The organism is Avibacterium volantium (assembly GCF_049366555.1).
Taxonomy (GTDB): domain Bacteria; phylum Pseudomonadota; class Gammaproteobacteria; order Enterobacterales; family Pasteurellaceae; genus Avibacterium; species Avibacterium volantium_A.
The window spans coordinates 1-55,519 of sequence record NZ_JBMMGT010000013.1; the positions used below are offsets into that span (position 1 = coordinate 1).

At 41.5% G+C, this 55,519-nt stretch carries 65 protein-coding genes, 1 pseudogene and 1 riboswitch (1 of these 67 cut by a window edge); of the genes and pseudogenes, 35 read left to right on the plus strand and 31 right to left on the minus strand.

Features of this window, described 5'->3' with window-relative positions; genetic code table 11:
• Window positions 1-148: 148 nt before the first annotated feature.
• The 17 genes from rplN to rplQ all read left to right on the plus strand — a co-directional run bounded on the left by rplN (window position 149) and on the right by rplQ (window position 8,684).
• Window positions 149-520: a 50S ribosomal protein L14 gene (rplN, locus tag ACLS0A_RS05595; protein WP_005548786.1), complete on the plus strand. Its 372-nt coding sequence runs from the start codon at window positions 149-151 to the stop codon at window positions 518-520.
• Window positions 521-530: 10 nt separating this feature from the next.
• Window positions 531-842 (plus strand): 50S ribosomal protein L24, encoded by a 312-nt coding sequence (gene rplX / locus ACLS0A_RS05600; RefSeq protein WP_103855457.1) that lies wholly within the window; start codon window positions 531-533, stop codon window positions 840-842.
• Window positions 843-862: 20 nt separating this feature from the next.
• A complete protein-coding gene (gene rplE / locus ACLS0A_RS05605; protein WP_103854527.1) occupies window positions 863-1,402 on the plus strand; it encodes a 50S ribosomal protein L5 in 540 nt (179 codons plus the stop codon).
• 12 nt (window positions 1,403-1,414) lie between these two features.
• Window positions 1,415-1,720, plus strand: a complete 306-nt coding sequence (gene rpsN, locus ACLS0A_RS05610; protein WP_103854526.1) for a 30S ribosomal protein S14 — start codon at window positions 1,415-1,417, stop codon at window positions 1,718-1,720.
• Between the two features lie 36 nt (window positions 1,721-1,756).
• Window positions 1,757-2,149: a 30S ribosomal protein S8 gene (gene rpsH / locus ACLS0A_RS05615; protein WP_103854525.1), complete on the plus strand. Its 393-nt coding sequence runs from the start codon at window positions 1,757-1,759 to the stop codon at window positions 2,147-2,149.
• A gap of 18 nt (window positions 2,150-2,167) precedes the next feature.
• On the plus strand, window positions 2,168-2,701 hold the full coding sequence (gene rplF / locus ACLS0A_RS05620) for a 50S ribosomal protein L6 (protein WP_046098796.1): 534 nt from the start codon (window positions 2,168-2,170) through the stop codon (window positions 2,699-2,701).
• A 13-nt stretch (window positions 2,702-2,714) separates the two neighbouring features.
• Entirely contained in the window at window positions 2,715-3,068 is a 354-nt protein-coding gene (rplR, locus tag ACLS0A_RS05625; protein WP_046098797.1) for a 50S ribosomal protein L18, read from the plus strand.
• A gap of 15 nt (window positions 3,069-3,083) precedes the next feature.
• The gene (gene rpsE / locus ACLS0A_RS05630; protein ID WP_416082616.1) at window positions 3,084-3,584 is read left to right on the plus strand and encodes a 30S ribosomal protein S5; all 501 of its coding nucleotides are present in this window, start codon (window positions 3,084-3,086) and stop codon (window positions 3,582-3,584) included.
• A gap of 6 nt (window positions 3,585-3,590) precedes the next feature.
• A complete protein-coding gene (gene rpmD, locus ACLS0A_RS05635; protein WP_103854522.1) occupies window positions 3,591-3,770 on the plus strand; it encodes a 50S ribosomal protein L30 in 180 nt (59 codons plus the stop codon).
• Between the two features lie 4 nt (window positions 3,771-3,774).
• Window positions 3,775-4,209 carry a 50S ribosomal protein L15 gene (gene rplO / locus ACLS0A_RS05640; protein ID WP_103855458.1) on the plus strand — a complete coding sequence of 145 codons (435 nt, stop codon included), beginning with the start codon at window positions 3,775-3,777 and terminating at the stop codon, window positions 4,207-4,209.
• Between the two features lie 7 nt (window positions 4,210-4,216).
• The gene (gene secY / locus ACLS0A_RS05645; protein ID WP_416082617.1) at window positions 4,217-5,542 is read left to right on the plus strand and encodes a preprotein translocase subunit SecY; all 1,326 of its coding nucleotides are present in this window, start codon (window positions 4,217-4,219) and stop codon (window positions 5,540-5,542) included.
• Window positions 5,543-5,568: 26 nt separating this feature from the next.
• Window positions 5,569-5,682: a 50S ribosomal protein L36 gene (gene rpmJ, locus ACLS0A_RS05650; RefSeq protein WP_005548767.1), complete on the plus strand. Its 114-nt coding sequence runs from the start codon at window positions 5,569-5,571 to the stop codon at window positions 5,680-5,682.
• A 140-nt stretch (window positions 5,683-5,822) separates the two neighbouring features.
• Window positions 5,823-6,179 carry a 30S ribosomal protein S13 gene (rpsM, locus tag ACLS0A_RS05655; protein ID WP_017805524.1) on the plus strand — a complete coding sequence of 119 codons (357 nt, stop codon included), beginning with the start codon at window positions 5,823-5,825 and terminating at the stop codon, window positions 6,177-6,179.
• Between the two features lie 15 nt (window positions 6,180-6,194).
• On the plus strand, window positions 6,195-6,584 hold the full coding sequence (gene rpsK / locus ACLS0A_RS05660) for a 30S ribosomal protein S11 (RefSeq protein ID WP_012072238.1): 390 nt from the start codon (window positions 6,195-6,197) through the stop codon (window positions 6,582-6,584).
• Window positions 6,585-6,612: 28 nt separating this feature from the next.
• Entirely contained in the window at window positions 6,613-7,233 is a 621-nt protein-coding gene (gene rpsD / locus ACLS0A_RS05665; RefSeq protein ID WP_103854519.1) for a 30S ribosomal protein S4, read from the plus strand.
• Between the two features lie 32 nt (window positions 7,234-7,265).
• Complete coding sequence (locus ACLS0A_RS05670; RefSeq protein ID WP_126371196.1) at window positions 7,266-8,255, plus strand: DNA-directed RNA polymerase subunit alpha; 990 nt, start codon at window positions 7,266-7,268, stop codon at window positions 8,253-8,255.
• Between the two features lie 39 nt (window positions 8,256-8,294).
• Window positions 8,295-8,684: a 50S ribosomal protein L17 gene (rplQ, locus tag ACLS0A_RS05675; protein WP_103854517.1), complete on the plus strand. Its 390-nt coding sequence runs from the start codon at window positions 8,295-8,297 to the stop codon at window positions 8,682-8,684.
• A gap of 214 nt (window positions 8,685-8,898) precedes the next feature.
• Here the strand turns inward: rplQ and ribB are convergent, their stop codons facing one another.
• Complete coding sequence (ribB, locus tag ACLS0A_RS05680) at window positions 8,899-9,540, minus strand: 3,4-dihydroxy-2-butanone-4-phosphate synthase (protein ID WP_250351133.1); 642 nt, start codon at window positions 9,538-9,540, stop codon at window positions 8,899-8,901.
• Between the two features lie 114 nt (window positions 9,541-9,654).
• Window positions 9,655-9,800: riboswitch (FMN riboswitch) on the minus strand.
• A gap of 96 nt (window positions 9,801-9,896) precedes the next feature.
• On the opposite strand from ribB, the gene ubiK reads away from it, so the two are divergent.
• The 3 genes from ubiK (at window position 9,897) to ACLS0A_RS05695 (ending at window position 12,205) form a co-directional block, all read left to right on the plus strand.
• The gene (ubiK, locus tag ACLS0A_RS05685) at window positions 9,897-10,160 is read left to right on the plus strand and encodes a ubiquinone biosynthesis accessory factor UbiK (protein WP_416082618.1); all 264 of its coding nucleotides are present in this window, start codon (window positions 9,897-9,899) and stop codon (window positions 10,158-10,160) included.
• A gap of 78 nt (window positions 10,161-10,238) precedes the next feature.
• On the plus strand, window positions 10,239-11,510 hold the full coding sequence (nadR, locus tag ACLS0A_RS05690) for a multifunctional transcriptional regulator/nicotinamide-nucleotide adenylyltransferase/ribosylnicotinamide kinase NadR (protein WP_103854511.1): 1,272 nt from the start codon (window positions 10,239-10,241) through the stop codon (window positions 11,508-11,510).
• A gap of 8 nt (window positions 11,511-11,518) precedes the next feature.
• Window positions 11,519-12,205 (plus strand): metallophosphoesterase family protein, encoded by a 687-nt coding sequence (locus tag ACLS0A_RS05695; protein ID WP_416082619.1) that lies wholly within the window; start codon window positions 11,519-11,521, stop codon window positions 12,203-12,205.
• Between the two features lie 63 nt (window positions 12,206-12,268).
• On the opposite strand, the gene ACLS0A_RS05700 is transcribed toward ACLS0A_RS05695, so the two are convergent.
• Complete coding sequence (locus tag ACLS0A_RS05700; RefSeq protein WP_416082620.1) at window positions 12,269-13,804, minus strand: YifB family Mg chelatase-like AAA ATPase; 1,536 nt, start codon at window positions 13,802-13,804, stop codon at window positions 12,269-12,271.
• Between the two features lie 210 nt (window positions 13,805-14,014).
• Window positions 14,015-14,647, minus strand: a complete 633-nt coding sequence (gene yihA / locus ACLS0A_RS05705; RefSeq protein ID WP_416082621.1) for a ribosome biogenesis GTP-binding protein YihA/YsxC — start codon at window positions 14,645-14,647, stop codon at window positions 14,015-14,017.
• Window positions 14,648-14,872: 225 nt separating this feature from the next.
• Between yihA and ACLS0A_RS05710 the strand changes: the two genes are divergently transcribed.
• Window positions 14,873-15,052, plus strand: coding sequence for a hypothetical protein (locus tag ACLS0A_RS05710; protein ID WP_330934455.1), 180 nt, complete (start codon window positions 14,873-14,875; stop codon window positions 15,050-15,052).
• The gene (locus ACLS0A_RS05715) at window positions 15,045-15,269 is read left to right on the plus strand and encodes a hypothetical protein (RefSeq protein WP_416082622.1); all 225 of its coding nucleotides are present in this window, start codon (window positions 15,045-15,047) and stop codon (window positions 15,267-15,269) included. Before ACLS0A_RS05710 ends, ACLS0A_RS05715 begins: the two co-directional genes overlap by 8 nt.
• Window positions 15,270-15,436: 167 nt before the next feature.
• Here the strand turns inward: ACLS0A_RS05715 and ACLS0A_RS05720 are convergent, their stop codons facing one another.
• On the minus strand, window positions 15,437-15,883 hold the full coding sequence (locus tag ACLS0A_RS05720) for a hypothetical protein (RefSeq protein ID WP_416082623.1): 447 nt from the start codon (window positions 15,881-15,883) through the stop codon (window positions 15,437-15,439).
• 123 nt (window positions 15,884-16,006) lie between these two features.
• Here ACLS0A_RS05720 and ACLS0A_RS05725 point away from each other — a divergent pair, with 123 nt between their 5' ends.
• The 3 genes from ACLS0A_RS05725 to ACLS0A_RS05735 are packed head-to-tail and all read left to right on the plus strand — an operon-like array spanning window position 16,007 to window position 17,020.
• Window positions 16,007-16,384 (plus strand): hypothetical protein, encoded by a 378-nt coding sequence (locus tag ACLS0A_RS05725; protein WP_416082624.1) that lies wholly within the window; start codon window positions 16,007-16,009, stop codon window positions 16,382-16,384.
• A 51-nt stretch (window positions 16,385-16,435) separates the two neighbouring features.
• Window positions 16,436-16,765, plus strand: coding sequence for a hypothetical protein (locus tag ACLS0A_RS05730; protein ID WP_416082625.1), 330 nt, complete (start codon window positions 16,436-16,438; stop codon window positions 16,763-16,765).
• Window positions 16,766-16,795: 30 nt separating this feature from the next.
• Window positions 16,796-17,020: a hypothetical protein gene (locus ACLS0A_RS05735; protein WP_416082626.1), complete on the plus strand. Its 225-nt coding sequence runs from the start codon at window positions 16,796-16,798 to the stop codon at window positions 17,018-17,020.
• 160 nt (window positions 17,021-17,180) lie between these two features.
• On the opposite strand, the gene icd is transcribed toward ACLS0A_RS05735, so the two are convergent.
• On the minus strand, window positions 17,181-18,437 hold the full coding sequence (gene icd, locus ACLS0A_RS05740; RefSeq protein WP_416082627.1) for an NADP-dependent isocitrate dehydrogenase: 1,257 nt from the start codon (window positions 18,435-18,437) through the stop codon (window positions 17,181-17,183).
• 122 nt (window positions 18,438-18,559) lie between these two features.
• Here icd and ACLS0A_RS05745 point away from each other — a divergent pair, with 122 nt between their 5' ends.
• Window positions 18,560-19,261 carry an rRNA large subunit pseudouridine synthase E gene (locus tag ACLS0A_RS05745; RefSeq protein WP_416082628.1) on the plus strand — a complete coding sequence of 234 codons (702 nt, stop codon included), beginning with the start codon at window positions 18,560-18,562 and terminating at the stop codon, window positions 19,259-19,261.
• Window positions 19,254-19,709 (plus strand): NUDIX domain-containing protein, encoded by a 456-nt coding sequence (locus ACLS0A_RS05750; protein ID WP_416082629.1) that lies wholly within the window; start codon window positions 19,254-19,256, stop codon window positions 19,707-19,709. The genes ACLS0A_RS05745 and ACLS0A_RS05750 overlap by 8 nt, the downstream gene beginning before the upstream one ends.
• A 71-nt stretch (window positions 19,710-19,780) precedes the next feature.
• Here the strand turns inward: ACLS0A_RS05750 and ACLS0A_RS05755 are convergent, their stop codons facing one another.
• From ACLS0A_RS05755 to rsmE, 4 genes are all read right to left on the minus strand, one after another.
• The gene (locus ACLS0A_RS05755; RefSeq protein WP_103855127.1) at window positions 19,781-20,386 is read right to left on the minus strand and encodes a YagU family protein; all 606 of its coding nucleotides are present in this window, start codon (window positions 20,384-20,386) and stop codon (window positions 19,781-19,783) included.
• 261 nt (window positions 20,387-20,647) lie between these two features.
• Window positions 20,648-21,067 carry a Holliday junction resolvase RuvX gene (ruvX, locus tag ACLS0A_RS05760; RefSeq protein ID WP_416082630.1) on the minus strand — a complete coding sequence of 140 codons (420 nt, stop codon included), beginning with the start codon at window positions 21,065-21,067 and terminating at the stop codon, window positions 20,648-20,650.
• Window positions 21,067-21,624, minus strand: a complete 558-nt coding sequence (locus ACLS0A_RS05765; RefSeq protein WP_103854503.1) for a YqgE/AlgH family protein — start codon at window positions 21,622-21,624, stop codon at window positions 21,067-21,069. Before ACLS0A_RS05765 ends, ruvX begins: the two co-directional genes overlap by 1 nt.
• 24 nt (window positions 21,625-21,648) lie before the next feature.
• Window positions 21,649-22,383 (minus strand): 16S rRNA (uracil(1498)-N(3))-methyltransferase, encoded by a 735-nt coding sequence (gene rsmE, locus ACLS0A_RS05770; protein WP_416082631.1) that lies wholly within the window; start codon window positions 22,381-22,383, stop codon window positions 21,649-21,651.
• 145 nt (window positions 22,384-22,528) lie between these two features.
• Between rsmE and ACLS0A_RS05775 the strand changes: the two are divergent.
• Both ACLS0A_RS05775 and ACLS0A_RS05780 read left to right on the plus strand, forming a co-directional pair.
• Window positions 22,529-23,017 (plus strand): annotated as a pseudogene (locus tag ACLS0A_RS05775) (restriction endonuclease subunit S); the annotation flags it as partial.
• 119 nt (window positions 23,018-23,136) lie between these two features.
• A complete protein-coding gene (locus ACLS0A_RS05780; RefSeq protein ID WP_416082632.1) occupies window positions 23,137-24,069 on the plus strand; it encodes a site-specific integrase in 933 nt (310 codons plus the stop codon).
• Window positions 24,070-24,101: 32 nt separating this feature from the next.
• Here ACLS0A_RS05780 and ACLS0A_RS05785 read toward each other — a convergent pair whose 3' ends face one another.
• From ACLS0A_RS05785 to ACLS0A_RS05820, 8 genes are all read right to left on the minus strand, one after another.
• A complete protein-coding gene (locus ACLS0A_RS05785; RefSeq protein ID WP_416082662.1) occupies window positions 24,102-24,659 on the minus strand; it encodes a restriction endonuclease subunit S in 558 nt (185 codons plus the stop codon).
• 58 nt (window positions 24,660-24,717) lie between these two features.
• Complete coding sequence (locus tag ACLS0A_RS05790; protein ID WP_416082633.1) at window positions 24,718-26,313, minus strand: type I restriction-modification system subunit M; 1,596 nt, start codon at window positions 26,311-26,313, stop codon at window positions 24,718-24,720.
• Between the two features lie 35 nt (window positions 26,314-26,348).
• The gene (locus ACLS0A_RS05795) at window positions 26,349-27,560 is read right to left on the minus strand and encodes a restriction endonuclease subunit S (RefSeq protein WP_416082634.1); all 1,212 of its coding nucleotides are present in this window, start codon (window positions 27,558-27,560) and stop codon (window positions 26,349-26,351) included.
• Window positions 27,561-27,783: 223 nt separating this feature from the next.
• Window positions 27,784-28,026 (minus strand): DNA-binding protein, encoded by a 243-nt coding sequence (locus ACLS0A_RS05800; RefSeq protein ID WP_416082635.1) that lies wholly within the window; start codon window positions 28,024-28,026, stop codon window positions 27,784-27,786.
• Window positions 28,019-28,897 (minus strand): GIY-YIG nuclease family protein, encoded by an 879-nt coding sequence (locus ACLS0A_RS05805; protein WP_416082636.1) that lies wholly within the window; start codon window positions 28,895-28,897, stop codon window positions 28,019-28,021. Before ACLS0A_RS05805 ends, ACLS0A_RS05800 begins: the two co-directional genes overlap by 8 nt.
• Before the next feature lie 170 nt (window positions 28,898-29,067).
• The gene (locus tag ACLS0A_RS05810; protein ID WP_416082637.1) at window positions 29,068-30,693 is read right to left on the minus strand and encodes an RNA-binding domain-containing protein; all 1,626 of its coding nucleotides are present in this window, start codon (window positions 30,691-30,693) and stop codon (window positions 29,068-29,070) included.
• Window positions 30,694-30,710: 17 nt separating this feature from the next.
• Window positions 30,711-33,959 (minus strand): type I restriction endonuclease subunit R, encoded by a 3,249-nt coding sequence (locus ACLS0A_RS05815; RefSeq protein WP_416082638.1) that lies wholly within the window; start codon window positions 33,957-33,959, stop codon window positions 30,711-30,713.
• Between the two features lie 9 nt (window positions 33,960-33,968).
• Window positions 33,969-34,553: a restriction endonuclease subunit S gene (locus ACLS0A_RS05820; protein WP_416082639.1), complete on the minus strand. Its 585-nt coding sequence runs from the start codon at window positions 34,551-34,553 to the stop codon at window positions 33,969-33,971.
• 203 nt (window positions 34,554-34,756) lie between these two features.
• Between ACLS0A_RS05820 and recO the strand changes: the two genes are divergently transcribed.
• From recO to ACLS0A_RS05840, 4 genes are all read left to right on the plus strand, one after another.
• Complete coding sequence (gene recO / locus ACLS0A_RS05825; RefSeq protein ID WP_103854492.1) at window positions 34,757-35,467, plus strand: DNA repair protein RecO; 711 nt, start codon at window positions 34,757-34,759, stop codon at window positions 35,465-35,467.
• A gap of 3 nt (window positions 35,468-35,470) precedes the next feature.
• Window positions 35,471-36,784 (plus strand): 23S rRNA (uracil(1939)-C(5))-methyltransferase RlmD, encoded by a 1,314-nt coding sequence (gene rlmD, locus ACLS0A_RS05830; protein ID WP_416082640.1) that lies wholly within the window; start codon window positions 35,471-35,473, stop codon window positions 36,782-36,784.
• Between the two features lie 16 nt (window positions 36,785-36,800).
• Window positions 36,801-39,032 (plus strand): GTP diphosphokinase, encoded by a 2,232-nt coding sequence (gene relA, locus ACLS0A_RS05835; protein ID WP_416082641.1) that lies wholly within the window; start codon window positions 36,801-36,803, stop codon window positions 39,030-39,032.
• Between the two features lie 109 nt (window positions 39,033-39,141).
• Complete coding sequence (locus ACLS0A_RS05840) at window positions 39,142-39,498, plus strand: diacylglycerol kinase (RefSeq protein ID WP_103854489.1); 357 nt, start codon at window positions 39,142-39,144, stop codon at window positions 39,496-39,498.
• Between the two features lie 179 nt (window positions 39,499-39,677).
• Here ACLS0A_RS05840 and fbaA read toward each other — a convergent pair whose 3' ends face one another.
• The 3 genes from fbaA to ACLS0A_RS05855 form a co-directional block, all read right to left on the minus strand.
• Window positions 39,678-40,757, minus strand: coding sequence for a class II fructose-bisphosphate aldolase (gene fbaA / locus ACLS0A_RS05845; protein WP_416082642.1), 1,080 nt, complete (start codon window positions 40,755-40,757; stop codon window positions 39,678-39,680).
• A gap of 81 nt (window positions 40,758-40,838) precedes the next feature.
• Complete coding sequence (locus ACLS0A_RS05850; RefSeq protein ID WP_416082643.1) at window positions 40,839-42,008, minus strand: phosphoglycerate kinase; 1,170 nt, start codon at window positions 42,006-42,008, stop codon at window positions 40,839-40,841.
• Between the two features lie 158 nt (window positions 42,009-42,166).
• A complete protein-coding gene (locus tag ACLS0A_RS05855) occupies window positions 42,167-42,907 on the minus strand; it encodes a ribonuclease T2 family protein (protein WP_416082644.1) in 741 nt (246 codons plus the stop codon).
• Window positions 42,908-42,979: 72 nt separating this feature from the next.
• On the opposite strand from ACLS0A_RS05855, the gene ACLS0A_RS05860 reads away from it, so the two are divergent.
• Window positions 42,980-43,240 (plus strand): YfhL family 4Fe-4S dicluster ferredoxin, encoded by a 261-nt coding sequence (locus ACLS0A_RS05860; RefSeq protein WP_017806339.1) that lies wholly within the window; start codon window positions 42,980-42,982, stop codon window positions 43,238-43,240.
• A gap of 4 nt (window positions 43,241-43,244) precedes the next feature.
• Here the strand turns inward: ACLS0A_RS05860 and ACLS0A_RS05865 are convergent, their stop codons facing one another.
• Window positions 43,245-44,291, minus strand: a complete 1,047-nt coding sequence (locus ACLS0A_RS05865) for a TrmH family RNA methyltransferase (RefSeq protein ID WP_416082645.1) — start codon at window positions 44,289-44,291, stop codon at window positions 43,245-43,247.
• A 173-nt stretch (window positions 44,292-44,464) separates the two neighbouring features.
• On the opposite strand from ACLS0A_RS05865, the gene pssA reads away from it, so the two are divergent.
• Window positions 44,465-45,826: a CDP-diacylglycerol--serine O-phosphatidyltransferase gene (gene pssA, locus ACLS0A_RS05870; RefSeq protein ID WP_416082646.1), complete on the plus strand. Its 1,362-nt coding sequence runs from the start codon at window positions 44,465-44,467 to the stop codon at window positions 45,824-45,826.
• 83 nt (window positions 45,827-45,909) lie between these two features.
• On the opposite strand, the gene ACLS0A_RS05875 is transcribed toward pssA, so the two are convergent.
• From ACLS0A_RS05875 to ACLS0A_RS05920, 10 genes are all read right to left on the minus strand, one after another.
• A complete protein-coding gene (locus ACLS0A_RS05875; RefSeq protein WP_416082663.1) occupies window positions 45,910-46,008 on the minus strand; it encodes an IS3 family transposase in 99 nt (32 codons plus the stop codon).
• Between the two features lie 6 nt (window positions 46,009-46,014).
• Entirely contained in the window at window positions 46,015-46,344 is a 330-nt protein-coding gene (locus ACLS0A_RS05880) for a hypothetical protein (RefSeq protein WP_416082647.1), read from the minus strand.
• A 669-nt stretch (window positions 46,345-47,013) separates the two neighbouring features.
• On the minus strand, window positions 47,014-48,252 hold the full coding sequence (locus ACLS0A_RS05885) for a beta-ketoacyl-ACP synthase (RefSeq protein ID WP_416082664.1): 1,239 nt from the start codon (window positions 48,250-48,252) through the stop codon (window positions 47,014-47,016).
• 10 nt (window positions 48,253-48,262) lie between these two features.
• Window positions 48,263-48,991 (minus strand): 3-oxoacyl-ACP reductase FabG, encoded by a 729-nt coding sequence (gene fabG / locus ACLS0A_RS05890; RefSeq protein ID WP_416082648.1) that lies wholly within the window; start codon window positions 48,989-48,991, stop codon window positions 48,263-48,265.
• Entirely contained in the window at window positions 48,988-49,443 is a 456-nt protein-coding gene (locus tag ACLS0A_RS05895; protein WP_416082649.1) for a dehydratase, read from the minus strand. Before ACLS0A_RS05895 ends, fabG begins: the two co-directional genes overlap by 4 nt.
• Window positions 49,436-50,656: a beta-ketoacyl-ACP synthase gene (locus tag ACLS0A_RS05900; protein WP_423105272.1), complete on the minus strand. Its 1,221-nt coding sequence runs from the start codon at window positions 50,654-50,656 to the stop codon at window positions 49,436-49,438. The genes ACLS0A_RS05895 and ACLS0A_RS05900 overlap by 8 nt, the downstream gene beginning before the upstream one ends.
• Before the next feature lie 8 nt (window positions 50,657-50,664).
• Window positions 50,665-51,156 (minus strand): DUF3261 domain-containing protein, encoded by a 492-nt coding sequence (locus ACLS0A_RS05905; protein ID WP_126370659.1) that lies wholly within the window; start codon window positions 51,154-51,156, stop codon window positions 50,665-50,667.
• 174 nt (window positions 51,157-51,330) lie between these two features.
• Window positions 51,331-52,566, minus strand: coding sequence for an NAD(P)/FAD-dependent oxidoreductase (locus ACLS0A_RS05910; protein ID WP_416082651.1), 1,236 nt, complete (start codon window positions 52,564-52,566; stop codon window positions 51,331-51,333).
• 26 nt (window positions 52,567-52,592) lie between these two features.
• The gene (locus ACLS0A_RS05915; protein ID WP_416082652.1) at window positions 52,593-54,923 is read right to left on the minus strand and encodes an MMPL family transporter; all 2,331 of its coding nucleotides are present in this window, start codon (window positions 54,921-54,923) and stop codon (window positions 52,593-52,595) included.
• A gap of 15 nt (window positions 54,924-54,938) precedes the next feature.
• Window positions 54,939-55,519, minus strand: partial view of a LolA family protein gene (locus tag ACLS0A_RS05920; RefSeq protein ID WP_416082653.1) — the 3' portion only. It continues 4 nt past the right edge of the window; the window shows 581 of its 585 coding nt (coding positions 5-585); the start codon falls outside the window, past its right edge — the gene reads right to left on this strand; it ends in the stop codon at window positions 54,939-54,941.

Below are 55,519 nucleotides of genomic sequence, written 5' to 3' on the forward strand. Positions count from 1 at the left end.
AAGTCTAATAGCTCTTTTAGAAGAAAATACGACTTGAAGCTCAGTTTTATCTTGCATTCATAGCATTTTTTATAGTAGAATTCTTTTCCTATCCTATAAGGATAGATTCGTCCCGAAAGGGTGTTATTAATTTTAGCGGAGTACTAAGATGATCCAAGAACAGACTATGCTGGACGTTGCTGATAACTCAGGCGCTCGCAGTGTAATGTGTATCAAGGTTCTAGGTGGATCGCACCGTCGTTACGCTGCTATTGGTGATATCATCAAAATTACTGTGAAAGAAGCAATTCCACGCGGTAAAGTTAAAAAAGGTGATGTATTAAAAGCAGTTGTTGTGCGCACCAAGAAGGGTGTTCGTCGCCCAGATGGATCAGTCATTCGCTTCGATGGTAATGCTTGTGTAATTTTAAACAATAACACAGAGCAACCAATCGGTACTCGTATTTTTGGACCTGTGACTCGTGAACTTCGTTCTGAGAAGTTTATGAAGATCATTTCTTTGGCACCAGAAGTACTATAAGGAGTAAGAAATGGCTGCAAAAATTCGTCAAAATGATGAAGTGATTGTTCTTGCTGGTAAAAGCAAAGGCAAACGTGGTAAGGTAACTAAAGTGTTACCAAACGGTAAAGTTGTTGTTGAAGGTATCAACATTATCACTAAACACGAAAAACCAGTTCCTGCATTAGGAAAAGAAGGTGGTTTAGTGAAAAAAGAAGCACCAATTGATGCGTCAAATGTTGCAATTTTTAACCCGAAAACAAACAAAGCTGACCGTGTAGGTTTTAGATTTGAAGACGGTAAAAAAGTACGTTTCTTTAAATCTAACAATGAAATTATTTAATCAAAAACTGGAGTAATGCGATGGCGAAACTGCATGATTACTACAGAGATCAAGTAGTTAATGAATTAAAAGAGAAATTCAACTACTCGTCTGTCATGCAAGTCCCACGAATCGAAAAGATTACCCTGAATATGGGTGTGGGTGAAGCATTGACCGATAAGAAATTGCTAGATAACGCAGTTGCGGATTTAGCAGCGATTACTGGTCAAAAACCTTTAATTACTAAAGCGCGCAAATCTGTTGCAGGCTTTAAAATCCGTCAGGGATATCCAATCGGTTGTAAAGTAACACTACGCGGTGAGCGTATGTGGGAGTTCTTTGAACGTTTAATTACAATTGCTGTTCCACGTATTCGTGACTTCCGCGGTTTAAGCGCAAAATCATTTGATGGTCGTGGTAACTACAGTATGGGTGTGCGTGAGCAAATTATCTTCCCAGAAATCGACTACGATAAAGTAGATCGCGTTCGTGGCTTAGATATCACTATCACAACGACTGCTAACAGCGATGAAGAAGGTCAAGCACTATTGGCTGCCTTTAATTTCCCATTCCGTAAATAAGGCAGGTTACAAATGGCTAAACAATCAATGAAAGCACGCGATGTAAAACGCGTAAAACTCGCTGAGAAATTCTATGCAAAACGTATGGAATTGAAAAAAATCATCTCTGATGTAAATGCGTCAGACGAAGATCGTTGGGCAGCCGTGTTAAAGTTACAATCTTTACCACGTGATTCAAGTCCTAGCCGCCAACGTAACCGTTGCAACCAAACTGGCCGTCCACACGGTTTCTTACGTAAGTTTGGATTAAGCCGTATTAAGGTTCGTGAAGCAGCAATGCGTGGCGAAATTCCTGGCCTTAAAAAAGCTAGTTGGTAATTTACTACTTTATTTTGGAATCGGAGTAAAAGCACAATGAGTATGCAAGATCCAATCGCAGATATGTTGACCCGTATTCGTAATGGTCAAGCTGCGAATAAAATTGTGATCAATATGCCTTCATCCAAGCTAAAAGTGGCAATTGCCAATGTATTAGCTGCAGAAGGTTATATTGAAAACGTTAAAGTTTTAGAAGGCGCTAAGCCTGAATTGGAAATTACTTTAAAATATTTCCAAGGGAAACCAGTTGTAGAGAGCATTCAACGCGTAAGCCGTCCTGGTCTTCGTATTTATAAACGTAAAGACGAATTACCAAAAGTTATGGGTGGTTTGGGTGTGGCTGTAATTTCTACATCTAAAGGTGTAATGACTGATCGTGCAGCTCGCCAAGCGGGTTTGGGCGGTGAAGTTATTTGTTATGTAGCTTAATAGAGAGGTAGGAAGAAAATGTCTCGTGTTGCAAAAGCACCTGTTAGTATTCCTGCCGGCGTTGAGGTAAAACTTGACGGACAGCTACTAACAGTTAAAGGTAAAAATGGCGAGTTATCTCGCACTATTCATAACTCAGTTGAAGTTAAACAAGATAATAATGAATTAACTTTTGCTCCTCGTGCAGGGGTAGTTGGTGCTGACGCACAAGCGGGTACAGCGCGTGCATTAGTTAATGCAATGGTTATCGGTGTTACTGAAGGCTTCACTAAGAAGTTACAATTGGTGGGTGTTGGTTATAGAGCACAGATGAAAGGCAACGTAGTTGCATTAAGTTTAGGTTTTTCACACCCTGTTGAGCATACATTACCTGCAGGTGTAACTGCTGAATGTCCATCACAAACAGAAATCGTTCTGAAAAGTGCTGACAAACAATTAATCGGTCAAGTTGCAGCAGATATTCGTGCTTATCGCCGTCCTGAACCTTACAAGGGTAAAGGTGTACGTTATGCTGATGAAGTTGTACGTACAAAAGAGGCTAAGAAGAAATAATTAAGGTAACACTATGGATAAGAAATCAGCTCGTATCCGTCGTGCAGCTCGTGCTCGTCATATGATGCGTGAACAAGGTGCAACTCGTTTGGTTGTTCACCGTACTCCTCGTCATATTTATGCACAAGTGATTGCACCAAACGGTTCAGAAGTGCTTGCTGCTGCTTCTACAGTTGAAAAAGCAATTAGTGAGCAAGTGAAATATACCGGTAATAAAGATGCTGCTGCAGTAGTTGGTAAAATTATTGCAGAAAGAGCATTAGCAAAAGGCGTTAAAGACGTTGCTTTTGACCGTTCCGGTTTTAAATATCATGGTCGTGTCCAATCTTTAGCGGACGCTGCCCGTGAAGCTGGTCTACAGTTCTAATAGAGGTAATTTTAGATGGCAAACATCGAAAAACAAGCTGGTGAACTGCAAGAGAAGCTAATCGCGGTAAACCGTGTATCAAAAACAGTTAAAGGTGGTCGTATCATGAGCTTTACTGCATTGACAGTAGTTGGCGATGGTAATGGTCGTATTGGTTTTGGTTATGGTAAAGCGCGCGAAGTTCCGGCAGCGATCCAAAAAGCGATGGAGAAAGCTCGTCGCAATATGATTACTGTGGCTTTGAATGAAGGCACTTTACAACACCCCATTAAAGGTACTCACACAGGTTCTCGTGTGTTTATGCAACCTGCGAGTGAGGGTACTGGTATTATTGCAGGCGGTGCAATGCGTGCAGTATTAGAAGTTGCTGGTATTCGTAACGTTCTTTCTAAAGCATACGGTTCAACTAACCCAATTAACGTTGTTCGTGCAACAATTGATGCACTAGCAAATATGAAATCACCAGAAATGGTTGCTGCTAAACGTGGCAAAACCGTTGATGAAATTTTGGGGTAATGGACAATGGCTAAAACTATTAAAGTAACTCAAGTTCGTAGTTCTATCGCTCGTTTACCGAAGCATAAAGCTACCTTGCGTGGATTAGGTCTTCGCCGTATGCACCATACTGTTGAGTTAATCGATACTCCTGCAGTACGTGGGATGATTAACCAAGTTTCATATATGGTTAAAGTGGAGGAATAAGAGAATGCGTTTAAATACTCTATCTCCGGCTGAAGGTGCTAAACATAGTGCAAAACGCTTAGGTCGTGGTATTGGTTCTGGCTTAGGTAAAACAGGTGGTCGTGGTCATAAAGGTCAAAAATCTCGTACTGGTGGCGGTGTTCGTCGCGGGTTCGAAGGTGGTCAAATGCCTTTATATCGTCGTTTACCGAAATTCGGTTTTACCTCAATGAAATCAGCGGTAACTGCGGAAGTTCGTTTGAATGATTTAGCAAAAGTTGAAGGTAATGTTGTAACATTAGATACCTTAAAAGCGGCTAATGTATTAACTAAAGATATTCAATTTGCAAAAGTTATTCTTTCAGGCGAAGTAAAAGGCGCTGTAACTGTTCGTGGTTTACGCGTAACTAAAGGCGCTAAAGCAGCAATTGAAGCAGCTGGCGGTTCTGTTGAGGAATAATTAATAAATGGCTAAACAACCAGGTTATCAAAGTAGAAGTACTCAAAGCGGTACAAGTGAACTGAAAAGTCGATTGTTATTTGTGCTCGGTGCACTTATTGTTTTCCGTATTGGTTCTTTCATTCCGGTTCCTGGTATTGATGCGGCTGTTTTGGCTCAATTACTTGAGCAGCAAAAAGGCACCATTATTGATATGTTTAATATGTTCTCTGGTGGTGCTTTGAGCCGAGCCTCAGTATTTGCGTTGGGTATTATGCCGTATATTTCGGCATCAATTATTATTCAGCTACTGACAACGGTTCATCCTGCTTTAGTAGAATTAAAGAAAGAAGGTGAAGCCGGTCGTCGAAAAATTAGTAAATATACTCGCTATTCGACGCTAGTTCTTGCAACGATTCAGGCAATTGGTATTTCTACTGGATTACCTAATATGTTGCCAGGATTGGTGCCTAATTTAGGATTTGGTTTTTACTTTACTGCTGTGATTAGTTTAGTTACAGGTACAATGTTCTTAATGTGGCTAGGTGAGCAGATCACCGAGCGAGGCATTGGGAATGGTATTTCTTTAATTATTTTTGCAGGTATTGTTGCTGGTTTACCATCAGCAATTGGCGCAACAATTGAGCAAGCGCGTCAAGGGCAAATGCACTTGTTAGTTCTGTTGCTCATCGTAGTTATTGTTTTTGCTGTAACTTATTTTGTTGTTTTCGTTGAGAGAGGACAGCGTAGAATTAAAGTTGAATATGCAAAACGTCAACAAGGTCGTCAAATTCTTGGCGGTCATACCACTCACTTACCTCTTAAAGTAAATATGGCTGGTGTAATTCCTGCTATCTTTGCTTCAAGTATTATTTTGTTTCCGGCCACTATTACATCTTGGTTTGGACAAGGGGCAAGTTTAGATTGGTTAACTGACTTATCAATGCTATTGCATCCAGGTCAGCCTTTATATTTGATTGTTTATGCAGTAGCTATTATCTTCTTTAGTTTCTTCTATACGGCGATGCAGTACAATCCGCGTGATACAGCAGAAAACTTGAAGAAATCTGGTGCATTTATTCCCGGAATTAGACCAGGTGAACAAACATCACGTTATATTGATAAGATTATGACCCGTTTGACTTTAATTGGTGGTCTATATATTACGTTCGTGTGTTTAGTTCCTTATATTATGACGTCAGCTTGGAATGTTCAATTCGATTTCGGTGGTACATCTTTGCTGATTGTTGTAGTGGTAATTATGGATTTCATCGTTCAGGTTCAAAGTCATTTAATGTCAACAAAATATGAATCTGCGTTGAAAAAAGCAAACCTTAAAGGTTTTGGGCAGTAATGCTCATATAGTAAAAGGGATAAGCAATGAAAGTTCGTGCTTCCGTAAAGAAATTATGTCGTAACTGTAAAATTGTTAAACGTGAAGGTGTTGTTCGTGTATTATGTAGCGACCCTAAACATAAACAACGTCAAGGTTAATTCATATTTTTCTTGCAAAGAACCAGCTGGGCATATATAATGCTCAGCTCATTTATGTCCTTGACATACTGTTTGAGTATCCTGAAAACGGGCTTTTCAAGATCAGTATGTCAAATTAGTTAAAATAATAGGAGTGCATAGTGGCCCGTATTGCAGGCATTAACATTCCTGATCAAAAACATACTGTAATTGCATTAACATCAATTTACGGTATCGGCAAAACTAGAGCAAAAGCTATTTGTGCTGCAACAGGAATTGCTGAAGACGTTAAGATCAGAGAATTGTCTGAAGAGCAGATTGATAAACTGCGTGACGAAGTTGGTAAATTTACCGTTGAAGGTGACTTACGTCGTGAAGTAACACTTAACATTAAACGCCTATTAGATTTAGGTTGTTATCGTGGTTTACGTCATCGTCGTAGCTTACCGGTGCGTGGTCAACGTACTAAAACTAATGCGCGTACCCGTAAGGGTCCACGTAAGCCGATCAAGAAATAAGTCGGGGTAAATTAAATGGCAAAAACACCAGTTCGTGCACGTAAACGTGTAAAAAAACAAGTAGTAGATGGCGTTGCTCACATTCACGCATCTTTCAATAATACAATCGTTACTATTACTGACCGTCAAGGTAATGCTCTAGCATGGGCTACTGCTGGTGGTTCAGGTTTCCGTGGTTCTCGTAAATCAACACCGTTTGCTGCACAGGTTGCAGCAGAGCGTTGTGCGGAAATGGTCAAAGAATTTGGCTTAAAGAACTTGGAAGTTATGGTAAAAGGACCGGGTCCTGGTCGTGAATCGACAATCCGTGCATTAAATGCAGCGGGTTTCCGCATCACAAACATCACTGATGTTACCCCGATTCCACATAACGGTTGTCGTCCACCGAAAAAACGTCGTGTATAAGACGTATTAGGATAGTTGGAGAAAGAAAATGGCAAGATATTTGGGTCCAAAACTCAAGCTAAGCCGTCGTGAAGGTACTGACTTATTCCTTAAGTCAGGAGTACGCGCGATTGATTCAAAATGTAAAATTGATACAGCGCCAGGTCAACATGGTGCTCGTAAACCTCGTTTGTCAGACTATGGTAGTCAGTTACGTGAGAAACAAAAAGTTCGTCGTATCTATGGTATTTTAGAGCGTCAATTCCGTAACTACTACAAAGAGGCAAACCGTCTAAAAGGTAATACTGGTGAAAATTTATTAGTATTACTAGAAGGTCGATTGGATAACGTTGTTTATCGCATGGGCTTTGCTGCAACTCGTGCAGAAGCTCGCCAATTAGTGAGCCATAAAGCAGTTGTTGTTAATGGTCGTGTGGTTAACATTCCATCTTTCCAAGTGTCAGTAAATGATGTTGTAGCTATTCGTGAAAAATCTAAGAAACAAGCTCGTATTAAAGCATCATTAGAATTAGCAGAGCAAAGAGAAAAACCAACTTGGTTAGAAATTGATGCTGCTAAAATGGAAGGTGTGTTCAAACGTGTTCCTGAACGTTCTGATTTATCAGCAGACATTAACGAACATCTGATCGTAGAGCTTTACTCTAAATAATAGTTAAAGCTTCGTAGCAAAGAGAGGATAAAATGCAGGGTTCTGTTACAGAATTTTTAAAACCACATTTAGTTGATATTGAGCAAATTAGCTCTACTCACGCTAAAGTGATCTTAGAACCGTTAGAGCGTGGTTTCGGCCATACTCTAGGTAATGCATTACGCCGAATTCTTCTATCTTCAATGCCAGGTTGTGCTGTAACTGAAGTGGAAATTGATGGGGTATTGCATGAGTATAGTAGCAAAGAAGGTGTTCAAGAAGATATTCTTGAAGTGCTTCTAAACTTAAAAGGCCTAGCGGTTAAAGTACAGAATAAAGATAATGTATTTCTGACACTAAGCAAATCTGGAATTGGCCCTGTTGTTGCAGCAGACATCACCCATGATGGAGATGTTGAAATTGTGAATCCTGAACATGTTATTTGCCATCTTACCGATGAAAATGCATCAATCAATATGCGTATTCGTGTACAACGTGGTAGAGGATATGTTCCTGCTTCTGCTCGAGTTCATTCTCAAGATGAAGAACGTCCTATTGGTCGTTTATTAGTAGATGCTTGTTATAGCCCGGTTCAACGTATCGCTTACAATGTTGAAGCAACGCGTGTAGAACAGCGTACTGACTTAGATAAGTTAGTTATTGAGCTAGAAACAAATGGCACTATTGATCCGGAAGAAGCGATTCGCCGTGCAGCAACAATTTTAGCAGAGCAACTTGATGCATTCGTTGATTTGCGAGATGTTCGTCAGCCTGAAGTCAAGGAAGAAAAACCGGAATTTGATCCGATTCTTTTACGTCCTGTTGATGACTTAGAGTTGACAGTTCGTTCTGCTAACTGTTTGAAAGCAGAAACAATTCACTATATCGGTGATTTAGTACAACGTACAGAAGTTGAGTTATTAAAAACACCTAACCTTGGTAAGAAATCACTTACTGAAATTAAGGATGTGCTGGCTTCTCGTGGCTTATCACTTGGTATGCGCCTTGAAAATTGGCCACCAGCAAGTATTGCTGAAGATTAGTGGTCATTAGGTTAAGATTTTTCTGAGAAGGATAAGATCATGCGCCATCGTAAGAGTGGTCGTCAACTAAACCGTAATAGCAGCCATCGTAAAGCGCTGTTCCGTAATTTAGCAAGTGCATTAGTTAGTCATGAAATCATCAAGACAACATTGCCAAAAGCAAAAGAATTACGTCGTGTAGTTGAGCCGTTAATTACATTAGCAAAAGAAGATAGTGTTGCAAACCGTCGTTTAGCTTTTGCTCGTACCCGCAACATTGAAACTGTTGCTAAATTATTCAATGAATTAGGTCCACGTTTTGCACAACGTGCGGGTGGTTATACTCGTATCTTAAAATGTGGTTTCCGTGCTGGTGATAATGCTCCAATGGCATACATTGAGCTAGTAGATCGTCCAGCTGTTGCTGAAGAAGCTTCATCAGCTGAATAATATAATTTTGATATTGAAAAGCCTGCTATATGCAGGCTTTTTTATTATTAGTAACCTTACGGATCGGTTAATTTATACCACCTTCTAGATAAAGGCTTTTATATATTCAATAAAGTTACCTAGTTAATTTAATGCAAAAAAACCTAGGTATAAAACAGTTTAAAGCCTATAGATAAAAAAATAGCAGGGAAAATCCTGCTATTTCACTATTTCTTTACTCACCTTTTAAACGATACTGCACTAAATCTTCAATCGTCATCACGGGATAACCAAATTCTTTCGCGAATTTAATGATTTCAGGTGTGCGTGCCATTGTGCCATCATCGTTGGTGATTTCACAGATTACCGCAGCGGGTTTGTAGCCTGCAAGCACGGCAAGATCTACGGAGGCTTCGGTATGTCCACGGCGTTTTAACACGCCACCTTCTGCGGCTCTTAATGGGAAGATATGTCCTGGGCGGTGTAAATCTTGTGGTTTCGCATTATCTGCAACGGCGGCTTTTATAGTGGTTACACGATCTGCTGCGGAAACGCCTGTGGATACGCCCTCTGCGGCTTCAATGGTTACGGTAAATGCCGTTTTATTGACGCTGGTATTATTTTGTACCATTGGCGGCAAATCAAGCTGTTGGCAAATTTCATCGCTTAAACATAAGCAAACAATGCCGCTGCCGTAACGAATAAGTTTTGCCATTTGCGCAGGTTCGATGGTTTGCGCTGGGAAAATTAAATCCCCTTCATTTTCGCGATCTTCATCGTCTAAAACGAGTACGCCATTGCCTTGTTTGAACGCTTCAATGGCTTTTTCAACACGCTCTTGTGGCGTGCCAAATGCGGATAAAATTGACTGATTCATAGTAAAAAACCTGTTAAAAAATTAATGGATACTTGAATCAGGGCTGATGAGGAAAGGCTTTTCATTAGATGAGAAAATCCAATAACAAAGGCAGATTTTACCTAAGGTAAATCTGTTTATTCTCTTTCATCCAGACTTTAACTGTCGGCTTTGGATTTTCACCAAATCTGCTGACTTTACTTTTGCAAGTAAACGCTCGTGGGCTTATGCGTGCTGCACTTACCACCGGTAGGGAATTTCGCCCTGCCCTGAGAATGCCTGCATAGTATAACGCAATCTAAATAGAGAAAAAATGTTTTTCTTTGCGCCGATATTGCATACAATATGCCACATTGACGCAATAATGTGAGGTCTTTATGCTAAATCCACAAAAAATAGAGCAAATTATACAACAAGTGCAAAATTCTTTACCGCAAGGAATGAAAGAGCTTGGTAAAGATGCAGAAGCAAAATTTAAGCAAGTTTTGCAAGCTCAATTAGCGAAATTAGATGTTGTAACCCGTGAAGAATTTGATGTGCAAACCCAAGTTTTAATACGTACTCGTGAGAAACTGAACGAGCTAGAAAAGCGTGTTGATGCCCTGTTGCAAGCGCAAAATCAAGGGCAAGAAACGCGCTAAAATCTCACCGCACTTTGATATTAAATGAAAAGTGCGGTCTTTTTTCTGAATAAATTTGGCAATATAAGGAATTTCAAGATGTCCGCTTTCGCCTATCTACAACAAAAACGCAAGCAGCTAAATCTAAAAGTGAACGAGGTTTGTGAGCAAGCCAACATTACCCGTGCTTATTTTAATCAGTTGGTGAGTGGCAAAATCAAAAACCCAAGCGCGACCAAGTTGTCTGCCTTGCATAAAGTGCTACAAATCACGGATCTACAAGATAAAAAAGTAGGAGTGATTTTTGGTAAATTTTACCCTGTACATACTGGGCATATTAATATGATTTATGAAGCGTTCAGTAAGGTAGATGAAGTCCACGTTGTGGTGTGTAGCGATACAGAGCGCGATCTGAAGTTATTTTATGACAGCAAAATGAAACGTATGCCAACGGTGCAAGATCGCCTGCGCTGGATGCAACAAATTTTTAAATATCAGAAAAACCAAATCTTCATTCATCATTTGGTGGAAGATGGCTTGCCGAGCTATCCTAACGGCTGGCCTGCGTGGGCAGAACGGGTTAAACAGCTTTTTGAAGAAAAACAGGTTAATCCTAGCGTGGTATTTAGTAGCGAACCGCAAGACAAAGCACCTTACGAAAAATATTTGAATTTACAGGTGGAATTGGTTGATCCGCAGCGTCAATTCTTTAACGTTTCCGCCACCAAAATTCGTAATACGCCTTTCCATTATTGGAAATTTATCCCGAAAGAAGTGCGTCCGTTTTTCGCCAAAACTATTGCTATTTTAGGCGGCGAAAGCAGCGGAAAAACCGTGCTAGTTAATAAACTTGCCACCGTATTCAACACCACGTCAGCGTGGGAATATGGGCGTGAATTTGTGTTTGAAAAATTAGGGGGTGATGAGCAGGCGATGCAATATTCTGATTACCCACAAATGGCGCTAGGTCATCAACGTTATATTGATTACGCTGTGCGCCACGCCCATAAAGTCGCGATTGTGGATACAGACTTCATCACCACGCAAGCTTTTTGTATTCAATATGAAGGCAAAGCGCACCCGTTTTTGGATTCAATGATCAAAGAATATCCTTTTGATATTACGATTTTATTGAACAACAATACCAAGTGGGTAGATGACGGCTTGCGTAGCCTTGGTAGCCACAAACAGCGCCAACGTTTCCAACAATTATTGAAAAAATTATTGGATAAATATAATGTGCCTTATATTGAAATTGAATCACCAAGCTATTTAGAGCGTTATAATAAGGTGAAATCCATTGTAGAAAAAATTCTCAATGAAGAAGAACTCCCCGAACTAAACAACGATAAATCCATTTTTGAGGAATAACAGCCCCTATGATCTTATTTGCAGGCGATCCACACGGAAGATACGACCATCTTTACCCTTTTGTGCAAGAGCAAGAGGGTATCGCCCTTGTCATACTCGGGGATTTACAACTCACCACCACCGAAGAATTGGATAAATTAGCGCAATATTGCGACCTCTGGTTTATTCACGGCAATCACGACAGCAAAACTGTTGCCGCCTTTGAAGCCATTTGGGGAACAGAATGGAAAAGCCGAAACCTACACGGACGCGTACAAACCATTCAAGGTAAACGCATTGCAGGATTAGGCGGCGTATTCCGCGGACAAATTTGGATGCCACCCAATAAACCTGTTTTTTTCGACCCAATCCATTATTGCCAATATTGCCCACAAGAGAAAATCTGGCGCGGTGGTTTGCCATTACGCCACCGCACCTCAATTTTTCCTTCTGATTTTGAACAACTAGAAAATCTGCAAGCGGATATCCTCATTTCCCACGAAGCACCAAGACCCCACCCTCTTGGCTTTGCCGTGTTCAACAAACTGGCAAAAAAAATGGGCGCAACGCACATTTTCCACGGCCACCACCACGAAAATTTTGATTATTCCCAGATTAACCGTGATCCCAAACTCAAAATCACCAACGTAGGCTTCCGCAGCCTATGCGATGAACAAGGGAATTATTTGCTAAAAAATATTGACGATAGAAAATAAGTTTCTCGTTTTCTTTTTCAGACCAAATATAAAGTGCGGTTAGAAATTTTATAAAATTTCAGCCTATCCTAAATTCTTTGAAAGTTTCTGCAACAGCCGATCCATCGCCCGATAGGAAAGTGCTTCGGCCAAATGAGGGCGTTGGATTTGCTTTTCATTATTCAGATCCGCAATGGTGCGAGCCACTTTTAAAATACGGTGATAAGCACGCACAGAAAGCCCTAATTGAGTGAGCGTATTTTCAAGGAAAATACCGTCTTGCGAGCTAATTTTGCAATCTCGCTCAATTTCTTTACTACTTAAATGTGCGTTGATTTTTCCAGCGCGGGCGAATTGAATTTCACGAACCTTAATAATTTTAGACCGCACTTGCTCACTGGTTTCTCCTTTATTTTCAATATGTTGTAATGCGCCTTTAGGCAAAAGGGGAACTTCAATGGATAAATCAAAGCGATCTAGAAATGGCCCTGAAAGACGATTCAAATAGCGCATCACTTGTTGCGGTGAAGTACGATTATGCACACCAGTATAATGCCCAGTAGGGCTAGGATTCATTGCCGCAATCAGTTGAAATTTTGCTGGAAAACAGATTTTCGCATTAGCGCGTGAAATAATGATTTCACCACTTTCTAACGGCTGACGCAAAGCATCTAGCACCTTGCGGTCAAACTCTGGTAGCTCATCTAAAAACAACACGCCGTTATGCGAAAGAGAAATTTCCCCCGGTCTTGGGATCGTCCCCCCACCCACCAAAGCAGGCAAAGACGCACTGTGGTGGGGCGCACGAAATGGACGTTGTTTCCAGTTTTGAAAATTTAGCTCATTTTGTACAAGGCTAGTGACGGAAGCAGTTTCTATGGCTTCTTGCTCGGTCATTTCTGGCAATAACCCCGTTAAACGGCTTGCCAGCATTGTTTTTCCCGTACCGGGTGGCCCTAAAAGCAATAAATTATGTTGCCCTGCAGCGGCAATGGTTAAGGCTCGTTTAGCGTGTTGCTGACCAATAATATCCGTTAAATCTGCTTGATTTTTAAAGGGAAAATCTACCGCACTTTGCGTGGCTAAATCCGTGGCAAGGGGGAGTTTTTCTTGTTCATTAATAAATTGCACCACCTCTAATAAATTCTGTGCGAAATAACTTTTTTGATCGGCGACCAAAGACGCCTCATTCGCATTTTGTCTGGCAATAATCGGGCAACGGCGCACTTTTTTAGCCGCTAAAATCGCAGGAATAATGCCGTGAACCCCACGCAATTGCCCCGTTAAAGCCAGCTCACCCAGTAACTCAAATTGCTTTAAACGTTCAGGATTAACTTGTTCAGAAGCCGCTAAAATCCCAATAGCAATGGGCAAATCAAAACGCCCGCCGTCTTTGGGTAAATCCGCAGGCGCAAGGTTCACCGTAATTCGCTTGGCAGGGTATTTAAAGTTAGCATTCAACAACGCACTTCGCACGCGATCTTGTGCTTCTTTCACCGTTTTTTCTGGCAAGCCCACAAGGGTAAAACCCGGTTTCCCGTTACTTAAATGCACTTCAATAGTAACCAGCGGCGCTTGCACCCCCATTGATGCACGGCTATAAACAATGGCTAACGACATTTATTATCCTTTATCTCATTTCATTTGAAGACCTAATATAGAAAAAGCCAAAAACAAAGAAAATTCCCACCGCACTTTTTTGCGATCGGGATCGAGAAAATTGATCAGACAGTCGATTGATGTAGTGAGAAAGTTTTTTAGGTAGGGGATTTTTACAGAATTGTTGATGATTTTAAAAAGTGCAGAATTTCTCCTGCACTTTTTCATTGATTACGCTTCTTCATCTTCCACAATTACAGCACTAAACCAGCTATCCAATTTTCTTGCTAGTTTATCAATGCCTTGTTTTTTCAGGGCGGAAAAGGCTTCTACTTGCACATCGCCTTGGAATGGCAAAATGGCTTCGCGCACCATTTTCACTTGCTTGCTCACGGCGCTTTGGCTCAGTTTATCCGCTTTGGTGAGCAATAATAGTACAGGCAAATCAGCGGACACCGCCCATTCAATCATCTGTTGGTCTAAATCTTTCAAAGGATGGCGAATGTCCATTAAAATCACCACACCGCCTAAACATTCACGTTTTTGCAAATATTCACCCAAAGCCTTCTGCCATTGGATTTTCATTTGCTCAGGTACGGCAGCATAGCCATAGCCCGGTAAATCCACCAATTTGTAGAACGGTTCCACTTCAAACACATTAATTAATTGCGTCCGACCTGGAGTTTTGGAGGTACGGGCAAGGTTTTTCTGATTGGTCAAGGCGTTAAGCGCAGTGGATTTTCCTGCGTTAGAACGCCCTGCAAAGGCAATTTCCATACCGCTATCTTCAGGCAACACACGAATATTCGGCGCGCTCGTTAGAAAATGGGTTTTGTGATAATTCAGTTTAATGTCGTTGCTCATTGTATCTATCTTTTAACAATTTTAGCCAATAAGGAAAGTGTCTAGCATACCCTAAAATCACAAAGTGCGGTAAAAAAACATAAATTTTCCACTTCTTTCTATGAATATTTTTTGATAATGGGGGATTATTTTTAGTAAAAGCCAGAAGTCTTTTTGATTGTTGATAAAGAAAAAAGGTGCTAGGATCGGTTCAATATTCGTTCAAGTCTATTAGAGAGAAGCCAAATGTTTAAAGAAAAAGGTTATGATGAATTTTTGGCGGAAAAAATCCGCCGTGGTGATGAGGATTTTAAGGCTGGTAATGTTATTTCATTAGCGGAATCCAAAGAAGATATCCGCCAATTGATCGAACAAAAATCGAAAGAATTAGCCATAGCAGAGCGTGAATTTTTGATTTATGGCTAAAGTCATTCTCTCCAGTAATGCACAACAAGATTTGCGTGAAATTATCGCTAATATAATTGAATACACGGGTTATGAAAACAGTGGAATAAAACTTGCGGAAGATATTTTCAACAAAATTGACGTTATTGCTTTATTCCAGAAGGTGCTGGAAGGCTTATTGGTAAAAATCAACGCGAAGCCTTTTGCCGTGGTTATCGTATTGTTTATGATATTTTAGGCGATGAAGTGCATATCAAAACCATTATTCATAGTCGCAGGCTTTATCCACGTCCGTAATCAGTGCTGACAAATCTCCCCTAACCCCTCTTTGCTAAAGAGGGGAGATTTGTCTATTGCCCAAACAATATTTCCAAACAACAAATAGGCAAAGCGCAACAAAACCAATTATTCGCAGTGTTGTTTATATAGCGCCATAATCACTTCTCGCATAACATTGCGTTGAGGTTCGGGGAGATCAAGGAAGTGGCTGAAAAGGGCTTTGTCTTGTTGGGTAGCGATGTTTTCCCAGCGATGTTGTTCCAAAATATCTGAACGGCGAAGTTCGCCAGCTTCTAGGCGTTCTAGTTTTTCAGGGGATACCAAGTCCGTCAAATTAATTTGTAGCCAACTAGCAAGTGTTTTCAGTTTATCAAGACGTGGAATACTCTCACCCCGCAACCATTTTCCTGCAGTGTGTGGAGTAATAGACGCACCGTAATAACGCAAATTAAATTCACGTTCAAGAACATTGCCACGGGCTGCATAACCCTTGGCAATTAATCCTTTCTTTAAATTTTCAGCAAAACGTAGTCTTTCTCGCTGATCTTGTTGCGTTTTTTCATCTTTTTTCATAGTTGCGAAAGCTATCACTCTCACATAAAAAATTGTAACTATGATTTGATAAAAGTTACAAAACGATCAAAAATAGTTACATAAAAATGGAGCGGCTATTTCTGATAGAAAAAGTCATTATTAATGAAAGACGAAAAACAAATAGTTTCAAAAAAACGTGTGGCGGATCACGGGGAAGTTTATACCCGAGAGCGTGAAGTGAATGCAATGTTGGATTTAGTCGCGATACAGCCACAATCACTTTCTGCCACTTTTTTAGAACCTGCGTGCGGAACAGGCAATTTTTTGATCAAAATTTTGCACCGAAAGTTGGCGGTGGCGGCAGAAAATTACCAAGATAAAAGTAAGCGAAAAAAACACGTTAAATCGCCAAGCCAGCTTTCCTATGAACGAGATTTAATCCTTGCGGTAAGTAGTCTTTACGGTATTGAGCTGTTGGAAGATAACGTAAAAGCCTGCCGCAAACGGCTGTTTGATTTTGCTGCGCAAGAATACGCGTAGCTGTTTCCGCACAGCCAAAAAACCGAATGTCTTGATGCCATTGATTGCCTGTTGCATTTCAACATTGTGTTGGGCGATGCGTTAAAAATGGAGGTGAAATACCCGCGCGAGCATTCTCCCATTCCGAATTTAAGCTGTGCGGAAGAAGAGTGGGCGAAAAAAGCCATTATTTTTTCTCAGTGGAGTTTTATTAACGAGAGAAAAATCAAGCGCGCGCCGTTTATCTACTCAGGCTTGGTTGGGGAAGAATACACCATCACGCCAAATGGCAACGCTGCCCAATCGCACCCTTATCGCACGGTTTTTCAATCCAGCCTATGCGATTTTTTGCAGATCAAGCAAACCTATGCCGCCGAATATGAACAAGGTGAGATCCAATAACGGTAACACACCTTGCGAGAAGTGATCGAAGTGCTAGAACCCGAACTTTTCTTCACTGTAACGGGCTTAACGCAAAAAGATTTCCAACTGCTGGTGAACCTCAACGTCTTCAACCAATCGCAAATGAACGAAGCTGTTTTCAGCTTCAAACGCTACGAAGATGCCAGCCTCGAATACACGGGAATCCGCAAACACCAAGGCGACTTATGGGCGGCTACGACACCGTCATCAGCCAAGAGGAATATGATTATTTGAATTAACAAATAAAAGCAAAGAAAAAGAGCGGTGAAAAATTTAGAGATTTTTTACCGCTCTTTTCCCATTTATCATTGCACTTTCCCGTAGGGGCGGACCGATGTGTTCGCCCGCATCAAAATCTCTCGAATTTAGTAAAGGGGAAAGATTTGCCGCTAAGTTACATATTCGCCACAATTTCTTCAGCAAATTCGGACGTGGAGCATAATTTCGCGCCTTCTAACATTTCTGCAAAATCAAAAGTAACGGTTTTGTTTTCAATGGCTTTGGCGACTGCGTTTACCACTAAATCCGCGGCTTCTGTCCAGCCTAAATGGCGTAACATCATTTCACCGCTTAGGATTAATGAACCAGGGTTGCCTTTGTTTTGCCCTGCGATTTTTGGTGCTGTGCCGTGGGTGGCTTCAAAAATTGCCGCTTCCGCACCGATATTTGCCCCCGGTGAGATACCAATTCCGCCTACTTGTGCGGCAAGGGCATCGGAAATGTAGTCGCCGTTTAGGTTGAGTGTGGCGATGACATCGTAATCGGCTGGGTGGAGCAACACTTCTTGCAAGAACGCATCGGCAATGGAGTCTTTGATGATAATTTCACGCCCTGTTTTTGGATTCGTCAGTTTCATCCACGGGCCCTCATCGATGAGCGTTGCGCCAAATTCTTTCGCCACTTCATAACCCCATTCTTTAAATGCGCCTTCAGTGAATTTCATAATGTTGCCTTTATGCACAAGGGTGAGGGATTTTCTATCATTATCAATCACATATTGCAAAGCCGCACGCACTAAACGCTGTGTACCTTGTTTTGAAACAGGCTTGATACCAATACCACAATCTTGTGGGAAACGAATTTTGTTCACACCCATTTCTTGTTGCAAAAATTGGATCACTTTGTCCGCTTCAGGCGAGCCAGCTTTCCATTCTACGCCGGCGTAAATATCTTCTGAATTTTCACGGAAAATCACCATATTCACTTTTTCAGGGTGTTTCACTGGGCTTGGCGTGCCGCTGTAATAGCGAATTGGACGCAAGCAGTTGTAAAGATCCAAGCCTTGACGCATTGCTACGTTGAGCGAGCGAATGCCACCGCCCACTGGGGTCATCAACGGGCCTTTGATCGCAACGTGATATTCTTTAATAAAATCAAGGGTTTCGGCTGGAAGCCAAGTGTTTTCGCCATAAACTTCATTGGCTTTGCCACCGGCATAAATTTCTAACCAAGAAATTTTGCGTTTGCCTTGATAGGCTTTTTCCACAGCCGCATCGATCACGCGTTGCATTGCAGGCGTTACATCTACGCCAATGCCATCGCCCTCAATAAATGGAATAATTGGATTATCCGGCACGATTATTGCGCCCTGTGCATCTAAACGAATTTTTTCACCTTGTGGGATAACAACGGCGGATTGGGTTTGACTCATTGGATTTCTCCTTTATGCTTGATGTTGTGTTATAGTGAATGAAATGTTTAACAAAAGCGGCATTAATGATTGTTAAAAATGTGTCTTTTGTTAAGTAACGAATCAACATTTCCATAACATATATGAAGGCAAAATTTCTTTCAAGCCGTAATCATCAAGAACGGCAAAATTTACGCAAAAAAACGGTTCAGCATTTTGCGCGTAAAAAAACAAGCACACCGAATTTCTCCCAAACCAAAGTGGTGCTGTTTAACAAGCCCTTTGATGTGCTAAGCCAATTTAGCGATGAAAATGGGCGGCAAACGCTGAAAGATTTTATTCCCATTGCGCAGATTTACCCTGCTGGGCGTTTGGATCGTGATAGTGAGGGTTTGTTAATTCTTACCAACAACGGCGAAATTCAGCACCGCTTGGCTGATCCTAAATACAAAACAGAGAAAACCTATTTCGTGCAAGTGGAGGGGGAGCCAACAGAGAGCGAGCTTGAACCGCTGCGCCAAGGCGTAATGCTAAAAGATGGCAAAACCTTGCCGGCGAAAGTGCGGTTGATTTCTGCGCCAAATTTTTTATGGCAACGCAATCCGCCTATTCGCGAGCGAAAAAACATTCCCACAAGTTGGCTAGAAATCAAAATTTGTGAGGGCAAAAATCGCCAAGTTCGTAGAATGACCGCGCATATCGGCTTTCCCACTTTGCGTTTAATTCGTGGCAAAATGGCAGGATTTCGTGTAGAAAATTTGCCATTAGGGCAGTATTATCAATTGAATTCCCAAGAGCTAGAAGCACTTTATCAACGGTTAAAATTAAGGAAATCCAATGCATAGACCTTATATTACAATGGCGTGCGTAGTGCATTGCCAAGGCAAATTTTTATTTGTCAAAGAATTTGAATACGGCAAAATGACCTTAAACCAACCAGCGGGGCATTTAGAGCAAAACGAAACGATCCTTGCCGGCGCAATACGCGAATTGCGTGAAGAAACGGGGATTGACGCAACGCCAAGCAAGCTGATCAAAATCTACCAATGGCACGCCCCACGCAGCCAAAAAGATTATTTGCGTTTTGTGTTTGCAGTAGAGCTTGCAGAGCAGCTGCCTATTCGCCCAAGGGATCCTGATATTGAAGGCGGTTTATGGCTGACTCCCGCAGAATTTCAGCATTATATCCAACAAGAAGGACAAGCAGAACGCAACCCACTTGTCAGCCAAGCCCTGCAAGATTATTTAAATGGTGAAGGGGTGAGCTTAGATGTGTTGAAGGTGTTTGAATAAAAATGGGTGAAATTTACACCGCACTTTATTTTTAGCAAAAATAAAGCCCGAATGGCTCGGGCTTTACTTGATTAACGATAAGGTTGATCTAATGGAACTTCAGGGTCTGGTTGGTGCGTGATGCGGTTACGTAAATCACGGCGCACAATCTCAATTGTCCAGAACCAGAAAACGTGACCCACTAATTCAGAAACGTGTTCGTATAATGGCCAGTCTAATACTGGTGGTGTTAAACCTAAAGCAGGGAATGTGATGTAGTGTACACAAACATCAGCGATTAAACCTGCGCCCACACCTTGCCAGAATTTAATTTTAGGGAAACGCTCTGCAACCACACAGTAACCCACCGCAAATACGATTGAGAAGGTGATGTGGGTTACTCCAATCCAGTTAAACCCGTGATCAGCGAAAGTAAACACAGCTTCAGTTGGATCAATACCAAGATAATCACGCAAGAAAACGTGTGGTGGGTTTAAAAACGCACGAGAACACACTTCTAAAGCTTGTGATGGATCTTGACAAGCCGCAACGAATAAATCAAATGGACTGCGTGGTGGGAATGGGTGTTCTGCACCCCATTTTACGAAAGCAGAAAGTAAACCCGCAATAATACCGACAAAAGCTGCAATCCCATAACGGCGACGTGCAGGATCGGTTTGAGTGAAAATACCTGACATATAATGCTCCAAATAAAATAATGGTTGTTGATTTATTAAATTTTATTAAATAAATAAAATCGTTGGCAATTCTATGCCTAATTGGGAATTAGTCAAGGAATTTTCTACCTATAAAGAGATAATTCAAAAGAAGTAGGGTTGGGTGAGTGAAAATTGAGTGCAAAGAGAATTAAAAAGAAAACGCAGAATTGACAATTCTCTTGCAAATTCTGCGTAATATATTGTTTTCAAATTCTGCGTAATATATTGTTTTCAAAAGTATTATTCTTCACAGCTTTCAAACCAACTTTCTAAAATAATACAGGCAGAAATGCTGTCCACCTTGCCTTTTTCAAGTGCTTTAAAGCCGCCACGTTGGAAAATCTCGGCGCGCGCTTCGGTGGTGGTAAGGCGTTCATCTTGTAAGGTAACGGTTACGCCAAATCGTCCGTGTAAGCGATTGGCGAATTTTCTGGCACGTTGGGTTAGGGGCTGTTCTGTACCGTCCATATTTAAGGGTAAACCGACTACAACAATGTTAGGCTTCCATTCGTTTAGACATTTTTCGATAGCTGCCCAATTTGGAATGCCATCTTGTGCTTTAAACGCGGGTAACGGCTGGGCAGAGCCGGTGATGCTTTGCCCCACTGCGCAGCCGATACTTTTCGTACCAAAATCGAAAGCTACGGCGGTAATCCCCATTAGCAATGCCCCGCTTGATAAGCAAAATTATGTTGCTGAATACCTAATAGTTGATTTGCCGCTAACCAGCGCTCTAAATAAGGCACATCAAATAAAATATGTTCATTGGCTGGCACAACAAGCCAATCGTTATTCGCAATCTCTCTTTCTAATTGCTCAGGCGACCAACTGGCGCAACCTAAGGCCACTAAACATTTTTCAGGGGCTTGCGGCGTACCAAGCGTATCAATCACATCAGCAGAGGTGGTGAGCCATAAATTATCGGCAACTTTATGACTATTCATAAAGGGTTTTGCTGTTTCTGTGTGTAAAATAAAGCCCCGTTCAAGGTTGGTTGGACCGCCTGCCAAGACGAGATCGTCAGGGTATTTGCGGTCATCAGCCATCATAAAATTCATCTTAATACATAATTCTGCAATGCTCAGATCGGTGGGCTGAGTTAGCACCAATCCCATTGCACCTTGCTCATTATGCTCGCAAATATACACCACGGAACGATAAAAATGATCGTCTTCCAAATGGGGCATTGCGATTAAAAAATGGTTTTGTAATTGCATATTTTCTTTCCTAAATTCAAGGGGTTAGGCTAAATCCCCAAAACAAACCTGTAATGCGGTGATTGCGCTTAACGCCGCGGTTTCTGTGCGTAACACACGCTTGCCAAGCAACACTTCGGTGAAGCCTTGTTGCTCCGTTTGCGCAATTTCTTGCGGCGACAAGCCACCTTCTGAACCAATGAGCAAGCGCACCCCTTCAGGCGGCATTGTGGGCAAGGTGCGAATGGAATATTTCGCGCGTGGGTGCAAATTCAGCTTTAACATACCATCTTGCTCGGCACACCATTCTTCTAATTTCATCATTGGACGGATTTCTGGGATCACATTTCGTCCGCACTGCTCACAAGCCGAAATCGCAATTTTCTGCCATTGCTGAATTTTTTTCGCCATACGTTCTGCATCGAGCTTCACCCCACAGCGTTCCGACCACAACGGCGTGATCACCTTTACCCCAAGCTCAACGGATTTTTGAATAGTAAATTCCATTTTCTCACCACGGGACATCACCTGCCCAAGATGAATGTGCAGCGGACTTTCCCGATCATCAAACTGACAATCTAAAATCTCCACGTCCACCGCTTTTTTGCTCACTTGCGTAATCACTGAGGGGTAAATATGGTTGCTACCATCAAATAATTCAAGGCGCTCCCCCACCTGCATCCGCAACACCCGCCCAACGTGATTCGCCGCCTCTTCCGTTAATTCACACTGAGTCTGCCCCAACAAAGAAACGGGGTGATAAATTCTTGGTACTCGCATTTTTTCTTACTGTTAATTAAGGTTTGTCTATCATATCAGAAATTGAGGTGATAGGCGGTGATTGTTTTTACAAAAGTGCAGTCGTTTTTTGTGAGATTTTTGGCGTAGCTGTACCAAAAATAATTTTTACGCTTGGGAAAAGTGCAAGCTGGGGGAGGTGCTGGCAGAGCGAAATAGCCAATTTCCAAAATCTGATAAATACCCACTAATGGCTTTTGTATCAGGTCAAGGGATTGCAGACAAAGGAGAAAGATATAACAGGGATTTTTTAGTTACAGATGAAGAGGGGAAAAAGTATAAGCAAACAGAATACAATGACTTTATATATAGCTCTAATAATCTGGAAACGGGTTCAATTGGGTTAAATAAATATGGAAATGCTTGTATTTCACCAGTTTATAGTATTTTCTATGCTAAAAAATTAGCTGATATGGATTGCATAGGACAAAGATTAGTTCTTAGGGATTTTGTCTATCAGATGACAAGATATAGACAAGGCGTTGTATATGGTCAGTGGAGGATTCACGAAAAAGACTTTTTAAAACTAAACATCACCCTCCCCACCCTCCCCGAACAACAAAAAATCGGCAATCTATTTAAACAGCTAGATCGCCTTATTACTCTTCATAAGTGATAGCATTAGAAAAAGTATAATAAAAACAAAGTGAAAATCTTGCAAAATAGATAAAATCGCTGAATAGTTCTCACGTTGTATTGTGTAATTTTCAACCCAATAAAACGGAGGACATCACTATGCGATTAACTAATCAAGAGCTTTTTCATCGCTATTTCAAACGTTGGATTCGCATTTATAAAGAGGGGGCAATTCGCCCTGTTACGCTGGCCAAATATAAAATGACGCATACCTGGCTTATTCGTCTCGCACCTAAATTAAGGCTATGTGATCTCAACCGAATTAGCTATCAACAGCTATTAAATGACTATGCAAGTAGCCACGAGCGGCAAACTGTGATGGATTTTCATCATCAAATTAAAGGAGCAATTTTAGGTGCGGTTGATGAAGGATTAGTTATTCGTGATCCTACGCGTAAAGCAATTATTAAAGGCAAAATTCCACGCGAGAAAAAACCGAAATATCTCAGCCAATATGAATTACAAACCCTTATTCATCAGCTTAATTTAAGTGAAAAATTAAGTTTTGACTGGTTGATTTTATTGATTGCCAAAACCGGATTGCGTTTTTCAGAAGCCCTTGCGGTTACCCCAAAAGATTTTGATTTTGCACGACAAACATTAACCATAAATAAAACCTGGGATTATAAAAATGGCGGCGGATTTTTACCCACTAAAAATCGCTCTTCCATTCGTAAAGTTCAGTTGGATTGGCAAACAATTATTCAATTTGCACAATTGATCCGTCATTGCCCTGAAAATATTCCTATTTTTCTGCCGAATCACGAAAAAGTTTATAATTCTACGATTAATGATCTCATTGCTCGTTATTGTAAAAAGGCGGCAATCCCAATTATTACGGTACACGGACTCCGCCACACCCACGCCTCACTACTGTTATTTGCCGGGGTATCCATTGCTAGCGTTGCCCGCCGTTTAGGGCACGCCAGCATTACCACCACACAAAAAACCTATTTACATATTATTCACGAATTGGAAAATAAAGATGTGGATATTGTAATGCGATCATTATCAAATCTAAATATTACTTAACTTATAGAAAATAAAGGATTTTTCACCGCTCTTTAGAGCGGTGATTTTATCCACTCTCGCTTATGAAGAGTAATCAGCCGATCCAGCCGTCTGAAAAACGTGCCGATTTTTTGTTGTTCGGGGAGGGTGGGGTGAATAATAGGAATTTCTTCAATTTCACCTTTATTGATTTTTTTAGGAAATGCAACGTGTAGCGTTCTTTTCCAAAGTTCTTTTTGAATTAGATCGCTTTCTATTAATGGCTTTAGATATTCAGATAAAACTAATTTAGGCTTTAGTAAAGCTAGACTTACATAATAAGCAAGTCTTTGATTTGTATTGACTATATTAACTGTTCCTATATCACCTATTCTTGTCATTAAAACATCACCGCTAGTAGGATATGTTTTAAACTCTCTCTTAAAGTCATCTTCTGATATAAACTTATCAGAAATCATAGTTTCAATATTTTCAACACTTAAAAACATTATTCCTGACTTTTTATAATTAGGTGTTTGGTGTGTTCCATCATAAATTTCCGCCACCTCCCCCAGCTTGCACTTTTCCCAAGCGTAAGGATTTTTGGTGATAAAAAAGCCATTTAGAATAATTGGCTAAATGGCTTTTAAAAAATAGTTAAAATTAAAATTTTATTTATAAATCAATTAACTAAAGTATTGATTTAACCCCGAGAATGTTTAACTGTTCGTTGATTTCGGCTTCAAGTTGAGCAATTTCTGCTTTATCTTCAGCAATTTTGGCAAGCACTTCATCAAGATCGATTTCTTCTTCTGCTTCGAAGGTATCTACATAGCGAGGAATATTGAGATTGTATTCATTAGCTTGTACTTCCTCTAGAGGGGCAAGTTGAGCGAATTTCTCAATATTCTCGCGTTTTTGATAAGCCTCAACAATGGCGTTAATGTGCTGTTCGCTGAGATGGTTTTGATTTTTGCCTTTCTCAAAGTGTTGGCTGGCATCAATAAAGAGGATATCTTTTGAAGTGCGGTTTTTTTTCAGCACCAAAATACAAGTGGGGATTGATGTACCAAAAAAGAGGTTGGCAGGCAGCCCGATTACGGCGTGTAAATAATTCTTTTCAATCAGAATTTTGCGGATATGCCCCTCTGCTGCACCGCGGAATAGCACGCCGTGCGGCAGTACAATCGCCATTGTACCTGTGCTGTTGAGGTGGTAAAGGCTGTGCAAAATAAAGGCAAAATCGGCTTTGGATTTTGGTGCGAGCTTGCCATATTCGGCAAAACGTGGGTCTTTTAGTTTACGGTCGTCATTATCCCAGTTGGCGGAATAAGGGGGGTTAGCAACCACGGCATCAAAACTGCGAGGCTTGTCGATGCCATCAACCAAGCCGTCTGGCCAGTCGGATTCTAGCGTATTGGCGTTAGATAATGTCATATTGGCAAAACTGACACCGTGCATCATTAAATTCATTCTTGCCAAGTTATAAGTTGTGGTGGAAAGTTCTTGTCCGTAATACTTGATTACCCCCTCTTTTTTGCCGTTTGGTAAGGCATTTCCTACAGTAAGCAATAAAGAACCCGAGCCACAAGTTGGGTCGTAAACCGTGAACACATCGTCTGTTTTAGCATCTTGAGTGACAATTCTAGCGAGAATTTGGCTGACGGCGTGAGGGGTGTAAAATTCCCCCCCTTTTTTGCCCGCATTTGCAGCGAATTTGCCGATCAGTTCTTCATAAATTTCGCCTAAAATATCTCTGCCGTTATCGTCTTTGTACTGCACTTCATTAACCAACCGCACTACTTTATTTAACGCTTTCGTGCGGTCATTGGTGTTAGTCCCAAGGCGAGAATCACTTAAATTAAGATCACTAAATATGCCACGGAAATCTTTTTGTGCTTCAGGGTTAATTTCACTATTTTGGTTGAAATTATCAATAAGTGCTTGATAATCACTTGGAACAATCTGATTTTGCTCAATTTTTTGGATTAGCGTTGTCCAAGTATCCGCAGGTTCAATAGCATAACCCAAGGTGTTTGCAATATCATTTAAATAATCTTCTAAGCCATCTTGTTTCACAGCCTCGAAATAGGCGTCATTAGCACTTTGGTGCGGTTTTGGTGTAATAATGCCATTCTCAAGCAAATAGGCTTCTTGATGTTCAGAAAGATAGCGATAGAAAATAAAACCTAAAATATAATTTTTATATTCTGAGGCGTCCATATTTCCGCGTAAGTCATTTGCCATTGCCCAAATTTGGTTGGTGATATTTGAGATAGTTGTCATAAAAACTCCGTAAAATAAATTCTTTAACTTAAAACTTAAACAAACATTTGCTGTAATAAGGCTTTTTTCAAAAGCTGATAATGCTCGTGCTGTCGCTTATGAAGAGTAATCAGCCGATCCAGCCGTCTGAAAAACGTGCCGATTTTTTGTTGTTCGGGGAGGGTGGGGTGAATAATAGGAATTTCTTCAATTTCACCTTTATTGATTTTTTTAGGAAATGCAACGTGTAGCGTTCTTTTCCAAAGTTCTTTTTGAATTAGATCGCTTTCTATTAATGGCTTTAGATATTCAGATAAAACTAATTTAGGCTTTAGTAAAGCTAGACTTACATAATAAGCAAGTCTTTGATTTGTATTGACTATATTAACTGTTCCTATATCACCTATTCTTGTCATTAAAACATCACCGCTAGTAGGATATGTTTTAAACTCTCTCTTAAAGTCATCTTCTGATATAAACTTATCAGAAATCATAGTTTCAATATTTTCAACACTTAAAAACATTATTCCTGACTTTTTATAATTAGGTGTTTGGTGTGTTCCATCATAAATTTCCGCCACCTCCCCCAGCTTGCACTTTTCCCAAGCGTCAGTAAATTCAGGAAAACGAATTTCTGGAAAATCTGCTCCATTTTTCGGGAACATTTTTTGCAAAAGTGCTTTTTTTAGCAAGATTACATCGTCCCACTTACGCTTATGAAGAGTAATAAGGCGATCTAGCTGTTTAAATAGATTGCCGATTTTTTGTTGTTCGGGGAGAGTGGGGATAGAAATTTCCATTTTTTCTAATTGTTTTTTAGAGATTTCCAGAAAGGTTGAACCAGTAGCATTTTTTAATGCAAAATGTTTAATTTTAAATCCCAAAGAATAGAGAAAATAAATATCAGCTTTCTCCTCATCAACAACAAAAGATTGAAACCCTTGATTAGTAGTACTTGATTTTAAAAGGATTGCCATATCTCCAATGCTAGCTCTTGAAGTGAACAGGATTGTCTTATGTGCAGGTAAAAGTTTTGCTGAACTTTTTTCTAGACCGAGTTTAGAGATCTTTTTTAAGCTATTAGAAACATAAATTTCATTCCCAATTTCCGTAGGCGAATACCAATCAATATTTCCATTCCAATAAGTAGCATTATTTGTATCTGGTGTACCACCTCCAACAATATTCACAATTTTTCCCAGCTCCCACTTTTCCCAAGCGTCCGTGAATTCAGGGTAACGTAGTTTTGGTATGTTATGATTTTTCATCAGCTTATCTCTTTATTAAATTGCTTATACTCAAATACGGTGATAGTTTGAGTAAATAGGAAAAATTGTATAATTTTAACTGCTTTAGTAGGAAAAATGCGATTATTTTTAATAAAAAAGTAATTTTCCTACTAATCTACATCACTAAGCATCTAGCCCATAGGCTAATGCTTAGATACAGCGAAAAAGCAATGATTTTAGAGATCGCAGCTACGTTGGAGAACTAAAGTACTAGATTGTAATAACTGCCATTGATGGCAGTTATTAAGAAATACTGAATAACTGAATTTTTATCTAATTCTTTATCTTTCAATATGTTATTTATATGCCTATTGATATTAGGGACTGAGGTGGCAAAAAGTTCTGCCAGCTGATTTTGATTCAGCCAAACCGTGCCATCTTGGGCATAAAGCGACACTTTGGTTTTGCCGTCCTCGGTGTTGTAGATGATAATTGGGTTATTCATTTAGGGCTTCCGTTTCACTTGCATAAATTTCTTTTAAGGTTTTGCCTTCTGCGGTTTTAAATTCCGTCCAGCCATTGGCATTGCCTAAAATCAGTAATGATGCAGCGGTACTTGGGCTATTAAAGCGAAAATCTTTGCTAAAAAAGCACCGCTCTTTGTCTAAGGTGAGTATGCCTTTTTCAATCATTTCATCACATTGTGCAATGGCTCTCAGACGATAATTGGGGGCATTTGATTTCTCAATATAAGGGAAATTTGAGCCTTTCAATACGATCATTCCATCTTGAGTATAAATTGCCTGAGCTTGTATGCCATTGCGTGGGCAGTAGAAAATCATTTCTTTTTTGGTTTCTGATTGTGCTTTGCGTAATGGCTCAAAAATTGGGTAGCCTAAGGTGGAAAGCAGTAAATCTGCAATTTCAAACATCGTTTCACAAGCCGCTTTCAGTGGTGGCGGGGTGTGCGTTTTCTGCCCTTTATTACCATTAGAAAGGCTAAAGCGCTGGCAGGATTTGGCTTTTTCAATAGCAAGCCATTCCAAATACAGAGCGTGAGTTTGAGTGAGATTCTGCGTGAGGGAAATCAGCACCAATGCACGCGACCAATCTTTTTTATCTTCGATATGGTGCCGTTCAATGCGTTTCCCCACTTCGCCCGATTGCCCGATATAAACTTCATCATTATCCGCACCACCGATGAGAAAATACACTGCCACTTGGGCGGATTCTTCCATCTTTAGAAAGGTGGCTAAATCACGGCGTGGCACTTCGATCACACGCATAATCGATGTGCTTTCTTCAATAATCCGAATTCCCTGCGGTTCGCCTGTTGGCAGGAAGATTTGTAGGGTTTTGGGGTGTTTTGTGGGCATTTTGTTTTCCTTTAATGTCTAAAATCGTTTAAATTATTTTTTTACTTGTCTGTATCTAGACAATTTTTATATTTGTCTATCTATTTGATTTTAAAATGAATTTTATTAGTGGTATAGCTATCTTGTCTAAAATTATCGTCTAAAATTGTCTAAATGATTTTTTACATTGTTTAGCTAGACAATTTCCATATCCGATTTTCACTATTAATAACTCCTTTATTTTTAAGGGATTGAAGAAGATTTTTAACTTTATGATATTTTTGTTTTTCATCTAAAATAGATGGCAGTTTATCCAATAATAGTCGATCAAAGTCTTTTCTCTCAGCTGTTTTAAATTGTGTCAAATATTCAATGATCAGTTTTTGATAATATTTGTCGTTAAGGCCTTTTTGGTGAATATAGGTTACTTCTTCATCACTAGTTTGCGCGATTGAAGCTGAAATGTAGTAATTGGGTCTTCTACCTTCAATGAGCTTTTTACTTTTTAAATGCTTTGCTGCCTGATCTGAAATAGGGAGTTTTTTCTGCACTTTATCAAGTAGCACAATGTCTTCTAGCGATAAATCAGGAGAGGAAGCTAACTTCTGTGCATAGGCAATATCTAATACTTTACCTACGATGCATACTTGTACTTTTTGATCGGAAAGTTGGTATTCAGGTAAGGGGAAAAATCGTTCTTTTTGAATAGTAAACATTTTTCTAATGCCACTACCGATCGTGTCAATCATGTTAAGATTAACCATTGCATTCGCTAAAAAACGATTACGATAGCGGTTTTCTGGTGCGTTTTCAGATAAAACTGTTTCAATACTTTGAGGAATAAATTTCCCTGAGTTAGTAAAATAGAGCTTACTATTTTGGAACTCGACCAATGTAATTTTGCCACCTAACTCATAATCTTGATGTGCAATGGCATTGTGTAGAGCTTCTCGTATTATGTACGGGTCATATTGTTCAACTTCTTCTGGAAACAGATTACCGTTTTTGATGTAGCGATATTTTAAGTTACGAACTTTATCGAATACTTTTTCTACATTAAGTAGTAGTGGGCAGGAAAAATGCTCATAATCCATTTCACTGCCTTGTTCATTTTTTAAAATCCAAGTGATAGTTGCACTAGCAGGATTAATTAACGATTCAGACTCTTCTTTGCCGAGTAAGAGAATTGCAGCTCGAGTTATTTTCCCTTTAATTGTCAATTTGGCTTTGTTCAGGAAAGTAATATCGTCCCAGCTTTCTATTTCTTTAGAAAACTTAGGATTTTTTACGATAAAATTCTTACGTGCGATTAAGATAGCCTGTGGATCTAAATCATCAAGATCGGCATTTTGGACAATTTCACAGCTCCAATCGTGCTGTTGATTTTGTAAACGGACACGCTCTATTTTTTCTAATCCTAATGAGCTTAACGATTCACCTTCACGAGCGTAATAATGTCCTTTCCAGGCGATGGGAATACCTTTTGGAGCCGCGGGAATTTTGAAGATAAGAATTCTTTTTTTATCTACATATTCCTCTTGAATCTCTTGGATTGTAAAGCGCTCTGATAAGCTATCTGCTAACTTTTTCTTAATTTCGTTAAAGCTATTTTTTCCGCTGCAATATTGTGTCCCAACAATACTTTTATCATTACTTACACCCAAGATGAGAAAAGCATAAGTTTTTTTATGAAGGTTAGCTTCATTAGCAAGTGCGGAGCAATATTTACCTAATTTGTCGTCATCAAATTGGTTTTTGGCTTCTTTAAACTCAATAAGTTCATTCTCAGACTGCTGTAATAATTGATCTAATTGCATATTACCTCCTTACTCTTCTAGTCCTGCACCAACCCGTCAGCCAACTGATAAAACGCTTCGCGTAATGCGGTACGGTATTTGATGTTGGTTAATTGTTGTGTGTTTGCATCGGTGGCAAGTGCGGTGTAATTTTTGCTGCCTTCTGTGATGATATTGGTGAGTTTTTTATCATCGTCCAAATCTTTTTCGCCATAGTGATGGTTCGCAATAAGATTGCGAATTTGAGCATTATTAATGATGTCGGTAATGCCCCATTTGTTGCGAAAATCTAATAATTTTCGATCGATTGTGATATTGCTTGCAGCATTAATGGTATTTGAAAGTTCCGATGGAGAAATCTTTTTCCAGGCTTGACCATTAAGAGGGTAATCTCCTGCCATAATAGCTTGCGTAGCACGGCGAATTTGTTCAGCATAGGAAGTATCTTCCATACCGTTGGCAAATTGTTGGATTTTTTCTTCCGTTTTTTCTGCTGCTTCGGTTTCGCCCGCTTGTACTTGGGCAATAAGTTGATTCACTAATTCGGTGAGATAGTCATAATCAACTTTAATGTCCTTAATGTGCGTCATTCGCAGCTCAATTTGAGAGATTGGAATATTCTTTTCTTTGGCTAAATGGTGTTTTAATTCTCCTGCAAGCACGGTGGTGAGCATTTCATATTGGCTTGGAGTCATTCCAAGTGCTTCAATCAATGCATCTGGATTATCGTAGTCAAATCCTGCAAGATGACCGTCAATTTGCTCAGCAGGATATTGTTTTAATTTGGTAATGCCAGCATTAAACTCGCGTAGCTGTCCCAGCATTTCTTCTTTCGCTTTTTCGCTAGGTGGAAGTTGCATAAATGGTTCGCCGCTTGGGTTTTTCGTACATTTAGCAAGTGTTTGAACAACCTTTTTGACTTCTTCTAACTGTTGATTGAAAGGCTTAACTAGCCAAGGCGGAGTTGGGTCATCACCACCATAGACAGGTGCAGGTTCTTCCACTTTATTGGCAGAATCTTTGTTTGCGTATGTGGCGAGTGCTTCATTCATTAGGCGTTCATTTTGTACCGGCCAGCGGTAGTTCACCACCTGTCCCCAAGGTTTTTCTTGCAGATCTGCGATTCGGTTGGTGCGTGAATAGGCTTGCACTAGCCCAGCACCTTTTAGGATACGATCGACATAGAGTGTGTTAAGCCCTGGGGCATCAAAACCCGTGAGCAGTTGATCGACAACGATGACCAGATCAAGATAATTTCGGTCATAAACGGTTTTATTTAAGCGTGAACTGAGATCATCAAAATATTCTGGAATTGTATTTAAGCCCCAGTTTGTGCCAAAGATTGCGTTATAGTCATTGATTGCATCGTGTAAGGCTTGATTTGTTTGTGCCATTCCATCGCTGTTTTCTGTATTAAGGCTATAAGTTAAGGCAACTTTTAAGATAAATTCACCTTTTTCCGACCGCTCTTTGTTTACACGTTGGAATTCTCGATAGTATCTTGAAGCAAGTGGTGTGCTAGCGCCAGTGCCGCTGACGTGGGTGGTGAACATGGCGTTATATTTGAAATCATTGGAACGGTTACGCCAATTTTTAAAAATATCCGCAACCACAAGGCGGATATGTTCATCACTTTCATCATAAAAATTACGGGTGAGCGTGCGTTCCACTTTTTCGCCTTTGGTGATCGTGCTTTTGTTATCATTATCTAAGAATTTGGCTTCATCAAATTCTTCTTTACGCATCGCTTCAAGCTCAGCATCAATTTTCTCTTCCGACCAATCAGGGTATTTTTGTTTAAGTAGTTCGCGAATATCTACGGTGCTTTTGAAATCCACTTTAAAGCCTAGCACGTTGCGATCTGCAATGGCTTCTTTAATCGTGTAAGCGTGTAATAATTCACCAAAAATTTCTTTTGTGGTTTTCCCATCAAACATTGGGGTGCCAGTATATCCCACCCAAACGCTATGCTTGAATTTGTCTTTAATGAGTTGGAACTGTTCCCCTGCGGTGGAGCGGTGAGCTTCATCAACAATAAAAACGATATTTTTATTAGGGGCGGTAAAATCACGACTTTTCGCTAGCTTGCCAAGCTTTTGTACACTGGTAACAATAATGCCGTTTGCATTGCTTTTGAGCTTTTTGCGTAAATCTCGGGTGTTATTGGTATCAAGAATTGAGCCGACATCATCATTGTTATCAGGATCATAAGCACGATAGTTTTCAAAGGTTTGTTTAGTTAATGCGATACGATCAACGACAAAAACCACCTTGTTTACTTTTGGTAAACGGCTTGCTAGCCAAGCGGTTTTGAAACTGGTGATGGTTTTTCCTGATCCTGTGGTATGCCAAATATAGCCAATTTTTTTATCCCCCATTTCAAAATCAGCTTTTTTGATCCCCTCAATGACTGCCTGCGTGGCATAAACTTGGTAAGGACGCATTACTTTCAGCATTGTTTTATTCGGCGTGCCGTCTAATATCATATAGTTGGTTGCCATCTGATGTGCCATTGGGATAGATAGCATTGAGTCTGCAAAGTCTTTCCACGAACGCACAATACTGTTGTCACTGCGTTTTTGCCAAGCAAAGGAAAAATCCTTATTAAAATAATCCGCCGTGGTATTTGCCATATATCTTGCATTATGTGGCGTCATTCCAACCAAGATTTGTACCGTAGAGAAAATTCCTTGGTATTGTTGCTCTTTAATATATTGCTCCATTTGATTGAGCGATTCATCAACGGAATGCGCATCTGCTTTTAGCTCTAATTGAATAATGGGCAATCCATTGATTAGCAAAGTTACATCAAAGCGGCGATTTTGTTTACCGGGGATAACAGCAGGGCGTTCAATTTGATTCACAATTTGATAAACCGTGTTGCCAGCTCCAACTTGTTTCTGATCAAAAACGGTTAAAAAAACGTGGCGACCATCGTCTAAATCGATCTCGATTTGTGAAACGCCATTGGTTCCATAAAGAAATTTACCCGCGTCAAACGGTGTGCGAGTTTGTTCCGCCAGTTTAGTTTTTACCTGATTAAATTCATTTTCACTTAACGGCGATTTTAATGATTGCCTATTTAAGCGTTCTAAAATACCTTTAAAATTATCCCAAAGTTGTTCTGTTGTTTTTATGTCAGGAAGATATTCCCAAATTCTTGTTTTTCTAGGAAAATCCAAATAATGGCTTAAGCCTTGCAAATGATCAGCGGTAGTAATGTTTCCCGTGGAGAGATATTCAATAAGGGATTGTTCAAACTCGGATTCGTATTGATAGTTAGACATAATCATTCCTTAATTCTTGATGTTAGATTTGCATTGTTTTTGAAAATTATTTAGTAAGTGTGCGGTAAGTTGTGCTTCATTATCTGCTACCCGTTTTTTAAGCATTGTGATACGGCATTGCAGACGATCAACTTGCCCGATAGCCTGTTGCACAGACAATGTAGGAAGTGTCGAAAGTTGCAAGTTTTTTAATTGGTTAAGACTATATTTCATTACAATAGATCCTTGCAAACTGGCTGCTAATTGTCGTTTTATATCAGCATCATTATTCAGTAAATAAACCAAAAAGCCCTTATCAAGTTCTTCCGATGGACACAGACGAGCATAGTTGTGAGAAAACGCATAGCCAGCACGCGCCTGACAGACTTGCACTGCCGTTCCTGAGATTAAGCTAAAAATGACATCGTCTTCTTGTAGCAGAGTAGGAGTGTCTGGCGTACAAATTTGCTTGCCCTGCGTAGATTCTGTTCGAGTTTCAAAATCCGCTTGTAGATCTGCTTGATCATATAATAAGTAGCAAGGGCTGCCAGCTTGTTCATTTAGCCGAGAAAGCGGCGTACCGATTTCAAATCGTACAAGATCTTGTAGTTTCATTTTGTTCCTTATTGAAATTACAAAGTTAATTTGCATTATATGCTTGTATGATTCTTCGTCAATATATTTTTTGTTATTTTTAGAAATAACATTTTTGTTTTACAAAAAACACCAAAAAATCCCACCGCACTTTTCCCCCTAACTCTGCCAAAAATCTGTTAAAATATCCTCACTTCAACGAATGATTAGCTAAGGATACGGTTATCGAAAATTGGCAGCGGGGCTTTGTTTTGCATCGTAGGGCGTACAGCGAAACGAGTTTATTGGTGGATTTGTTTACGGAAGAAACGGGGCGTTTGACGGTGATTGCGAAAGGGGCGAGAACAAAGCGTTCAGCGTGGAAAAGCATTTTGCAGCCGTTTACGCCGTTGCTTCTGCGTTGGACTGGAAAGGGGGAGCTAAAAACCCTGACTAAAGCCGAAGCGGCATCGCTCACTTTGCCAATGCAGCCTACGGCGCTTTATAGCGGTTTTTATGTGAATGAGTTGCTGATGCGTTTGCTGGCTGTTGAGACCCCTTATCCTGAGATTTTCCAAGACTATCTAAAATGTATTACGGGCTTGGCGAGTGTGTCTGAGTCTGTTGAACCAAGTCTGCGAACCTTTGAATTTCAATTACTTACAGCAATGGGCTATGGCATTGATTTTTGCCATTGCGCAGGTTCAGGCGAGCCTGTCGATGAAAATATGACCTATCGTTATCGCGAAGAAAAAGGCTTTATTGCTTCTTTAATTAAGGATAATCTCACTTTTTATGGCAGAGAACTGTTGGCGTTTGAGCGGCGAGAGTTTCACGATCAGGCGGTGTTGCAAGCGGCGAAACGCTTTATTCGCATTGCTTTGAAGCCTTATTTAGGCAGTAAGCCTTTGAAAAGTCGAGAATTATTCACCCAACATATTTTGTATCAGAAATAACCTATGGCATTACTTTACTCCCCGAAAAAAGTGGAAAAAAACCACCGCACTTTTACTGCGCAAGTGCAAGATTTAGATTATCAAGGGCTAGGCGTGGCAAAAATTCAAGGTAAAACGTGGTTTATCGAAAATGCGCTGCCTGATGAAAAAGTGCAGATTGATGTGTTGGAAGAAAAGCGTCAATATGGCAAAGGGGTAGCGAAAAAATGGCTGCAAACTAGCCCACAGCGTGTGCAGCCTGCTTGTGCGCATTATGCAAAATGTGGTGGCTGCCAAACTCAGCATATTCCCTTGGCAATGCAGCGGGAAGCTAAAGAGCGCGCCTTATTTCAGCGTTTAACGAAATTGCAAGCTGAACCTATTACCTTAATGCCCCGAATCGTGGGCAGCCAATGGCATTATCGCCGCCGTTTGCGTTTGAGTATAAATTGGGATAAAAAGCAGGGGCTGCGCATTGGTTTTCGGCAAAAAAATTCACAAAATATTGAGCCAGTGCAATCTTGCCTTGTGATTGAAACGGCACTCAATCATTTGTTGCCAAAAATCACCGCACTTTTGCAAAACTGGTCTAACCCGAAAAATTTAGGCCATATTGAACTGGTGCGAGCGGATAACGGTGTGGCATTATTGCTACGTCATCAAAAAAATTTGGCAGAAAACGACCGCACTTTGTTGCTTGAGTTTGCTCGCCAAGAGCGCTTAATGCTGTTCGTGCAAGATGATGTGCAAATCCAGCAGCTTTATGGCGAAAGCCCTTATTATGAATTGAACAATGGGCAACGGCTGCATTTTGATGTGCGTGATTTTATTCAGATCAATCCGCGACTCAATCAAGCAATGATTGACACTGCACTAGATTGGCTCGAGTTAAGTGCCCAAGATCAGGTGCTGGATTTATTCTGTGGAATGGGTAATTTCACCTTGCCTATAAGCCGTCAAGCCAAGCAAGTGGTGGGCGTAGAAGGCGTGGCGGAAATGGTGCAGAAAGCGACACAAAATGCGGAACGAAATGGCTGTAAAAATGTCCAATTTTATCAAGGTGATCTGGCACAATCTTTTGCTGAACAACAATGGGCAAGCCAAGCATTTAGCAAGATTTTGCTCGATCCCCCACGCACGGGCGCAGCATTTGCAATGCCGTTTTTGTGTCAGTTACAGGCAGAAAAAGTGTTGTATGTGTCTTGTAATCCCGCAACGCTCGTGCGCGATGCACAAATGTTGTTGCAAGCAGGCTATCAATTAACCCAAGTGGCAATGATCGATATGTTCCCAAATACGGGGCATTTGGAGAGCATTACTCTCTTTGAACGGAAATAATAAATAGGAAGGCGTTATGGTTGCTGTTCGAGGTTCACACCTACTTAACCCGAAAGATTTTGTGATTGAACAATGGAGCGAAAGCTTAGGGCTTTCTTCCGAGCTGGCAGAGAAGTTGGTGCTGGCTTGGCATTATTCGCAAGATAAAATCCAGCAGCACCAAAACACGGTGGAAAATCCGCAGCTGCACTGTTCGCTATTTTCAGGGGTGGAAATGGTGGAAATTTTGCACAGCCTGAATATGGATAGCGAAAGCCTGATCACGGCAATGATTTATCCTGTGGTGAGCCATAATATCGTTGCGCTGGAGCAAATTAGCGAAGATTTTGGCACAGCGATTAGCAAGCTGGTGAAAGGCGTGCTGGAAATGGATAACATTCGCCAGTTAAACGCGAGTCATTCTGCCAATTCCCTGCAAGTGGATAATGTGCGCCGTATGCTGTTGGCGATGGTGGACGATTTCCGTTGCGTGATTATCAAACTGGCTGAACGCATTGCCTTTTTGCGTGATGCGGAAAATTGCTGCTCGGAAGAAGAGAAAGTGCTGGCAGCAAAAGAATGTGCCAATATTTATGCGCCCCTTGCCAATCGTTTAGGCATTGGGCAACTGAAATGGGAGTTGGAAGATTATTGCTTCCGCTATTTGCACCCTGAACAGTATCGAATGATCGCCAAGTTGCTGAAAGAACGCCGTTTAGATCGTGAGCAATATATTGCGGATTTTGTGGCAGATCTGACCCGCTATTTACAAGAAAATATCGATCAAGTGGAAGTGTATGGTCGCCCGAAACATATTTATAGCATTTGGCGAAAAATGCAGAAAAAACACTTAGAATTTAGTGATTTATATGATGTTCGCGCGGTGCGAGTGATCGTCCAAAAGCTGCAAGATTGTTATTCTGCCCTTGGCATTGTGCATACCCACTTTAAACATTTGCCGAAAGAATTTGATGATTATGTGGCAAACCCGAAACCGAACGGTTATCAATCCATTCATACCGTGGTGTTGGGCAAAGGCGGCAAGCCCGTGGAAGTGCAAATTCGCACCCAACAAATGCACGATGATGCTGAGCTTGGCGTGGCGGCACACTGGAAATATAAAGAGGGCGTAACAGGGCGTTCTGCCTATGAAGATAAAATTGCGTGGTTGCGTAAATTATTAGCGTGGCAAGATGATATTACCGATTCTGGCGAAGTGATTGCCGAGTTACGCAGCCAAGTGTTTGATGATCGGGTTTATGTGTTTACCCCAAAAGGTGAAGTGATCGACCTGCCAACTGGCTCAACGCCGTTGGATTTTGCTTATGCCATTCATAGTGAGATCGGGCATCGTTGCATTGGCGCGAAAGTGGGTGGACGCATTGTCCCCTTTACTTATCAGCTGCAAATGGGCGATCAAATTGAAATCATCACGCAAAAAACGCCAAACCCAAGCCGAGATTGGCTTAATCCGAATTTAGGCTTCACCAACACCAGCAAATCGCGTGCCAAAATTGCGGCGTGGTTTAAGAAATTAGATCGCGATAAAAATATTCCAGCAGGTAAAGAGCTGTTGGAAAATGAAATTGCACGTTTAGGCATTGCGCTCAAGCAAGTGGAGCAGTATGCCTTGCCGCGTTACAATCTGAAAAATTTAGAAGATTTGTATGCAGGCATTGGCGGCGGCGATATTCGCCTTAATCAGCTGATTAACTTTTTGCAAAGCAAACTGATTAAAACCACGCCACAAGAAACCGATGAACAGATTTTACGCCACGTTGCACAGAAAAGTGCGGTGAATTCTGCGCAAAAAAATGAGTCAAAAGGCTATGTGATCGTAGAAGGCGTGGGCAACTTAATGCACCACATCGCGCGCTGTTGCCAGCCAATTCCCGGTGATGACATTGTGGGCTACATCACAATGGGGCGTGGCATTTCTATTCACCGCAGTGATTGCGAACAGTTTTTAGAATTGCAAGCCAGCCACCCAGAACGCGTGGTGGAATCCGTTTGGGGCGAGAGCTATGCCAGCGGTTTCCGCATTAGTATTCGTATTATCGCCAGTGATCGCCACGGCTTGTTGCGTGATATTACCACGGTGTTGGCTAATGAAAAGATCAGCGTGCTAGGCGTGTCTAGCCGTACGGATACGAAAAAACAAATCGCCACGATGGATATGGAAATTGAGCTAAACAACGTGCAAATGCTGAGTAAAATCCTCGCTCGTTTAGCAAAATTAGATGATGTGATCGAAGCAAAACGTTTATAAGAAAAGCGGTTATAAGCAAAAATAAGTGCGGTGGTTTTTCGTGTAATTTTGTTGCGATTAAAGCGAAAAATTGAGTTATCCCATTCAATAAGTTAATAAGGAAAGAAAATTGGAAAAAACAACGGGCTTGACCCATTTAATCAAATCCACAGGCTATTCAATGCAAGGCTTAAAAAGTGCTTTCAAAAACGAAACTGCCTTTCGCCACGAAGTATTTTGTGCGTGCATTTTAATCCCTTTGGCGTTTTTCTTGGCTGACGACAAAATCGAATTGATCTTGATGATTGGTTCAGTGTTGTTAGTGTTAGCGGTAGAGTTGCTCAATAGCGCAGTTGAAGCCGTAGTGGATCGCATTGGCACGGAACATCACGAGCTTTCAGGACGCGCCAAAGATCAAGGCTCAGCCGCCGTGTTTGTAACGTTGATTATCGTTGCGCTAACCTGGGGTGCTATCCTTTTTTTCTAACAGAAAATAAAAGTGCGGTGCAAAAATTTTGAGTTTTTCTGTGAGATCGCAATCCTGATCAATTTTATTTTGCATTTTGCGTATTGTGTTTTGTGATTTAGCTGATAGGAAAAATTCGATGAAATAAAAAAGCGCTGAGTTTCTCAGCGCCTTTATATTCCAAACTATGTCTTTAATAATTAAAGCACATCAACGCAATTTAAATCTTGGAAAGATTTTTCTAAGCGTTTAGACATTGATTCTTCAGATTTGCGTAACCAAACACGTGGATCGTAGTATTTTTTGTTTGGTGCGTCTTCGCCTTCTGGGTTACCAAGCTGACCTTGAAGATAAGCTTCGTTGGCTTTGTAGAAGTTTAAGACACCTTCCCAAGCTGCCCATTGTGTATCTGTATCAATGTTCATTTTCACTGCACCGTAGCTGATTGCTTCACGGATTTCTTCCGTTGATGAACCAGAACCGCCGTGGAAAACGAAATCTAATGATTTTGGTGGAAGACCACGTTCTTTAGAAACGAACTCTTGTGATGCACCTAAGATTGACGGTTTTAATTTCACGTTACCTGGTTTGTAAACACCGTGTACGTTACCAAATGCCGCAGCAATGGTGAAACGTGGGCTTACTGGGTTTAATTGATCGTAAACGTAAAGTACGTCTTCAGGTTGAGTGTATAAACGAGATTCATCAACATCAGAGTTATCTACGCCGTCTTCTTCCCCACCAGTGATACCGATTTCAATTTCAAGGGTCATACCCATTTTGCTCATACGCGCAAGGTATTCACGGCAGATCGCCATATTTTCTTCCATTGGCTCTTCAGAAAGATCGATCATATGTGATGAGAAAAGCGGTTTGCCAGTTTCTGCGAAATGTTTTTCACCCGCTTCTAATAAGCCGTCAATCCAAGGTAATAATTTTTTCGCTGCGTGGTCAGTGTGAAGAATTACTGGCACACCGTATTCCGCGGCTAATTCGTGAACGTGTTTTGCTCCTGCAATCGCACCTAATACATCAGGACGAGCGCCGCTTGCTGGTTTAATGCCTTTACCCGCATAGAATTGTGCACCACCGTTAGAGAACTGGATAATCACAGGCGCTTTAACGCGTGCTGCGGTTTCTAATACGGCATTAACAGAGTCTGTCCCCACGCAGTTTACTGCTGGGATTGCGAAATTGTGTTCTTTTGCATAGTTGAAAACTTTTTGTACATCATCGCCAGTTAATACGCCCGGTTTTACAATGTCTAATAATTTTGCCATTTTTCTGTTTCCTATTTAGTGAATAGTGGTTTTTAATATGAAAAGGGCGTACTGCATTCGCCACGCCCTAAAATCAATGAATTAGTTTTTTGCACGTTTTTCTAAGATTTCAACGGCTGGTAATACTTTGCCTTCTACGAATTCTAAGAACGCACCGCCACCAGTTGAAATGTAAGAAATTTTATCTTTGATGCCGAAAAGATCGATCGCTGCAAGGGTATCACCGCCGCCTGCAATAGAGAACGCCCCGTTTTCTGTTGCTTCTACAATGGCATCAGCCACGACTTTTGTCCCGTTACGGAAATTCGGGAATTCAAACACGCCCACTGGTCCATTCCAAAGGATAGTTTTTGCGCTTCTAATGATTTTCGCTAATTCTTCTGCGGATTTTTCGCCAATATCGAAGATAGATTCATCTGCTTTAATGTCATCAACAGATTTTTCAATCGCTGGCGCAGTTTCAGAGAATTCTAAGCCTACGCGCACATCTGTTGGCACTGGGATTTGTGTTGCTTTTGCTAAGCGTTGTGCTTCAGGGATTAAATCTGCTTCGTATAAAGATTTACCCACATCTTTGCCTTCTGCAGCGATAAAGGTGTTGGCGATACCGCCACCTACGATCAACTGATCTGCTACTCTAGAAAGGGAATCTAACACGGTTAATTTGGTTGATACTTTTGAACCACCCACAATGGCTAACATTGGACGTTGTGGCTCTTTTAAGGCTTTGCCTAAGGCATCTAATTCCGCCGCTAATAATGGGCCTGCACAGGCGATTGGTGCAAATTCTGCCACACCATAGGTTGAGGCTTGCGCGCGGTGTGCCGTACCGAATGCGTCCATTACGAAAACATCACAAAGTGCGGCGTATTTTTTACCTAATTCTGGATCATTTTTCTTTTCGCCTTTATTGATACGCACGTTTTCAAGTACAACGATTTCACCGTCATTCACTTCTACGCCGTCTAAATAATCACGCGCTAAACGCACGTTAAAACCTGCGTCTTTTAAATAATCAACCACAGGTTGGAGGGAATCTTCAGGTTTAAATTCGCCTTCGGTTGGGCGACCTAAGTGAGAGGTAACCATCACTTTCGCGCCTTTTTCAAGGGCGAGTTTTAAGGTTGGAATGGTTGCTTGAATACGCGCATCAGACGTTACTTTGCCGTCTTTTACTGGCACATTCAGGTCTGCACGAATAAATACGCGTTTGCCTGCTAAATCTAGGTCGGTCATTTTAATTACTGACATAATTTACCCTCTTTATATAGTTTAAAAATAAATAGAACTGCTCGCATTATACCTAGTTCAAGCTAGATTGTAACTGCTTTAGATCAAATTATCCGCTGGATTTTTTTAATTCTCAGAAATAATAGATCTTTTAATACTTCAAATCGAGCCAAATTCCTCTAGCGCGGACAATCCATCACTTGCCACTGCAAATCATAGCAAATAAATAATTCATTATGGCTTGCGCCCAAATACGCCCCTTTCAGCTGCGGGTTATGTTTTTTTAACCAGGCAAACAATTCTTTACGCGGTAAATTGCGATCAGGTAAATTCAAAGTGCGGTATAAATTTTGCTGTTTTTCAAAATAAGCGTTGGCATTTTTGAAAGCGCAAGCGCCGTGCTTTTCCCATTCCCCTTGTAATAAATTCGCACTCGGGCTATCTGCTAGATAAGGTTTAATCACCGCAGGATCGACCATCGGCAAATCGCCCTGACAAAAACGCGGATGATCGCTGACCGAACGCGCATTGGCATTTTGCGGCCATAAGCCGTGGATCACCCAGCCATATTGTTGCGTGCCACATTGGCTCATTAAAGATTGCGGCAAGTTGCCGTTGTAACGTTCTTTTTGCGCTTGGCAAAATCCCGGCGACCAAGACAACGCGAGCATATAATAATCCACAGGTGCGCTTTTATTTTGCCCAATGGCGTCATCGCGCATAATGTAATCATAATTCTCGCCAAGCGGTGCTGGTGTATTTTGTTGCGTTGGTGTCTTTGCTTGATTTTGCTGAGATTGCGCCGTAGCTTCAGGTTGGTGTGTTTTTTCGCTAGGCTGAAAATAATTCCAAATCAATGCAATGCCTGCAATGATTAATGTGCCTAAAAAAGAAAGTCCTTTGTTGTTTTTCTTGCTCATTTTGTTTTGCCTATTTAATTTTCCTTGCCGATTCTTTATAATCTCGCCCTTTCAATGATTTTAGGGGAAATTATGGCACTTTTAATTACAGATAAATGCACAAATTGCGATATGTGCTTGCCAGAATGCCCGAATGATGCCATTTCCGTGGGCGATGACATTTATGTGATCGATCCCAATCTTTGTACAGAATGTGTGGGGCATTATGATACCCCAACTTGCCAAAAAGTTTGCCCGATCACCAACTGCATTAAGCCCGATCCCGAGCATCAAGAAAGCGAAGCCCAATTGTGGGAACGCTTTGTGTTAATTCATCATTCTGATCAGTTATAGCCATTTAAAGGGTTTTCTCCGCCCATTTTGCCAATAACACGCCCGCTGCCACCGCAACATTCAAGCCCGCTTTCAGCGGATTGGCAAGGGATAAATTCACTACTTCATCGTGATTTTTTGCCAAATTTTCACCCGCACTTTCGCTTAAAACAAAGACCACTTTATCGCTCAATTTTAGCTGAGCGAACGGCTTCGCTTGCTTGCTTTGGCTTAAATGCACGATTTGATAGCCTTTTTCACGCAATTTTTCTAACGCCTGTTCACTGCTATCGACAAGCAAAGTATGCACATATTCTGCACCACCTTCTGCTACACGCATTGCCGCAGCAGAATTGAGTAAATCTGCTTCGCTTAATACTAAACCTTTCACGCCATAGACCGCACAAGTTCGCACGATCCCACCAATATTATGCGCGTTATGCACATTATCGAGTAAGATCAACGCATCTTTTTCGCGTGGAATATCCAAATAACCGCTCAATGTAAAATGACGTGGCTTTTTCACCAACATACAAATGCCGTTGTGATGTTCCGTGCCGCTCACCAGTGTAAGCTCTTTGCTATCGACAACGTGATAGACTTTTTTATTCGCCGCCAAATAGCTAAATAACTCACCCACACGGTGCGCCATTTCCACGGTTGTCCACACGCGAACAATGCTTTCAGGACGCTCTGCAAATAACGCAAGGCACGTATTTTCGCCATACACTTTCATTTCTTCTGCACGATTTTTCTTAATTTTTTCTGGCGCGCGAGGGGAAAGTGGGCCGGTTTTTTTCTGCTTTTCTTTCACGCCCGTGCTTTTTATCACCACTTTCACATTGGCTGTACCACGCGCATTTCCCATCGTCAATTCTGTGCGTTGTTGCACTTTTTCAGCAGATTTTGTCGCTGTTCTTTCACGCGAGAAAGTGCGTTTGTCGTCCTTTTTGCCACGCGAAGAATGAGGGGAAAAGTGCGGTGCTTTTTTATCTTGTTTTTCGCCAGAATAGCGTTCATTGAAGCGTTTGCTGGAATCTGCTTGCTGGAAAGTCGGTTTTTTTGCGTTCATTTTATGTTGCCAAATTGTGATAAAAATGGGAAAAGTGGGCGAATTTTCACCGCACTTTGTGAGAAATTGAATGCATTATAGCGAAAAAATATCTTTTTTCTACCAAGCCAAGAAGTAAATATTGTAAACTACAAGGCTGAAAAAATGGATTATCAAAATTAGAGTAAAAAATTATGTTGATAAATAAAACGAAAAGGGCAGAAGAAAATTTGCAAGCTTTGCCGAGTTTGGCGCTACAACCCTCGCAAATTGATTTTCTTCATCACCCTGCGGAATTTAAGCAACAAATTATCCAGCTTATTCGTGAAGCAAAAACGCGCATTTATATCACCGCACTTTATTGGCAAAATGATGACGCGGGGCAAGAAATTTTAAATGAAGTGTTTGCCGCTAAAAGCCGTAATCCCGAGCTTGACGTGAAAATTTTTGTCGATTGGCATCGCGCGCAGCGCAATTTGCTTGGCGCAGAAAAATCTGCCACCAACGCCGATTGGTACTGCGAACAACGTGCCATTCATCAATATGGTGAACACGCCCATTTGTTTTTCGGTGTGCCAGTGAACACGCGCGAAGTGTTTGGCGTGTTGCATATTAAAGGCTTTATTTTTGATGATACCTTGTTATATAGCGGGGCGAGCATTAATAATGTGTATTTGCAGCAAAATGAAAAATACCGCTACGACCGTTATCATAAAATCACCCATTCCGCCCTTGCGGATTCAATGGTGAGGTTCCTGCAACAGTATCTCCTGAGTAATCAAGCGGTGCTACCGTTGGATAATTCTGAACGTCCAAAAACCAAAGAAATTCGCCAGCATATTCGTGCTTTCCGTAAAGGCTTGGCAGCAGATGGGCAGTATAAGTTTGTCAACGAAGAAAATTCTGGCTTAAAAATCACCCCACTTTTTGGCTTAGGCGGTGGTGCAAACCTGCTTAACCGTACGATTGAAGATCTTTTCCAAATCGTGCAAGAAAAATTGGTGATCTGTACGCCATATTTCAATTTTCCACGTCCATTACAACAAAAAATACGCCGTTTACTACAAAAAGGCAAACACATTGAAATTATCGTGGGCGACAAAACCGCTAACGATTTTTACATTCCCCCTTCACAGCCGTTCAAAATGGCGGGCGCACTGCCTTATTTATATGAAAGCAATTTACGCAGTTTCAGCCAAAAATTTGAACAGCAAATTGACCAAGGCCAGCTTGTTATTCGCACTTGGAAAGACGGCGAGAACAGCTATCACCTAAAAGGTGTATGGGTGGACGATAGCCATATTTTATTAACTGGCAACAACCTAAATCCTCGCGCTTGGCGTTTAGATGCAGAAAATGGCTTGCTCATTCAAGACCCAGCCCAACAGCTGCAAGCCCAAGTGCAACAAGAGCTAGCCTGCATCCGCCAACACACCACCCAACTAAAACACTACACGGAACTGGACGAACTCTCACAATACCCAGCCCCCGTGCAAAAACTACTAAAAAAATTCGCCCGTATCAAAGCGGATAAATTGGTGAAGATGATTTTGTAAGGTGGCTAAATCTCCCTAGATTTTCAAATATTTGCTATCTTTCAAATCTCCGTTGTTTTTCAACTTTCCCTAATCCTATACATCTAGAAAGTTAAATATTGAGCTCTGTATTGCACAGGGCTCAAGTTGTTTAATGCAGGTTTAATCCGCACTTTGTTATGATAGCGAATATACTCATGCAGCGCCTCCTACAGCTCTACGATATTGACAAAGCGATTCGGGTAAAAACATTCCGACTTCACAATGCTAAAAAAGCGCTCTATCACCGTATCATACCAATTCCCCTTGCGACTCATGCTTTGAATCGCCTTCTCCAAATCCATCATCGGCGAAAGATACAGTTTTTCATTCCCTACGCGAAATTCGGTCACATCAGTGACCCACTTCTCGTTTAACGCCTTCGCTTCAAAATTTCTTGCCATCAAATTTGGGGCGAGATAAGCGGTTCTTCCCGTCTTCATACGCTTTTTCGCTTTTGCGCAGGAACGGATATTTAGGTGACGCATTTGTTTCAGCACTTAGATAATGTCCTTTCTCTTAAATAATACGGTAACCATCTCTTCCTTGATTCGCCCTAAATATGTCCAGTATCAAGTTATCAATGTCGTCTAACCCCTTGACTCTTCTTGCATAATAGAACGTAGCGCGAGGCAGTTGCGCTACTTTCAGTAATTCGGAAAGGGGAAATTGCGTCCTAAACTCTCGGACGGTGGCACATTTTTCCGCTTGAGTTTGAGATCTCTGAGCGCCAAAGACTTTTTTAAATAGGCATTCTCCGCACGAAGGTATTTAAGTTATTGTAATAAAAGTTTTTTTATCAGTTTTGACGGAGCGTTTGGGTAATTTCATCACATTCTTCTTCCGATTAGGCTGACGGATGAGGCCATTAATACCGTATTTCTTAACGCGTTGCAACCAAATCACAATTTGGCTATGGTTGGAAAGACCACAATATTCCGCCGTCTAACGCATGCTCATTTATTGTTTTGAAACTAATGAGATTGCTTGTAGTTTAAATTCTGTTGAATAATGTTTTCCTATAAAAAATCTGCTCCTTAATTTGTGGATGGTGTCCAATTTTTTGGGAGATGATCACTTATTTTTTCGTATAAAAATAAAGTGCGGTTGAAAATCATTGAATTTTTTGTGGCTACAGAAAATTCTATTTCTAAATATCCACTACAGGCTTAGTTTTCCGTCCAGCGTTTAAAAATAAGCGACGTATTCACTCCACCAAAAGCGAAGTTATTATTCATAACATAATCTGTGTGAATTTCTCTTGCGGCGTGGCGGATATAATCTAACTCACCACAACGTGGATCGATATTGTCTAGGTTGAGAGTTGGGGCAAACCAGCTATCCCGCATCATTTCAATGGAGAACCAAGATTCTAATGCACCGCACGCACCGAGTGTGTGTCCAAGATAGCTTTTTTGAGAACTAAGAGGTACGTTGCCAAATAAAGCGGCGGTGGCAAGGGTTTCTGCAATATCACCTTGTTCTGTGGCGGTGCCGTGTCCATTTACATAGCCAATTTGCTCAGGACGTAAGCCTGCGTCTTTTAAAGCCAATTCCATACAGCGTTGCATCGTTTCTTTTTGCGGACGCGTGATATGGCTACCATCGCTGTTCGCTCCATAGCCTACGACTTCTGCTAAGATTGTTGCATTACGCGCTTTGGCGTGTTCAAGTTCTTCTAAGACGAAGATCCCAGCCCCCTCACCGATCACCAAGCCATCACGATCCTGATCATAAGGGCGCGGTGTTTGCTGTGGTTGGTCATTGCGACGACTTGCGGCGTAAAGGGAATCAAACACATAAACTTGTGAAGGGCAGAATTCTTCACCGCCTCCAGCTAACATCATTGGGATCATTCCATATTTGATCGCCTCATAGGCATAACCAATGCCTTGGCTGCCTGATGAGCAGGCGCTGGAGGTAGGAATAATGCGTCCGCTTAAGCCAAAGAAAATGCCGATATTTGCCGCTGTGGTATGGGGCATCATTCGCACATAGGTATTAGCGCTGCTGGTGTTCGGATAGCCTGCCATCATTAAGCCAAGATCTTGAATATCTTTGGTACTACCTGATGATGAACCACTTGCTACCCCCATATTGCCATTGAGTACACAGGGATCTAGTTCGCCATTTTGCAATAACCCTGCATTTGTTAGCGCCATTTCAGCAGCATCAACACAAAGCTGAGCCACTTTCCCCATACTGCGTAACTGCTTACGATTCCAATGGCTTGGCGGTGTGTAGTTGTTGATCGGTGCACCAAGACGAGATTCAATTTCTCCGTCTAACTTGCCCCAATCCATAGTTTGCACCGCATTTTTTTGTTTTGCGAAGGCTTGCTTAATGCTCGCCCAATCACGCCCAAATGCGGTAATACCGCCAACACCTGTTACCACAACTCGTTTCATCATTTGTTCCTTAGCATAATCCGCCATTTACGGCGATCACTTGGCGAGTAATATAGCCGGCTTTTTCATTCATTAAGAAATCTACTGCGTGTGCCACTTCTTCAGGTTCCCCCATTCTTGCCGCGGGAATAGCTTTGAGAATCTCTTCAACAGGCACATTTTCGTCTAAAATTTCTGTATTAATTAACCCCGGAGCAACACAATTTACCGTGATTTTGCGTTTTGCTAATTCCACAGCAAGGGCTTTTGCCGCGCCAATAATGCCCGCTTTTGAGGCGCTGTAATTCACTTGTCCACGATTTCCAATTAAGCCTGACACGGATGTGATACACACAATTCGCCCTGCTTTTCGGCGGCGGATCATCGGCATCATAATGGGGTGAAGAACATTGTAAAAGCCATCTAAATTGGTGCGTAACACAATATCCCAATCATTATCCGTTAAAGCGGGAAACGCATTATCGCGGGTAAGCCCAGCGTTTAACACTACGCCATAATAAGCCCCGAACTGTTCCACATCAGCTAAGAGTTTTTGAGCGGTGTCATTACGATTACTTACGTCAAATTGCAAAACACGCACTTGTCGTCCCATTGTGCGAATTTGTTCGGCAACCGTCTCGGCTTCTGCTACACGGCTACGGCAATGTAGCACAATGTCAAAGCCTGACTGTGCCAACTGTAAGGCAATAGCTTTACCGATACCACGGCTAGATCCTGTAATTAATACACTATTTGTCATTCTTTTTTCTCTTTTGGTGGACGCAATACATTGAGCGTCCCTTCAATAATCAGTTGATCGGTGTTTTTATCTCGAAGTTGGCAATCAAATACGCCAAAGCCAGTGTCATCTTCAAGAGAGCGCTGAATGCGAATTTCTAATGTGCTGCCAACAGGAATATCTTGCTGATAAATATGTAATTTTCTTGTACCAAGCCAATAACCTAGCCCAATAGGCTGACCTGCTCGAACACATTTACAACCCGCCCAAGCCGCAATGCCCTGAGCCATAATTTCAGCCCCTACAAAACTTGCTAGTTTGCCATTTTTTAGCAAAATATGATCCGCACTTACCTGCGCTTGCGCAATGAGAAAATCTTCCCCAAATTCATCAATTTGCTGTAATAACACCATTTCACCACTATGTGGCAAAAGTGGTGCAATATGGGTAATCGGGCAGGTTAAATCAAACATCACTTTCTCCCAAAATGATCACCGTATTATTGCCGCCAAAAGCAAAGGAGCTGCTTGCACCAATGCGTTTTCTGTGCGTCCAGCGGCTGTTATCATCTGTAATCGCAACTTTTGGTAAGGCAGGATCTGGCTCGCCGTCCCATAATTGTGGAGGCAATTTCCCCTCGGGATTGAAATCAGAATGAATCATTCCCCACAAAATTGCCGCTTCTACAGCACCGGCAGCGCCTAATGTATGCCCTGTGTAGGGTTTTGTTGTGGTGCAAGGGGTATTTTCACCAAACACATTATGCACCGCTAAAATTTCCATTTGATCGTTATGGAGCGTGCCTGTGCCGTGCAAATTGATCCAACCGATTTCATCTGCCGCAAGCTGGCTATTTGCTAAAGCGGCTCGAAATGCCGCAATCGCTCCTTCGCCCTCGGGGTGTGGGGAAGACATATGATACGCATCACTGCTCGCGCCATAGCCTAATAATTCCACCGATTGTCCTAAAGATTGTTTGGACAGTACAAACATTGCTGCACCCTCGCCAATATTAATCCCTTTACGATTTGCAGAAAGCGGATTCGTTTGGCGATCAGATAACACAGACAAGGATTGAAAGCCCTTAATGGTTAAAGGCGATAAGGTATCCACACCGCCACAAATCACCGCATCACATAGATTATTTTTCAATAATCGTGCCGCACTCATTAAGGCTCTTGCGCCAGACGTGCAAGCGGTGGAAATGCCATAACATAAGCCATTCAAACCATATTGCCACGCAACAAAATCTGCGGGTGCTGAAAAATATTGTTGTTGCTGTTTAAAAGGAACTTTCGACCAATCTTGATGTTCCGCCGCTTGCTTAAACACCTCAATATTTTCATCTACGCCTGTGGTAGATGTCCCCACCACCACGGCAATGCGATGTTTGCCGAACGTCTGAATGGCTTGCTCAATCTGCGTTTCTAGCTGGGCTAAACAATGCCACAAAAGCTGATTATTACGGCTACGATGTTCGGCGGGAACAGTATCTTGAAAAGGGCGAAGTGGCACATTCACCGCACCATACATTCGTGCATTGTCTGACAGCCCATTTTCACTAAATGGCGTATCACACAAACTTAACGTAGAAGGTGCGCCTGATAATAAGGTTGAAATATGGGCTACCAGCCCCTCGCCTAAACTACTTACCACCGCAGGTTGCGATAAATACAATTTACTCACATTATTCCTTAATTTAGTAACGTTACACGCCAGTGGCTGTGGTCGGTTAAATCAATTTTCCACGCAGGGGATTGCCCTTCAATCGACCACACTGGTTTGTGATTAATAAAATAAACTCGTTGTTTACCTTGCATTTCCACTGCGCTAAATGGAAAAAGCGAAGCGTCTGGGTATAACGCCGTTGCGATCGCAGAAAATAACCACTTCGCTTGTGGATTTGGCATTACAAAACCATCATTTTGCCAACCTTGCGGCGTTAAAATCGCTCGTGCTAAGGGCGCACCAAGGGGATCGGTTTGCACCCAACGCCATTGCTTAGGCTGATATTGTAAGGCAAGTAAACTTTGTTGCTGTGAGAGATGTTGCTCATCTTGCCGTTCAATTTTAAATAATTGGCTCGCTGGCGTATTCGCTGGAAAATCTTGCGGTTGCGGCAAATTCTGACAGCCCATCAAACCACATAGCACAACAGTAATAACCCCAGCTCGCCATTGATTCATTCTTTTTATCATCATATTAAGTGCGGTTGTTTTTTTTTATTTTTTCGATTGTAGCATATTTCTTTTTATTTCAATTCACAGAAAAACGAGAACCTTATGCTATGTACTAACGAATTTGGAAAAACACGCAAAAATCCCACCGCACTTTAATTTTCTATCTATTTTTATTTCTCATTACTCTTGGCTTGCCGCACCACAAATCTCAGCTAACGCAGCAAGGCGCTGTTTTGATTTCGCCACAAATGGATTGGCACTATCCCACGCATAGCCAGCTAAGATAGAAGAAATCATACGGCGAATTTCAGGCTGTGGATCTTTGGCATACACCACATCTTGGAACGAACCATCATACCAGCCATTCACATAAGTGCGGAAGGTATCAACGCCAAGCATTAATGGCTCGGCAAATTCTTTTTGCCAATCAACGCTCTCGCCTTTTAATTGACGTACAATTAACGGTGCTGCAAGATGCGCGGAATGCAACGCAATGGTTACCCCTGATGAAAATACGGGATCTAAAAACTCCGCCGCATTACCCAATAAAGCAAAGCCTTTGCCGTGCAAGGTTTTTACATTCGCAGAATAGCCCTGAATATGGCGATAAGGGAAGTCGTTTTCCCACACTGCATTTTTTAATATCCGTTTTAGCATAGGGCATTCTAACGCAAACTTTTTCAACACCTGTTCATCATCACCATCAAGGGTTTCTGGCAAGCCTACCACGCCAATTGAGCAACGATTATCGGCAAACGGAATTAACCATAACCACACATCACGATGCACTGGGTGAGTGGTAATAAGAATTTTGTTTCGATCAAACTCAGGATCATCAATATTGTCATCAATATGGGTGAAACGAGCCACACGAGCAGGCAAGTGCGAAGGTAACTCTAAATCTAATAAGCGTGGTAATACGCGCCCGTAACCACTTGCATCAAGAACAAATTTCGCGTGCAAATTGTAGCTTTCACCTTTATCGTTACGCACCTGCAATTGCACACCATTGTCTTGAGGTTCAAAAGCTAACACTTCATTGCCAAAACGCACATCAACGCCACGCTTTGCCACTTCATCAATTAAAATTTTATCGAAAATTCCCCGTCTAACTTGAAAGGTTGTGCCAGCACCAGTGGTAAATTTGTCGGTAAAATCAAAATAAGTATAGCGATTGCCCCAAGTGAACGCTGCGCCATTTTTAAATTGGAAACTCGGTTCGCGGTTTACTGCGTCCACCAATTCTGCTTCACGCAAAATTTCCATACAATAAGGCAGTAGGCTCTCACCAATCACAAAGCGTGGGAAATATTGTTTCTCTAACACGCATACAGACAACCCTTGCTTTGCTAACAATGCCGCAGCCACTGAACCTGAAGGTCCTGCACCAATAATTGCAACATCATATTGACTCATTTTTTTCTCCCTAAAAAGTTTAGTTATTATTTACGATACATTATAAACGCAATCCCCACTGCACAGATCACGCCGATACTCACGCTTAGTCCAAACAACGCCACCGCTGGCGTGCTGCTTAACGTGAGCAAACCGAAAGAAATCAGCGTGGTACTGGCCGCGAGTAAAATGGCGAATTGTTTATGCGCAGTCAATGCCGACACACTTTGCAAACACGCCACATAATCCACTGCAATGGCGGAAACTAATAACATTCCAAACATCGCAAACAAACTGATTGGCAAGCCAAGCCAGCCGAAAATCCCCAAGGTGGCAAGCACCGCACAAACTGGCACAAATAACATTTTGCCACTGGTTTTCGCCCCGAAATAACGCCATAACAACAATCCCGCCAACGCGAAAGAAAGCAGTTTCAACCACGCGGCTTGATTACGGGTTTGTTGGAAAGATTCGTTTAAGTGGCTACGCTTGTCTTGCCAGAAAATATCTTGATCATTCGCAAGTTGCGATAAGGCTTGGTGAACTCCACCATTAACTGGAACAATCGCTGCGCATTGTCCGTTTATTTGCCCTAAATATAAACTTTGCCACCCTTGCCCTAAGGGACTTTTTAGCGCGGCTTGTAAAGATACCGTTGGTTGAGTTATCAGCGCGTTAAGCTGTTGTTGCACAATTTCAGCAGTAATACCCATTGCGGTGAGCGGTGCGAAATCCTGTTCAGATAAATTCTGTAATTGTTGGGCAAAATTATGCTGCTGCTTTTCGCTCATTAACCATTGGCTCAAAGATTGATAACTTTCTAGCTGCTGTTGCTGCTTGGCTTGCTTTAATCGAATATCAAGTGCGGTCAATTTTTCGAGTAATTTTTCATCATTTTCTGCTCGCACTAAAAAATATTGCCCGCTTAACTGCATTCCGGTTAATTCACCAATTTTCTGCGCTTGGCTGACTAAGTTGGGCGACAATGCCACCCATTGGCGAATATCATCTTGCCATTTAGATTGCGTAATTCCGCTTACCACAAAAAGACTGAGCATAGCGAGTAAGGCTTTTCGGTAAACCAAAAACTTTTGCAAAAAGCACCGCACTTTGTAAAAGGCATATAACAAATTTGTTGGGCGTTTAGTTTGATAATGGCGGAAAAAATAAGGCAATAAAAGTTGCGTACACAACACCGCTGCCAATAGTGCCGCCGCTGAAAATAGCGCGGTTTGCTGTAACACGGGCAAGGTGGTGAAACCCAGCAAACCGTAGCCAAGCAAGGTGACCAATAAACTCACGCTAAAGGTTAGGCGTAATTTCTGCATTGCAGGCTGCGGTCGCCAGTGGCGAGAAAGCAATGAGCCAGATAACCAATGTAGCGGAAAGTCAATCAACACACCGATTAAGCTCGTACCGATGACCAGGGTTAAAATATGCACTTGTCCAAACCAAGCAAGGGTTGCCACTAAGCCGACCAACACGCCAGCTGCAATGGGGAAAAATAGCCATAACACGCGTAACGAGCGAAATACCACCAGCAATAAGATTAAAGTCAGCCCAATGCCAAAACCGCTCATTAATTGGCTTTCTCGTTCCGCCCCTTGTTTGGCTTGCAGCGCAAATAAACTTGCGCCAGTGATCGCCATTTCCGCCCCCTGTTCTTGCACAAGGTGCTGATTTTGCGCAATCAGTTGCTGCAATGCCAAAGGTGGAGTAAGCCAGTTTTGTGGGGCTAATTCGCCTTGCAATAATACCCAAGTTTTTCCTTGCTCATTGACTGTTAATGCGCCACTTTCTGCCTGCCATTGCACATTGCTTTGTGACTGTGCTTGCGCGAGTGTAAATCGTCCGAAGCCAAGCCAATCTTGATCTAAGGGCAATAAACTTTGTGCCGCGAAAGGGTTACTAATTTGTTGTGCATATTGCTGAAAATATTGATGGGGCTGTTGAATTAATTGTGTACGAATATCCACAGGCAAGGTGGCGAAAGCAAGGGCTTTTACGCCTTCACGAAGCTGATTAAGATCGGGTTGAAATTCACTCGCCACTTGGCTGAACAATCCGCTCTCACGCCAGCGCTGTGCGATTTGTTGCGAAAGTTGCAATGCTTGGTGAGCTTGCGGTGCGCCGACAAGGGCAATAATTTTGCGGTTAAGTTGTTGTTCCTGTTGTTTATCCACTTGCTGCTGCACCGCTTGCCATTGTTGATCCTTAGGAAGCAGCGCTTGTAAATCTGTTTGTAGCCAATTCCCACGCCAAATAAACACCGCCAGCACAACCACACAAAACACCAAGCTCATTACATAGGCAAGACGAACTAATGTAGAAAAAAGTGCGGTGGAAAATTTTGCTGTTTTTATTGGCAAGTGCGACATTTTGGCTCTCACTTTTTATTCTAGTGCTTGCTTCACCGCAGGTGGTAAGGGTTGATTAAGCTGAATGTGCTGAAAGTGAATTTGGGTGCTATCACCTTGCACTTCATTCAATTGCATTGCGGTAACGCTTTGATTTCCCTGCACAATAATTGACGTAAAGATCTGTTTGATTAAGAGTGAACTAGGCGTAAGGTGCAATGTCCATTGTTTTGCATCGCCACTTAATGCCACGTCAAAATGGCTTTTTAGTCCTGACAAATCGCCCGACAACAACCCTAAAAATAAGCGAATTTGTTGCGATTGCGCCATATTTCCGTTGGAAATCCAGTGTTGCCCATTCCATTGCTCAATGCCTTGTGGCGTGATGCGTAATTCCGTGTTAAACGGCTGTTGCATTTTCCACAGCAATCCCTTTTCTGTCACCAAGGCAAATTGCCCACTGCTTTCAATCGGTTGGGGTAATGCTTTGAGAAAGCGTTGTTGCACAAAATCCCCTTGTACATTATGGCTTTGTTGAAGTTGCTTGATCAGATCTTGCTCAGAGAACGCCCAAAGGGGCAAGCTGATTACCCATAACAATAACACCAAATATTTTT

Coding starts and splice junctions, on each gene's coding strand:
- ACLS0A_RS05755 (WP_103855127.1), bottom strand. CDS start 20,386: ATGTCAGGTATTTTCACTCAAACCGATCCTGCACGTCGCCGTTATGGG.
- ACLS0A_RS05855 (WP_416082644.1), bottom strand. CDS start 42,907: ATGAGCAAGAAAAACAACAAAGGACTTTCTTTTTTAGGCACATTAATC.
- ACLS0A_RS05910 (WP_416082651.1), bottom strand. CDS start 52,566: ATGAGTCAATATGATGTTGCAATTATTGGTGCAGGACCTTCAGGTTCA.
- rplE (WP_103854527.1), top strand. CDS start 863: ATGGCGAAACTGCATGATTACTACAGAGATCAAGTAGTTAATGAATTA.
- ACLS0A_RS05895 (WP_416082649.1), bottom strand. CDS start 49,443: ATGTTTGATTTAACCTGCCCGATTACCCATATTGCACCACTTTTGCCA.
- rplX (WP_103855457.1), top strand. CDS start 531: ATGGCTGCAAAAATTCGTCAAAATGATGAAGTGATTGTTCTTGCTGGT.
- fbaA (WP_416082642.1), bottom strand. CDS start 40,757: ATGGCAAAATTATTAGACATTGTAAAACCGGGCGTATTAACTGGCGAT.
- ACLS0A_RS05695 (WP_416082619.1), top strand. CDS start 11,519: ATGATCTTATTTGCAGGCGATCCACACGGAAGATACGACCATCTTTAC.
- relA (WP_416082641.1), top strand. CDS start 36,801: ATGGTTGCTGTTCGAGGTTCACACCTACTTAACCCGAAAGATTTTGTG.
- ACLS0A_RS05710 (WP_330934455.1), top strand. CDS start 14,873: ATGTTTAAAGAAAAAGGTTATGATGAATTTTTGGCGGAAAAAATCCGC.
- ACLS0A_RS05810 (WP_416082637.1), bottom strand. CDS start 30,693: ATGCAATTAGATCAATTATTACAGCAGTCTGAGAATGAACTTATTGAG.
- rpsH (WP_103854525.1), top strand. CDS start 1,757: ATGAGTATGCAAGATCCAATCGCAGATATGTTGACCCGTATTCGTAAT.
- ACLS0A_RS05805 (WP_416082636.1), bottom strand. CDS start 28,897: ATGCCCACAAAACACCCCAAAACCCTACAAATCTTCCTGCCAACAGGC.
- ACLS0A_RS05865 (WP_416082645.1), bottom strand. CDS start 44,291: ATGAACGCAAAAAAACCGACTTTCCAGCAAGCAGATTCCAGCAAACGC.
- ACLS0A_RS05885 (WP_416082664.1), bottom strand. CDS start 48,252: ATGAAACGAGTTGTGGTAACAGGTGTTGGCGGTATTACCGCATTTGGG.
- ACLS0A_RS05700 (WP_416082620.1), bottom strand. CDS start 13,804: ATGTCGTTAGCCATTGTTTATAGCCGTGCATCAATGGGGGTGCAAGCG.
- ACLS0A_RS05800 (WP_416082635.1), bottom strand. CDS start 28,026: ATGAATAACCCAATTATCATCTACAACACCGAGGACGGCAAAACCAAA.
- ACLS0A_RS05720 (WP_416082623.1), bottom strand. CDS start 15,883: ATGAAAAAAGATGAAAAAACGCAACAAGATCAGCGAGAAAGACTACGT.
- yihA (WP_416082621.1), bottom strand. CDS start 14,647: ATGAGCAACGACATTAAACTGAATTATCACAAAACCCATTTTCTAACG.
- ACLS0A_RS05860 (WP_017806339.1), top strand. CDS start 42,980: ATGGCACTTTTAATTACAGATAAATGCACAAATTGCGATATGTGCTTG.
- rplF (WP_046098796.1), top strand. CDS start 2,168: ATGTCTCGTGTTGCAAAAGCACCTGTTAGTATTCCTGCCGGCGTTGAG.
- ACLS0A_RS05745 (WP_416082628.1), top strand. CDS start 18,560: ATGAAGGCAAAATTTCTTTCAAGCCGTAATCATCAAGAACGGCAAAAT.
- rpsD (WP_103854519.1), top strand. CDS start 6,613: ATGGCAAGATATTTGGGTCCAAAACTCAAGCTAAGCCGTCGTGAAGGT.
- nadR (WP_103854511.1), top strand. CDS start 10,239: ATGTCCGCTTTCGCCTATCTACAACAAAAACGCAAGCAGCTAAATCTA.
- rplR (WP_046098797.1), top strand. CDS start 2,715: ATGGATAAGAAATCAGCTCGTATCCGTCGTGCAGCTCGTGCTCGTCAT.
- ACLS0A_RS05820 (WP_416082639.1), bottom strand. CDS start 34,553: ATGAAACTACAAGATCTTGTACGATTTGAAATCGGTACGCCGCTTTCT.
- ACLS0A_RS05725 (WP_416082624.1), top strand. CDS start 16,007: ATGAAAGACGAAAAACAAATAGTTTCAAAAAAACGTGTGGCGGATCAC.
- ubiK (WP_416082618.1), top strand. CDS start 9,897: ATGCTAAATCCACAAAAAATAGAGCAAATTATACAACAAGTGCAAAAT.
- rpsK (WP_012072238.1), top strand. CDS start 6,195: ATGGCAAAAACACCAGTTCGTGCACGTAAACGTGTAAAAAAACAAGTA.
- rplO (WP_103855458.1), top strand. CDS start 3,775: ATGCGTTTAAATACTCTATCTCCGGCTGAAGGTGCTAAACATAGTGCA.
- ACLS0A_RS05905 (WP_126370659.1), bottom strand. CDS start 51,156: ATGAATCAATGGCGAGCTGGGGTTATTACTGTTGTGCTATGTGGTTTG.
- ruvX (WP_416082630.1), bottom strand. CDS start 21,067: ATGGGGATTACCGCCGTAGCTTTCGATTTTGGTACGAAAAGTATCGGC.
- rpsN (WP_103854526.1), top strand. CDS start 1,415: ATGGCTAAACAATCAATGAAAGCACGCGATGTAAAACGCGTAAAACTC.
- ACLS0A_RS05750 (WP_416082629.1), top strand. CDS start 19,254: ATGCATAGACCTTATATTACAATGGCGTGCGTAGTGCATTGCCAAGGC.
- ACLS0A_RS05780 (WP_416082632.1), top strand. CDS start 23,137: ATGCGATTAACTAATCAAGAGCTTTTTCATCGCTATTTCAAACGTTGG.
- ACLS0A_RS05795 (WP_416082634.1), bottom strand. CDS start 27,560: ATGAAAAATCATAACATACCAAAACTACGTTACCCTGAATTCACGGAC.
- rplN (WP_005548786.1), top strand. CDS start 149: ATGATCCAAGAACAGACTATGCTGGACGTTGCTGATAACTCAGGCGCT.
- pssA (WP_416082646.1), top strand. CDS start 44,465: ATGTTGATAAATAAAACGAAAAGGGCAGAAGAAAATTTGCAAGCTTTG.
- ACLS0A_RS05715 (WP_416082622.1), top strand. CDS start 15,045: ATGGCTAAAGTCATTCTCTCCAGTAATGCACAACAAGATTTGCGTGAA.
- ACLS0A_RS05670 (WP_126371196.1), top strand. CDS start 7,266: ATGCAGGGTTCTGTTACAGAATTTTTAAAACCACATTTAGTTGATATT.
- rplQ (WP_103854517.1), top strand. CDS start 8,295: ATGCGCCATCGTAAGAGTGGTCGTCAACTAAACCGTAATAGCAGCCAT.
- ACLS0A_RS05815 (WP_416082638.1), bottom strand. CDS start 33,959: ATGTCTAACTATCAATACGAATCCGAGTTTGAACAATCCCTTATTGAA.
- ribB (WP_250351133.1), bottom strand. CDS start 9,540: ATGAATCAGTCAATTTTATCCGCATTTGGCACGCCACAAGAGCGTGTT.
- icd (WP_416082627.1), bottom strand. CDS start 18,437: ATGAGTCAAACCCAATCCGCCGTTGTTATCCCACAAGGTGAAAAAATT.
- ACLS0A_RS05765 (WP_103854503.1), bottom strand. CDS start 21,624: ATGCAATTACAAAACCATTTTTTAATCGCAATGCCCCATTTGGAAGAC.
- ACLS0A_RS05790 (WP_416082633.1), bottom strand. CDS start 26,313: ATGACAACTATCTCAAATATCACCAACCAAATTTGGGCAATGGCAAAT.
- secY (WP_416082617.1), top strand. CDS start 4,217: ATGGCTAAACAACCAGGTTATCAAAGTAGAAGTACTCAAAGCGGTACA.
- rpmJ (WP_005548767.1), top strand. CDS start 5,569: ATGAAAGTTCGTGCTTCCGTAAAGAAATTATGTCGTAACTGTAAAATT.
- ACLS0A_RS05915 (WP_416082652.1), bottom strand. CDS start 54,923: ATGTCGCACTTGCCAATAAAAACAGCAAAATTTTCCACCGCACTTTTT.
- fabG (WP_416082648.1), bottom strand. CDS start 48,991: ATGACAAATAGTGTATTAATTACAGGATCTAGCCGTGGTATCGGTAAA.
- rsmE (WP_416082631.1), bottom strand. CDS start 22,383: ATGCGAGTACCAAGAATTTATCACCCCGTTTCTTTGTTGGGGCAGACT.
- rpsE (WP_416082616.1), top strand. CDS start 3,084: ATGGCAAACATCGAAAAACAAGCTGGTGAACTGCAAGAGAAGCTAATC.
- rlmD (WP_416082640.1), top strand. CDS start 35,471: ATGGCATTACTTTACTCCCCGAAAAAAGTGGAAAAAAACCACCGCACT.
- rpmD (WP_103854522.1), top strand. CDS start 3,591: ATGGCTAAAACTATTAAAGTAACTCAAGTTCGTAGTTCTATCGCTCGT.
- ACLS0A_RS05850 (WP_416082643.1), bottom strand. CDS start 42,008: ATGTCAGTAATTAAAATGACCGACCTAGATTTAGCAGGCAAACGCGTA.